The sequence below is a fragment of the Desulfuromonas sp. KJ2020 genome (assembly GCF_024197615.1).
Taxonomy (GTDB): Bacteria; Desulfobacterota; Desulfuromonadia; order Desulfuromonadales; family SZUA-540; genus SZUA-540.
Window position 1 is genome coordinate 287,117 of the sequence record NZ_JAKUKE010000001.1, and the last position, 57,671, is coordinate 344,787.

At 59.3% G+C, this 57,671-nt stretch carries 49 protein-coding genes and 1 riboswitch (2 of these 50 running past the window's edge); of the genes, 19 read left to right on the plus strand and 30 right to left on the minus strand.

What is annotated here, in order from left to right; all coding sequences use genetic code 11:
- Together MJO47_RS01325 and MJO47_RS01330 are read left to right on the plus strand one after the other, a co-directional pair.
- Positions 1 to 178 carry the 3' portion of an alanine--glyoxylate aminotransferase family protein gene (locus MJO47_RS01325; RefSeq protein WP_253959320.1) on the plus strand. The gene continues 899 nt to the left of window position 1, outside the view, so only the last 178 of its 1,077 coding nucleotides appear in the window; its start codon lies off the left edge, out of view; its stop codon occupies positions 176 to 178.
- 153 nt (positions 179 to 331) lie between these two features.
- Entirely contained in the window at positions 332 to 1,006 is a 675-nt protein-coding gene (locus MJO47_RS01330; protein WP_253959321.1) for a hypothetical protein, read from the plus strand.
- Positions 1,007 to 1,008: 2 nt separating this feature from the next.
- On the opposite strand, the gene MJO47_RS01335 is transcribed toward MJO47_RS01330, so the two are convergent.
- The 4 genes from MJO47_RS01335 to glmU form a co-directional block, all read right to left on the minus strand.
- Positions 1,009 to 3,204, minus strand: a complete 2,196-nt coding sequence (locus MJO47_RS01335) for an ATP-dependent helicase (RefSeq protein WP_253959322.1) — start codon at positions 3,202 to 3,204, stop codon at positions 1,009 to 1,011.
- Entirely contained in the window at positions 3,197 to 4,993 is a 1,797-nt protein-coding gene (locus MJO47_RS01340; protein ID WP_253959323.1) for a chloride channel protein, read from the minus strand. Before MJO47_RS01340 ends, MJO47_RS01335 begins: the two co-directional genes overlap by 8 nt.
- 5 nt (positions 4,994 to 4,998) lie before the next feature.
- Positions 4,999 to 6,828, minus strand: a complete 1,830-nt coding sequence (gene glmS / locus MJO47_RS01345) for a glutamine--fructose-6-phosphate transaminase (isomerizing) (RefSeq protein ID WP_253959324.1) — start codon at positions 6,826 to 6,828, stop codon at positions 4,999 to 5,001.
- A gap of 68 nt (positions 6,829 to 6,896) precedes the next feature.
- Entirely contained in the window at positions 6,897 to 8,285 is a 1,389-nt protein-coding gene (gene glmU, locus MJO47_RS01350) for a bifunctional UDP-N-acetylglucosamine diphosphorylase/glucosamine-1-phosphate N-acetyltransferase GlmU (RefSeq protein ID WP_253959325.1), read from the minus strand.
- Between the two features lie 162 nt (positions 8,286 to 8,447).
- Between glmU and MJO47_RS01355 the strand changes: the two genes are divergently transcribed.
- The 3 genes from MJO47_RS01355 to MJO47_RS01365 are packed head-to-tail and all read left to right on the plus strand — an operon-like array spanning position 8,448 to position 12,115.
- Positions 8,448 to 9,008 carry an MXAN_5187 C-terminal domain-containing protein gene (locus MJO47_RS01355; protein WP_253959326.1) on the plus strand — a complete coding sequence of 187 codons (561 nt, stop codon included), beginning with the start codon at positions 8,448 to 8,450 and terminating at the stop codon, positions 9,006 to 9,008.
- Positions 9,009 to 9,014: 6 nt separating this feature from the next.
- On the plus strand, positions 9,015 to 10,142 hold the full coding sequence (locus tag MJO47_RS01360; protein WP_253959327.1) for a patatin-like phospholipase family protein: 1,128 nt from the start codon (positions 9,015 to 9,017) through the stop codon (positions 10,140 to 10,142).
- A gap of 35 nt (positions 10,143 to 10,177) precedes the next feature.
- Positions 10,178 to 12,115, plus strand: coding sequence for a B12-binding domain-containing radical SAM protein (locus MJO47_RS01365; protein ID WP_253959328.1), 1,938 nt, complete (start codon positions 10,178 to 10,180; stop codon positions 12,113 to 12,115).
- Between the two features lie 14 nt (positions 12,116 to 12,129).
- Here the strand turns inward: MJO47_RS01365 and MJO47_RS01370 are convergent, their stop codons facing one another.
- From MJO47_RS01370 to MJO47_RS01395, 6 genes are all read right to left on the minus strand, one after another.
- The gene (locus tag MJO47_RS01370; protein ID WP_253959329.1) at positions 12,130 to 12,405 is read right to left on the minus strand and encodes a thioredoxin family protein; all 276 of its coding nucleotides are present in this window, start codon (positions 12,403 to 12,405) and stop codon (positions 12,130 to 12,132) included.
- A gap of 128 nt (positions 12,406 to 12,533) precedes the next feature.
- Positions 12,534 to 13,367 (minus strand): response regulator, encoded by an 834-nt coding sequence (locus MJO47_RS01375; RefSeq protein WP_253959330.1) that lies wholly within the window; start codon positions 13,365 to 13,367, stop codon positions 12,534 to 12,536.
- A 178-nt stretch (positions 13,368 to 13,545) separates the two neighbouring features.
- Positions 13,546 to 16,200: an ATP-dependent chaperone ClpB gene (gene clpB / locus MJO47_RS01380; protein WP_253959331.1), complete on the minus strand. Its 2,655-nt coding sequence runs from the start codon at positions 16,198 to 16,200 to the stop codon at positions 13,546 to 13,548.
- A gap of 91 nt (positions 16,201 to 16,291) precedes the next feature.
- Positions 16,292 to 16,687 (minus strand): Hsp20/alpha crystallin family protein, encoded by a 396-nt coding sequence (locus tag MJO47_RS01385; RefSeq protein ID WP_253959332.1) that lies wholly within the window; start codon positions 16,685 to 16,687, stop codon positions 16,292 to 16,294.
- A 56-nt stretch (positions 16,688 to 16,743) separates the two neighbouring features.
- On the minus strand, positions 16,744 to 17,196 hold the full coding sequence (locus tag MJO47_RS01390; RefSeq protein WP_253959333.1) for an Hsp20/alpha crystallin family protein: 453 nt from the start codon (positions 17,194 to 17,196) through the stop codon (positions 16,744 to 16,746).
- Between the two features lie 232 nt (positions 17,197 to 17,428).
- Complete coding sequence (locus MJO47_RS01395; RefSeq protein ID WP_253959334.1) at positions 17,429 to 18,871, minus strand: sigma-54-dependent Fis family transcriptional regulator; 1,443 nt, start codon at positions 18,869 to 18,871, stop codon at positions 17,429 to 17,431.
- Positions 18,872 to 19,058: 187 nt separating this feature from the next.
- On the opposite strand from MJO47_RS01395, the gene MJO47_RS01400 reads away from it, so the two are divergent.
- The 5 genes from MJO47_RS01400 (at position 19,059) to MJO47_RS01420 (ending at position 26,830) form a co-directional block, all read left to right on the plus strand.
- A complete protein-coding gene (locus tag MJO47_RS01400; protein WP_253959335.1) occupies positions 19,059 to 21,212 on the plus strand; it encodes a bifunctional diguanylate cyclase/phosphodiesterase in 2,154 nt (717 codons plus the stop codon).
- Between the two features lie 60 nt (positions 21,213 to 21,272).
- Positions 21,273 to 21,452, plus strand: a riboswitch (cobalamin riboswitch).
- A gap of 147 nt (positions 21,453 to 21,599) precedes the next feature.
- Positions 21,600 to 23,567: a TonB-dependent receptor gene (locus tag MJO47_RS01405; RefSeq protein WP_253959336.1), complete on the plus strand. Its 1,968-nt coding sequence runs from the start codon at positions 21,600 to 21,602 to the stop codon at positions 23,565 to 23,567.
- 130 nt (positions 23,568 to 23,697) lie between these two features.
- Positions 23,698 to 24,597 carry an ABC transporter substrate-binding protein gene (locus tag MJO47_RS01410; protein ID WP_253959337.1) on the plus strand — a complete coding sequence of 300 codons (900 nt, stop codon included), beginning with the start codon at positions 23,698 to 23,700 and terminating at the stop codon, positions 24,595 to 24,597.
- Positions 24,585 to 25,589 carry an iron ABC transporter permease gene (locus MJO47_RS01415; RefSeq protein ID WP_253959338.1) on the plus strand — a complete coding sequence of 335 codons (1,005 nt, stop codon included), beginning with the start codon at positions 24,585 to 24,587 and terminating at the stop codon, positions 25,587 to 25,589. Before MJO47_RS01410 ends, MJO47_RS01415 begins: the two co-directional genes overlap by 13 nt.
- Positions 25,586 to 26,830, plus strand: coding sequence for an ATP-binding cassette domain-containing protein (locus MJO47_RS01420; protein ID WP_253959339.1), 1,245 nt, complete (start codon positions 25,586 to 25,588; stop codon positions 26,828 to 26,830). Before MJO47_RS01415 ends, MJO47_RS01420 begins: the two co-directional genes overlap by 4 nt.
- A 60-nt stretch (positions 26,831 to 26,890) precedes the next feature.
- On the opposite strand, the gene MJO47_RS01425 is transcribed toward MJO47_RS01420, so the two are convergent.
- Together MJO47_RS01425 and MJO47_RS01430 are read right to left on the minus strand one after the other, a co-directional pair.
- On the minus strand, positions 26,891 to 27,673 hold the full coding sequence (locus MJO47_RS01425) for an enoyl-CoA hydratase-related protein (protein WP_253959340.1): 783 nt from the start codon (positions 27,671 to 27,673) through the stop codon (positions 26,891 to 26,893).
- Between the two features lie 26 nt (positions 27,674 to 27,699).
- A complete protein-coding gene (locus MJO47_RS01430; protein WP_253959341.1) occupies positions 27,700 to 28,704 on the minus strand; it encodes a YhdH/YhfP family quinone oxidoreductase in 1,005 nt (334 codons plus the stop codon).
- A gap of 255 nt (positions 28,705 to 28,959) precedes the next feature.
- Here MJO47_RS01430 and MJO47_RS01435 point away from each other — a divergent pair, with 255 nt between their 5' ends.
- The 4 genes from MJO47_RS01435 to MJO47_RS01450 are packed head-to-tail and all read left to right on the plus strand — an operon-like array spanning position 28,960 to position 32,443.
- The gene (locus MJO47_RS01435; protein ID WP_253959342.1) at positions 28,960 to 30,090 is read left to right on the plus strand and encodes an ABC transporter permease; all 1,131 of its coding nucleotides are present in this window, start codon (positions 28,960 to 28,962) and stop codon (positions 30,088 to 30,090) included.
- A gap of 2 nt (positions 30,091 to 30,092) precedes the next feature.
- Entirely contained in the window at positions 30,093 to 30,851 is a 759-nt protein-coding gene (locus MJO47_RS01440; RefSeq protein ID WP_253959343.1) for an ABC transporter ATP-binding protein, read from the plus strand.
- A gap of 54 nt (positions 30,852 to 30,905) precedes the next feature.
- Complete coding sequence (locus tag MJO47_RS01445; RefSeq protein WP_253959344.1) at positions 30,906 to 31,817, plus strand: MlaD family protein; 912 nt, start codon at positions 30,906 to 30,908, stop codon at positions 31,815 to 31,817.
- Complete coding sequence (locus MJO47_RS01450) at positions 31,814 to 32,443, plus strand: ABC-type transport auxiliary lipoprotein family protein (protein ID WP_253959345.1); 630 nt, start codon at positions 31,814 to 31,816, stop codon at positions 32,441 to 32,443. The genes MJO47_RS01445 and MJO47_RS01450 overlap by 4 nt, the downstream gene beginning before the upstream one ends.
- A gap of 99 nt (positions 32,444 to 32,542) precedes the next feature.
- Here MJO47_RS01450 and MJO47_RS01455 read toward each other — a convergent pair whose 3' ends face one another.
- Positions 32,543 to 32,911 carry a PEP-CTERM sorting domain-containing protein gene (locus tag MJO47_RS01455; RefSeq protein ID WP_253959346.1) on the minus strand — a complete coding sequence of 123 codons (369 nt, stop codon included), beginning with the start codon at positions 32,909 to 32,911 and terminating at the stop codon, positions 32,543 to 32,545.
- Between the two features lie 492 nt (positions 32,912 to 33,403).
- On the opposite strand from MJO47_RS01455, the gene MJO47_RS01460 reads away from it, so the two are divergent.
- A complete protein-coding gene (locus tag MJO47_RS01460) occupies positions 33,404 to 35,335 on the plus strand; it encodes a hypothetical protein (RefSeq protein WP_253959347.1) in 1,932 nt (643 codons plus the stop codon).
- 71 nt (positions 35,336 to 35,406) lie between these two features.
- On the opposite strand, the gene MJO47_RS01465 is transcribed toward MJO47_RS01460, so the two are convergent.
- Entirely contained in the window at positions 35,407 to 35,847 is a 441-nt protein-coding gene (locus MJO47_RS01465; protein ID WP_253959348.1) for a MerR family transcriptional regulator, read from the minus strand.
- A gap of 316 nt (positions 35,848 to 36,163) precedes the next feature.
- Here MJO47_RS01465 and queG point away from each other — a divergent pair, with 316 nt between their 5' ends.
- Entirely contained in the window at positions 36,164 to 37,075 is a 912-nt protein-coding gene (queG, locus tag MJO47_RS01470; protein WP_253959349.1) for a tRNA epoxyqueuosine(34) reductase QueG, read from the plus strand.
- Between the two features lie 29 nt (positions 37,076 to 37,104).
- On the opposite strand, the gene MJO47_RS01475 is transcribed toward queG, so the two are convergent.
- Positions 37,105 to 40,104 (minus strand): EAL domain-containing protein, encoded by a 3,000-nt coding sequence (locus MJO47_RS01475; protein ID WP_253959350.1) that lies wholly within the window; start codon positions 40,102 to 40,104, stop codon positions 37,105 to 37,107.
- A 252-nt stretch (positions 40,105 to 40,356) separates the two neighbouring features.
- Here MJO47_RS01475 and MJO47_RS01480 point away from each other — a divergent pair, with 252 nt between their 5' ends.
- Positions 40,357 to 40,878 (plus strand): Hsp20/alpha crystallin family protein, encoded by a 522-nt coding sequence (locus tag MJO47_RS01480; RefSeq protein ID WP_253959351.1) that lies wholly within the window; start codon positions 40,357 to 40,359, stop codon positions 40,876 to 40,878.
- A gap of 109 nt (positions 40,879 to 40,987) precedes the next feature.
- Here the strand turns inward: MJO47_RS01480 and MJO47_RS01485 are convergent, their stop codons facing one another.
- The 7 genes from MJO47_RS01485 to MJO47_RS01515 all read right to left on the minus strand — a co-directional run bounded on the left by MJO47_RS01485 (position 40,988) and on the right by MJO47_RS01515 (position 50,605).
- Entirely contained in the window at positions 40,988 to 42,811 is a 1,824-nt protein-coding gene (locus tag MJO47_RS01485) for a methyl-accepting chemotaxis protein (protein ID WP_253959352.1), read from the minus strand.
- Positions 42,812 to 42,891: 80 nt separating this feature from the next.
- Positions 42,892 to 43,317, minus strand: a complete 426-nt coding sequence (locus tag MJO47_RS01490; RefSeq protein WP_253959353.1) for a hypothetical protein — start codon at positions 43,315 to 43,317, stop codon at positions 42,892 to 42,894.
- 259 nt (positions 43,318 to 43,576) lie between these two features.
- Positions 43,577 to 45,007: a sigma-54 dependent transcriptional regulator gene (locus MJO47_RS01495; RefSeq protein ID WP_253959354.1), complete on the minus strand. Its 1,431-nt coding sequence runs from the start codon at positions 45,005 to 45,007 to the stop codon at positions 43,577 to 43,579.
- A complete protein-coding gene (locus tag MJO47_RS01500; RefSeq protein WP_253959355.1) occupies positions 45,004 to 46,290 on the minus strand; it encodes an ATP-binding protein in 1,287 nt (428 codons plus the stop codon). Before MJO47_RS01500 ends, MJO47_RS01495 begins: the two co-directional genes overlap by 4 nt.
- Before the next feature lie 187 nt (positions 46,291 to 46,477).
- Entirely contained in the window at positions 46,478 to 49,207 is a 2,730-nt protein-coding gene (locus MJO47_RS01505; protein ID WP_253959356.1) for an EAL domain-containing protein, read from the minus strand.
- Between the two features lie 14 nt (positions 49,208 to 49,221).
- The gene (locus MJO47_RS01510) at positions 49,222 to 49,464 is read right to left on the minus strand and encodes a sulfurtransferase TusA family protein (RefSeq protein ID WP_253959357.1); all 243 of its coding nucleotides are present in this window, start codon (positions 49,462 to 49,464) and stop codon (positions 49,222 to 49,224) included.
- 31 nt (positions 49,465 to 49,495) lie between these two features.
- A complete protein-coding gene (locus MJO47_RS01515) occupies positions 49,496 to 50,605 on the minus strand; it encodes a YeeE/YedE family protein (RefSeq protein WP_253959358.1) in 1,110 nt (369 codons plus the stop codon).
- A 296-nt stretch (positions 50,606 to 50,901) separates the two neighbouring features.
- Between MJO47_RS01515 and wrbA the strand changes: the two genes are divergently transcribed.
- Positions 50,902 to 51,522 (plus strand): NAD(P)H:quinone oxidoreductase, encoded by a 621-nt coding sequence (gene wrbA, locus MJO47_RS01520; RefSeq protein ID WP_253959359.1) that lies wholly within the window; start codon positions 50,902 to 50,904, stop codon positions 51,520 to 51,522.
- A gap of 77 nt (positions 51,523 to 51,599) precedes the next feature.
- Here the strand turns inward: wrbA and MJO47_RS01525 are convergent, their stop codons facing one another.
- The 8 genes from MJO47_RS01525 to MJO47_RS01560 form a co-directional block, all read right to left on the minus strand.
- A complete protein-coding gene (locus MJO47_RS01525) occupies positions 51,600 to 52,295 on the minus strand; it encodes a cytochrome b/b6 domain-containing protein (protein WP_253959360.1) in 696 nt (231 codons plus the stop codon).
- 2 nt (positions 52,296 to 52,297) lie between these two features.
- Positions 52,298 to 53,350, minus strand: coding sequence for a multiheme c-type cytochrome (locus MJO47_RS01530; RefSeq protein ID WP_253959361.1), 1,053 nt, complete (start codon positions 53,348 to 53,350; stop codon positions 52,298 to 52,300).
- A gap of 34 nt (positions 53,351 to 53,384) precedes the next feature.
- Entirely contained in the window at positions 53,385 to 53,618 is a 234-nt protein-coding gene (locus MJO47_RS01535; protein WP_253959362.1) for a hypothetical protein, read from the minus strand.
- Positions 53,619 to 53,711: 93 nt separating this feature from the next.
- Positions 53,712 to 53,948, minus strand: coding sequence for a hypothetical protein (locus MJO47_RS01540; protein ID WP_253959363.1), 237 nt, complete (start codon positions 53,946 to 53,948; stop codon positions 53,712 to 53,714).
- An 11-nt stretch (positions 53,949 to 53,959) separates the two neighbouring features.
- Complete coding sequence (locus MJO47_RS01545; protein ID WP_305882384.1) at positions 53,960 to 54,388, minus strand: response regulator; 429 nt, start codon at positions 54,386 to 54,388, stop codon at positions 53,960 to 53,962.
- A 576-nt stretch (positions 54,389 to 54,964) separates the two neighbouring features.
- Entirely contained in the window at positions 54,965 to 55,486 is a 522-nt protein-coding gene (locus MJO47_RS01550) for a menaquinol oxidoreductase (RefSeq protein ID WP_253959364.1), read from the minus strand.
- Position 55,487: 1 nt separating this feature from the next.
- Positions 55,488 to 56,339, minus strand: a complete 852-nt coding sequence (locus MJO47_RS01555; RefSeq protein ID WP_253959365.1) for a HAMP domain-containing protein — start codon at positions 56,337 to 56,339, stop codon at positions 55,488 to 55,490.
- Between the two features lie 78 nt (positions 56,340 to 56,417).
- Positions 56,418 to 56,855 (minus strand): sigma-54 dependent transcriptional regulator, encoded by a 438-nt coding sequence (locus tag MJO47_RS01560; RefSeq protein ID WP_253959366.1) that lies wholly within the window; start codon positions 56,853 to 56,855, stop codon positions 56,418 to 56,420.
- Between the two features lie 508 nt (positions 56,856 to 57,363).
- Between MJO47_RS01560 and MJO47_RS01565 the strand changes: the two genes are divergently transcribed.
- Positions 57,364 to 57,671, plus strand: partial view of a sigma-54 dependent transcriptional regulator gene (locus MJO47_RS01565; protein ID WP_253959367.1) — the 5' portion only. Its footprint extends 1,114 nt past the window's final position; only the first 308 of its 1,422 coding nucleotides appear in the window; it begins with the start codon at positions 57,364 to 57,366; the stop codon falls past the right edge of the window.

A 57,671-nucleotide genomic window follows, 5' to 3' on the forward strand; every position in this document is an offset into this window, starting at 1 on the left:
CACCGATCTGGAAAAGTTGAAGAAGCTGGCCAGCGAGCGGGGCTACGCCATTGACAACGGCTACGGCAAAATCAAGAACAAGACCTTCCGCATTCCACACATGGCCGACTTCACCCCGGCCGATCTGGAGGAATTATTCACCCTGCTGGAGGAGCTTCTACCTGAGGCCCGAGGCTGAGAGTAGCCCGCGACATCACAACGCCCCTCAGGAATCGTCTTTCCTGCGGGGCGTTTTTTTCAAGGTCAGTTGCCACCGGAGCCGGTGAGACGGCCAGAAGGGTGTATAATTAAAAGTAAGAGATTCGCTGCCCTTCGTGCCAGGGAGGCCACTATGCGATACGCCAGCAGACCCACCCGCCCTCTGAAGCTTACGCGCGCCCTGACTCTACTGTTGAGTGTTCTGGCCGCCCTCACACTCAGCGGCTGCCTCAAACAGATTGACGGTACGGCGCAGACTCACAACGTATCCCTCGAAGCAAAACAACTGGAAACCTACGGTCTCGCCGTCATCACCCCCACCTCCGTCACCGGCCAGGAAGAAGACCGGCAGAGCGTGGCGCTGATCTTTGCCCTGGCTCTGGAGAAACACCGCCCCGACATCCCCCTGTCCACCCTGTCGGAAACCATCGGCCACATCAACCGCAATGGCATGGCCACGGAATACCGCAGCATGTTCGAAGAGTATCACTTTACCGGTATATTCAAGCAGGATGCGCTGATGAAGGTGGGTGAGATGACCGGACACCGTTATCTGGCCCAGCTCAAACTGGCCAATTTCTCCCAGAACAGCCAGAGCCGGCTCAGCTTCTTTGGTCTGCGCCTCTTCCAGACCAAGTCGGGCAACGTCCGCCTTTTTCTCTCCGTCTGGGACAGTTGGGATGGCAGCATCGTCTGGGAAGGAATGGACGAGGTGAATTTCGCCTATGACACCTTTCAGGAGAAACCCATCACCTTCCGGCAGGTCGTACGTGAGGCCTCAACCCGCCTGGTGAGTCGACTGCCCTGACTTTAGGCCGGCTCCAGTCCGGCAAACTTAAGCAGGAGCTTTTTGGGGCCCACCGTATTGAAATAGACGATGACCTTCTGGTTGTCGCCGCTCCCTTCCAGGCGCCGTACCGTGCCGACGCCAAATTTGACATGACGGACGCGAATGCCGATACGCAAGCCCTCTTCGGCCTCGGGAACGACACGTACTTCCTCTTCGAAGAAATCCTCATCCTCGTCGGCGAAGGGAGCCGGCTCCATCTGCTCGAAGATGGAAGCCAGGTTGTGCTGCGCCGGCTTTTTCAGGGACGGCGTCTCGCTGCCGGCCAGCAGCGAAGCGGGTATCTCTTCCAGAAAGCGGCTGGGGGGATTGAACTGAAAACTGCCGTAAACCCGGCGACGCCGGGCCTGGGTCAGATAGAGCTTCTCCATGGCCCGGGTCATCCCCACATAACAGAGACGGCGCTCCTCCTCGACGTCGCCGTCATCGGCCCCCACACGGGCATGGGGGAAGAGGCCCTCTTCCATGCCCGTCATGAAGACGATGGGAAACTCCAACCCTTTGGCAGCGTGCAGGGTCATGAGGGTGACGCGGTCGAGGCTGGGATCGTAGGAGTCGAGATCGGTGATGAGAGAAACCTGCTCCAGGTAATCCTGCAGAGTCCCTTCCGAGCCGTAATGTTCCTCCATGCCGGCCAGCAGCTGCTCCAGATTTTCCAGCCGGCCCCGCGCCTCTTCCGTGCGCTCGTCGCGCAGCATCGGCCCATAGCCACTGTCATCGATAAGCGCCGCCGTCAGGGCGGGATAAGGCATGTGCTCCAGGCGGGCACGGTAATCGTCCATGAGGGCCACGAACTCGCCGACCTTCTTGGCAGCGGCGCCCCGGATCGCACCATGATCCAAAGCCGCCAGGCAAGCGGGCAGAAAGCCGCCGGCCTCTTCTTCATACTGGCCGATCCGCTCCACGGTGGCGGCGCCGATGCCCCGCGTCGGCACGTTGATAATGCGCCGGGCCGAGACCGAGTCGGCCGGATTGACGAGTACCCGCAAATAGGCCAGGACGTCTTTAATCTCCATGCGGCTGTAGAATTTCAGGCCGCCGAACATGACGTAGGGCAGCCCCTGGCCGCGCAGGGCTTCTTCCAGAACACGGGACTGCACATTGGTGCGGTAGAAGACGGCGATGTCCCGCAGGGGACGGCCGGATTTCTTCAGGCGGGCGATTTCTCCGGCGACATAGCGGGCTTCTTCCAGGTCATCGGCCAGGGCCTCCAGGGTGATCTTCTCCCCCTCCGGATTTTCCGTCCACAGGGTCTTGCCTTTGCGGCCGAGATTGCGGGCGACCACATGACCGGCCGCCTCCAGGACGGTGGTAGTGGAACGGTAATTCTGCTCCAGGCGGATGACCTGGGTGCCGGGAAAGTCCCGGTCGAAACCGAGGATATTGCTGATCTCGGCCCCCCGCCAGGCATAAATGGACTGGTCGTCGTCACCAACCACGCACAGGTTGCCGTAGCCCGAAGCCAGCAGCTTCACCAGCCGGTACTGGACCTGATTGGTGTCCTGGAACTCATCCACCAGGATGTAGCGGAACCGGCGACGGTAGCGGTCGAGCACCTCGGGATGCTTCTCAAACAGGGCGATGGTGTAGAGGATGAGATCGCCGAAGTCCAGCGCGTTGGCCTGCTGCATCTTCCGCTGATAGAGGTCATAAACCCGGATCAGGGCCTCGTCGGGCGAATCCTGCCCCTCCAGCTCGGCCGGGAAAAGCCCCCGATTCTTGCACTGATCGATGAAGGTGGCGGCGGCGCGTTCCTTGGCCACCTTTTCGGGGACGTGCAGCTCCTTAAGGATGTCCTTGAGCAGGCGCAGCTGATCCTGATCATCGTAGATGGTGAAGTTGGTGGTAAACCCCAGGGCACCGATTTCACGCCGCAGGATGCGCACACAGGTAGCATGAAAGGTGGCGACCCAGGGAAGTTCCTCCTGCCCGAGCAGGCGCTCCAGACGCTCCTTCATTTCGGCAGCAGCCTTGTTGGTGAAGGTGACGGCGAGAATTTCCCAGGGGGCGACTTTCTGATGATGCAGTAGATAGGCGATACGATGAATGAGGGTGCGCGTCTTGCCCGAGCCGGCCCCGGCCAGGATGAGCAGAGGACCCTCGGTCTGTTCCACCGCCTGCCGCTGCGGCGCATTGAGCCCGGCCAGCAGATCAATCATCGGCGTCCTCCAGGGTACGGGTCATCAGGGCCCGATTGTAAGCGGCGACCATGTCCCGCCGGGAGATAATCCCCACCAGCCGGTTGCTCCCCTCCCGGTCCACCACCGGCAACTGCTCGATGTTGCGGTAGCCGATCTTGCGCATGGCCTGATCGAGATCCTCGTCTTCGGTGACGGTGATGACGTCGAGAGTCGCCAGCTCTTTCACCACAATCAGATCCCGCAGGTCGCGCTCGAAGACGACCCCCATGAAATCCTGTACGGAGATGATGCCCGTCAACTCCCCCGTGGCACTCACCAGAGGGAAATTGGTGTGTCGGGTGGTGGCCGTGAAATTGGCGAACTGCCCCAGGGTCATGTTTTCCGGAATCGACTCGGGCGAGCCGCTCATGACTTCGCGCACCTTGATCGACTTCATGATGTTGCGTTCCTTGCCCGCCTCCAGATTGATGCCGGCCCGCGACAGCTCCACCGTGTCCAGACTGTCCTTCTTGAAGTGGCGGCTGATGGCGGTGCCGATGACGCAGGAAAGCATAATGGGGATGATGACCTCGTAGGAGGACGTCATCTCAAAGAGCAGGAAGATGGCGGTCATGGGCGCATGGGTGGCTGCCGACAGAAAGGCTCCCATGCCGACCAGTGCGTAGGCGCCCGGCGATGCGGCCACCGACGGGAAGATGATCTGAGCCAGCTTGCCGAAAGCGCCGCCGGTGACGGCGCCGATATAGAGGGACGGGGCAAAGAGTCCGCCGGGCAAACCGCTTCCCAGGGTGATGGACGTGGCCAGCGCCTTCATCAGGATAAGCGCAGCCAACAGGTACCATAGCCCTTCGCCGTGCATGACCGCTTCCATGAATTCGTAGCCGTTGCCGAACACCGCCGGAAAAAAGACGCCAATGACGCCGACGAGCAGACCGCCGAAAATCGGCTTGGCCAGGGGGGGCAGACGCAGTTTGTCAAAGACTTCCTTGACGCGAAAATGCACATCGATAAAAGCGGCCGCCAGCACGCCGATGATCATGCCCAGCAGAACATAGAGGGCTATTTCCCAGGCGCTGCCCATGACATAGGGGGGCACGGCGAAGGCCGGTACGTTGCCGAGCAGGGCGCGGGAGACGACGGTACTCATGCCGCTGGCAATGACGATGGAGGTGAAGCTGGAGAGCTCGAACGAGGAAAGCAGAACGATTTCCTGGGCGAAAAAAACGCCGGCGATGGGGGCGTTGAAGGTGGCGGCCACGCCGCCTGACACCCCGCAGGCCACCAGCACTTTGAGACGGTCACCACTGACCTTGAAGGCCTGGCCGAACTGGCTGCCGATGGCCCCGCCGATCTGGGCGATGGGCCCTTCCTGTCCGGCCGAGCCGCCGGTGCCTATGGTGATGGCGCTGGCCAGTCCGCGGGTAAAAATAGTACGGCCGGGAATCTTGGCACCGCGCAGATTGACCTGCTCCAGAAAGGCGGGAAAACCGTAACGCATGTCCCGGGCAAAAAAGAGCCCGAAAGGAATCAGCAGCAGCCCGCCGATGACCGGAAAAAAGACCAGCAGCAACCGGCTCCAGCTCCACTCCGTCATCGAGATGCCCAACAGGGCACCACCATGCTCGAAGATCAGCCAGTGAAAAAAATCGATGGTCTTGCGGAAGGCGTAGTTGCCAAGCCCCGAGAGCAGGCCGATGACCACCGCCAGGGTGGCCATGAAGGTGTTCTCGCTGATGCGGAAGTGGCTGAGAAAAGCGGTGCTGCGGCGGCGCAGCCAGGCAAAGAGCCATCTCTTTCGAATACGCAAGATTCTTACTCCACGGTAACGCTTTTGGCCAGGTTGCGGGGCTGATCGACGTCCGTACCTTTTGAGACAGCCACATGGTAGGCCAGCAGCTGCAAAGGGACGGAGGTCAGGATGGGTAGGAGTTCATCGGCTATCTCCGGCACGGAAAGCACCACATCGGCCACCCCGGCAAGATCGGGTCCACCCGCCGTGCCGATGGCGATGATGCGTCCGGAACGGGCCCGGACCTCCTCCATATTGGAGACAACTTTTTCGAAAGTCTCATTATGGGGAGCAACGACCACCACCGGCAGATTCTCGTCGATGAGAGCGATGGGACCGTGCTTCATTTCGCCGGCAGGATAGCCTTCGGCATGGATATAGGAGATTTCCTTGAGTTTGAGAGCGCCTTCCAGGGCGACGGGATACTGGTTGCCCCGGCCGAGATAGAGGAAATCGCGGGCATTCATGAAATTCTGGGCGACCGCCTGCAGCTCCTTGTCCAATTCGAGGGTATCCTCGACTTTGCGCGGCAGCGTCGTCAAAGCGGCGAGGAGTGAACGGGCCGCTTCGGCACTCAGGGTTCCCAGGGCCCGTCCGAGCCGAATAGCCAGCAGGTTCAGCGCCACCAGCTGAGTGGTGAAAGCCTTGGTGGAAGCGACGCCGATCTCGGGGCCGGCGTGGGTGTAGATCACGCCGTCGCTCTCGCGAGCGATGGACGATTCGACCACATTGCAGACGGCCACGACTTTGCCGCCCTTGCCCTTGGCCTCCCGCAGGGCCGCCAGGGTGTCGGCCGTTTCCCCGCTCTGGCTGATGAGAATGGTCAGAATACGCTCGTTAACAATAGGATCGCGATAGCGGAACTCACTGGCAATGTCGACTTCCACCGGCAGTCGTGCCAGCTTTTCGATGAGAAACTTGCCCACCAGTCCCGCATGCCAGGAGGTGCCGCAGGCGACGATGGTCAGCTTGTCGATCTGCCGCAGCTCCTCATCGCCCAGCTGGAGGTCTTCGAGATAGACATCCCCCGCCTCGTCGCGCAAGCGGCCGGCCAGCGTATCGGCGATGGCCCGGGGCTGCTCGAAAATCTCCTTGAGCATGAAGTGCTTGTACCCCCCTTTTTCCGCCATCAGAGGGCTCCAGGTAATGGTCTTGACCGTCTTCTGCAGAACGTCGCCGGCCAGAGTCGTCACCTGCATGCGCCCGTCGGCGAAGACCGCCAGCTCCCCATCTTCCAGAAAGATCATCTCCCGGGTGTGGGAGAGCATGGCCGGGATGTCGGAGGCTACAAAAAACTCGCCCTGCCCCTGCCCCAGCACCAGCGGCGAGCCGAGCTTGGCGGCAATAAGCTTGCCGGGCTCCTGTTCGCACAGGATGGCGACGGCGTAGGCCCCGCGCACTTCGGCCAGCGCCCGCCGCACGGCGGTCTCGAAGTCGGCGCACTCGGCATAGTGCTGATGCACCAGGTGGGCAATGACCTCCGTGTCCGTTTCGGAGCTGAAGTTGTGCCCCTGGGCGCGCAGCCTCTCTTTCAGGGGGAGGTAATTTTCGATGATCCCGTTATGAACGACGACGATGCCGCCGGCATAGTGTGGGTGCGCGTTGATTTCCGAGGGGCGCCCATGGGTGGCCCAGCGGGTATGGCCAATGCCGCAGGAGCCGGTCAGGGGGCGTTCCTGCAGGATCTTTTCGAGATTCACCAGCTTGCCGCGGGCGCGACGGATCTCTATGGTGCCGCCGTCCAGGGTGGCGATGCCGGCCGAATCATACCCGCGATATTCAAGGCGGCGCAGGCCGTCGAGGATAATGGGCGTGGCTTCCTGAAAACCGATGTAACCAACAATTCCACACATGCGTCGTCAACTCCGGGTAAGGGTAAAGAGGGAAGTGAGGCAAGGGGATACCCCTCACGCTTCACGCCTCACGATTTACTTTCTTTCTTGCGCTTTCGCAGCACCCAGCCCTCAATCACCTTTTGCTCGCTCCGCGACAGCGCCAAGGCATCGGCGGGGACGTCCTTGGTAATGGTCGAGCCGGCCCCGATGAGGCTGTTGCGCCCGATGCGTACCGGGGCCACGAACTGGGTGTCGCTGCCAACAAAAACGCCGTCCTCAATGATGGTCTTGTGCTTGTTGACACCGTCATAGTTGCAGGTAATGGTGCCGCAGCCAATGTTGACCTCGGCGCCGACCTCGGCGTCGCCGATATAGGTCAGATGGCTGGCCTTGGACCCCAGGCCGATGACGGCCTTCTTGGTTTCGACGAAGTTGCCGATCTTGTTCCGGCCGGCCAGCTCCGTCCCAGGCCGCAGATGGGCCATGGGACCAATATCGGTACCATCCCCCACGCGGGAGTCCTGCAGGACCGAGCCCGCCTTGACATGGACGCCATCCCCGAGAGTGCAATCGGCGATGATTACGCCCGGCTCCAGAATGCAGTCGCGCCCGATGCGGTTGGCGCCGCGCAGATGCACCCCGGGATAGACCACCGTATCCGGCCCGATCTCGGTGCGGGCATCGACGTAGGTGGCCGCCGGGTCGATGAAGCTCACGCCGGCGCGCATCAGTTTTTCATTGAGGCGCTGACGCATGAGCGCATCGGCTGCCGCCAGCTGCACCCGGTCGTTGATACCCAGGGTTTCGGTCGCACCCGCCACCGGCAGCGCGCTCACGGTCAGCCCCTGCTGACGGGCGACCGCGATGATGTCCGTCAGGTAGTATTCCCCCTGAGCGTTGTCCCGACCGACCGTGCGCAGCGCCTCGAACGCCCAGGGGATTTCCATGGCATAGATGCCCGTATTGATTTCGTGAATGGCTTTTTCTCTGGCAGTGGCATCCTTCTCCTCGACGATGCGCAGCACCTGCTCTCCCTCCCGCACGATGCGTCCGTAGCCGTGGGGTTCGTCCAGATTGGCCGTAAGCACGGTAACCGCCGCCTGCTGGGCATGGTGCCAGGAAAGAAGCTGTTCGAGAGTCTCCGCCCGCAGAAGGGGAACATCGCCGCAAAGCAAAAGCAAGGTCCCCTCGAAATCGCCCAGGGCCTCGCGGGCGCAGAGCAGGGCGTGTCCGGTCCCCAGCTGTTCCTCCTGGCGGGCGAACACAACCTCCCAGCCGGCCAGTTCCGCCTGGACCTGCTCAGCGCCATGGCCTACAACCAGCACGGTCGGTCGACAGCCAAGACCTGCCGCCAGATTGACGGGATAGCAGACCATGGGCTGCCCGGCAACAGGATGCAGCACCTTGGGTTTATTCGATTTCATGCGGGTTCCCTGACCCGCTGCCAAAATGACCGCCGCGACGTTTTTTTCCATGGGGACAGCCCCTTTCCGATGGAGTCTTTTAAAACGGTCATTATTATGCAAAGGTGCGGGGCAGTCAAGGAATTAGCCCTATAAAACAAGGGCGTTGGCAACATACACCTTTGCAAAGCGTCAAGGGATTGAGTATAGTAAGTTTTTCAAGGAAAGGCTGCCATGCAAGAAAGAAACGCCATCTCTGTGGCCCTGGTCGAAATGGAGCAGGATCTCAAGGATCTCCAGATCCGCTACGAACAGTATTTTGGCGGGGTCGAGAAGCGCGAACCCATCCGGGAGCGGGAGGAACTTTCGCGCCGGCTGCGTCTTCTCAGCAACCGGCGCATCATCCAGACCGATCTGCGCTTCCGCCACCAGTCCCTGCTGGCCCGCTTCCACAGCTACGCCAGTCATTGGGACCGCATTCTGCGCCTCATCGACGAAGGCAAGTACGAGCGACATCTGGCCAAGCTCAAGCGCCCCCAACCCGAGGGAGAACCCCGCGCACGGCAAGAGGGCGAATCACCGCCGGACGCGACCGTCGACCGACTCTACCAGGATCTGGTGACGGCTCGTCAGGCCTGCAACCTGGCCGGCACCGCCCCCGACCGGCAGCAGGTGGCCGAGTTTTTATCCCGTCAGCGGGAAAAAATCCGTGAAAAATTCGGTGACAGGGAAGTCGATTTCGTCGTCGTCACGGAAGATGGCAAACCCAAGATTAAAGTCCGAGCCAAGAAATAGGTGACTATGGCCGGTGCCTCCCACAAGACCGCTCTCGTCCTCGCCGGTGGCGGGATCATGGGAGCCGCCTACGAAATCGGTTGCCTGACCGCCGTCGATCGCCTCTTTTTGCCCGGCTTTTCCAGCCGCCGTTTTGATATGTATGTCGGCGTCAGCGCCGGTTCGGTCATCGCCACCCTCATGGCCAACCGCATCGCCCCCGAGACTCTTTTCAAAGCACTCGCGAGCAACGACTCGACGGTCTTCAACTGGCGACGCGGAGATATCTACCGCATGGACAAGGGGGCCATTTTCAAGTCCCTCTGGGATGTCTCCCGCAACCTTTTCGGCATTTTTCGCCACCATCGCCGCAAGGGTTGGGGCTTCACTTTTTCGGATATGGTGAAGATCGTGCAGGAGCAGTTCCCTGCTGGTCTCTTCTCCCTGGAGCCAATGCAGCGCTACCTGCGCGAAGCCTTCGCACAGGAGAATATCGCCGATGCGTTTGATCGGCTCAAGGCCGAACTGTATATCCCGGCCTATGACCTCGACCGCGGGACCCGAGTCGTCTTCGGCACCGAAGGATACCGGGATATGGCAATCTGTCAGGCCATTACTGCCTCCTGCGCCATCCCCTTCTTCTTCAGCCCGCTGCAGATCGGCGACCGTTTCTATCTCGACGGCTCCGTCGGCCGCGTTTCGCATATCGATATCGCTATTGAACGGGGCGCCAAACTCATCCTGGTCGTCAACCCCCGGGTGCCGATGAACAACGACCGGGAGCACATCTGCCTGCCATCTCTGTCTTTCGGTCGATGTTCCAGCATTGCCCACCTGGGGCTCAGCTCCGCCTGGGAACAGGCCCGCCGTATCGAGAACAAGGAAAAACTCGACCTGGCGCTGGAGACCTACGGGCGCTGCCACCCCGAGGTGGACATCCTGCTGATCGAACCGGGACGCGAAGAGTCCATGCTCTTTTTCCAGAACCCCATGAGCAACGCGGCCCGCCACCACATTATGAATTACGGCTATCACCTGACCCTGAGCCAGCTGCAGAAGGATTACGATCACTTTCACGCCCGTTTTGCCAAGCATGGCATCAAAACCACGGCAAAACGACTGCACAGGGCGCCACCGGCGGAAATCGTCGACTGAAGAACCGGCTGCAGCCAGCCCCATGGAGAGGGATCATGACCATCGTCCTGCCCACATTGCACGTCCGCCGGTCGGCCCAAGCGGTGCCGTTGGCCGCCGCCTGCCTGGCGGCCGCGCTGCCCGCCTCCCTGAGGTCGGCAACCCACCTTCCTGATTTTTTCCCCGACCAGAGCGACGAAGACATCCTCGCCGGCATCCTGGCCTTCGCTCCCGACCTGGTGGCCTTTCCCATCTACGTCTGGAACCGCCGCCGCCTGACCCAGTTGGCCCGGCAGCTCAAACAACGCCGTCCCGCCCTGCGGCTGGTCGCCGGCGGGCCCGAAGCCACCGCCGATGCCGCCGCCATTCTGGCCGAGGGGATTTTTGACGCCCTCGTCTGCGGGGAGGGGGAAATCCCCTTCGCTCACCTGCTGACCGCCTGGCAGGATTCCGAGGCGGCCACCCCAAGGGCTGGAATTCTTTTTAAAAACCAGCAGGCCCCCGCAGTCTGCGAAACCAATGCCGGACCCGAGAGCCTGGATGAACTGACCTCCCCCTGGCTGACCGGGACACTGGTTCCCCAGACAGGCCAGGGCGTTTTATGGGAAACTTCCCGCGGCTGCCCTTTCGGCTGCGATTTCTGCTTTGACGCACGCGGTCATCACGGTGTACGTCCCGTCTCCTTTGAACGCCTCCGCGCCGAACTCGACCTCTTTGTTCGGCAGGGCGTCTCCCAGGTCTGGGTGCTGGATTCCACCTTCAACTACCCCCCCGAGCGGGGCAAGATGCTGCTGCGCCTGCTGGCCGAACGGGCGCCCCACATCCACTTTCACCTCGAAGCCAAAGCGGACTTCCTCGATCGGGAAACGGTCCGCCTGCTGGCCCGCCTGTCCTGCTCGGTGCAGATCGGCCTGCAGTCCGCCAACCCCAAGGTGCTGCGCCAGGTTCACCGTTCCCTCGACCCTGAGCTCTTCGCGCGCAAGGTCCGCCTGCTCGCCGCCGAAGGGGTCACTTTCGGCCTCGACCTCATCTACGGCCTGCCCACGGACGACTACACCGGCTTTACCCACAGTCTGAATACGGCCCTGGGTTTCACCCCCAATCATCTGGACATCTTCCCTCTCGCCGTCCTGCCGGGAACCCCTCTGCATCGAAACCGGGACAAGTTCGCCCTCAACGCCCAGACCGCGCCGCCCTACGAAATCCTTTCCACGGCGACTTTAAGCGCCGACGACATGGAACGCTGCCGCGACCTGGCCGCCGGCACGGATCTCTTCTACAACCTGGGGCGGGCCGTGGGCTTCTTCCAGTCTCTGCTCACCGCCATGCAGGAAGAAGCGGTCCCCTTTCTGGAAAACTTCGCTGCCTGGGCAATGACCAAGGCTTCGGTCAGCCGTGAAGAGTTCCGCGACTCCTCCCGCTGGACGACGGCGCGGATTCTCGACCTGCAGGAGGGCTACATCCGCCAGCGGCTGAAGACCCTGGGCCGGACGGATCTGCTGCCGGCGGCGCTCGACATGGTGCGTTATCACTTTCATTACGCCGAGACCCTGCTGGGTGAGGAAACCCGGCCAGCTGACCCGGAACAGCGTCGCAGCCGAGACAGCTGGAACACGCCCTGGCAGCGCTCAGCCGCCGCCAGGCTGGTGCCCTTCAGTTATGAAATACTGGATCTGCTCGAAATGGGAGAGATGGATCTTGAACGCATTGCCAGCCTCTTCCGCCCGGTCGGGTCGGTCGCCCTCTTTGCCCGCCGGGGCCCCGAGGTTCTTTGCGAATCGCTGGAGGAGGATTTTCTGAAATTGCTGCAGGGAGCGGATGGCCAGAAAACTCCCCGGGAAATTTTCGCGGGGAGTATCTCACGCAACGAAGGAGAGGAAATTCTTGAATTCGCCCTCAGTGAAGGGTTTCTTGTCCCTTCCGGGGACATAAATCCAAGCCGGGTCACTGGAAAGAAGCCTTACCTGAAAAGACCTCAAAAAGGGAAGGGCTGAACGGAAAGCATGCCTCAGGCCACCTTCCGAAGGCGTTGTCGGAATCGCGGCCGTTCAATCAGAATCTTGACAATCTCGTCGACCTCGGGCACCCGTCCGGACACCCTCACGCTGTCATCCACCAGCAGAGCGGGCGATACGTGCACACGGCTGTCGATCATTTTGCGACGATCCTTGAAAAGATGAACCTCCGCCTCCAGTTCCAGGAGGGACAGGGCCTGCCGAACATTCTCAAGGGCCCGCTCACCTTTGCCGGAGCTTTCGGGTTTGCACAAAATATCGATACGCATAATGCCCTCTCTTTCTGCCGTTCTACCAAACCGACGCCAGCATTGATGACCTTTTTGGTTAATTATACACATTCCTCCTGTTTCTTCAAGGTATTCCACTTAAAATAGGTCCATTATCGGCAGGGCGGTCAGGCAGCCGAACCGTAGGTCAGTCGCAGCGCCCGGCGCACCCGGGCCACCAGGCGGACGGGGTTGACGGGCTTGGGGATAAAATCGAAAAAACCAAGGTCGAGCAGGCGCGCTTCTTCTTCCGCCGAGGCCAGACCGGACAGAGCCACTACAGGAATTTTGCGAAGAGCGGGATCTTCCTGCAAAGCGGCATACATCTCCTGACCATCCAGGCGCGGCATCAGCATATCGGTCAGGATCAGGTGGGGTTTCTTGTCCCGGGCCACCTGCAGGCCTTCGGCGCCATTGACGGCTTCGAGCACATGGAACCCCATCTTTTTCAAGGCGGACACGGTGGCAGCGCGAACCAGTTCGCCGTCTTCAACCACCAGCACCGTCCACTGATTTTCGCCGCCCTGCTGTTCTTTCAGATAATGCCGGCTGACCGCCTCTTCGATTTCGGCCGGCGTGGTGACCAGAGGCTGAATTTTCAAGCCGGTACGGAAGGTGATGTTTTCCAGCACATCTTCGGCCAGCGGATTGACCATGGCAAGGTAGAGGGTCTTTTCCACCACTTTTAACGGGAAGACCAGGGAATGGATGGCTTCATCGCTTTCGACCAGGCCAAGAAGTTCGGGCGAAAAACGATGTTTGGCAAAGCCGCTGACCGTCTTGAAGCCGAATTGCCGGGCCAGAACACCGGCAATATCCCGCTGGGTGACACTCCCCATTTCTTCGAGCACCGTGCCGAGACGTTTTCCGGTCCCTTTTTGTCTCTGCAACGCCTGCTGCAGAATCTCTTCGGTTACGACCCCGGCCTCAACAAGAACCTCGCCAAAACGCTTTTTTCTCATCCCCGCCCCCAAAACAAAAGTAATGTTTAGATATACGATTTGAAAATGTAGCACAGAGAACGGTCGAGGCGAACCTCCCTTTTTAATTTATCGGGAGAAATCATAAAAAAACCGGCAGGAACCCGTCGGGCTCCTGCCGGTGACCTGATCGGAAGCGTCATTTTAGCCGCAGACAGACCTATGCCGGCGCACAGCCTTCTGCGAGGGTGGGGCTCCCCTCGACCGCGTGGGACGGCAGGACGGTCAGATCGCCATCCTGGACATCAACGACCAGCCTGGCTCCTTCGCGCAGGTCGCCGCGAATGATGGCCCGACCGATGCGGGTCTCCACCGCATGCTGGAGATAGCGCTTGAGGGGCCGGGCACCATAGACCGGATCGTAGGCGTTCTGGGCAATGAAATCCCGGGCGGCATCGGTCATCTCCAATGTGAGGCAGCGGTCGGCCAGTCGCCGGCGCAAGCCCTGCGTCAGCAAATCGACGATGCGCTTGATTTCCTCCAGAGTGAGCGGTTTGAACAGCACGATGTCGTCGACCCGGTTGAGGAATTCGGGGCGGAACTCCCGCCGCAACTCCCCCATCACCGAACTGCGGGCGCCTTCCTGGATCTCGCCGTCTCGCGTCACCCCATCGATAAGATACTGGGAACCGATATTGGAGGTCATGATGATGACCGTGTTCTTGAAGTCGACCGTGCGCCCCTGCGAGTCGGTCACGCGGCCATCGTCAAGGATCTGCAGCAGCACGTTGAAGACGTCATGGTGCGCCTTTTCGATTTCATCGAAGAGAATGACCGCATAGGGTTTACGCCGCACGGCCTCCGTCAGCTGCCCCCCTTCCTCGTAGCCGACATAGCCGGGAGGGGCGCCGATGAGGCGGCTGACCGTGTGCTTCTCCATGTACTCGGACATGTCGATGCGCACCATGTTGTCCTCGCTGTCGAAAAGGGCCTCGGCCAAAGTGCGGGCCAGCTCGGTCTTGCCCACCCCTGTGGGACCCAGGAAGATGAAAGAGCCGATGGGACGCTGGGGATCCTTGATGCCGGCCCGGGCACGGATGACGGCGTCGGCTACCAGTTGTACGGCCTCGTCCTGCCCCACCACCCGCTGGTGCAGGATCTGGTCGAGCTTCAGCAGTTTTTCCCGCTCCCCTTCCATCAGGCGCGTCACCGGGATGCCGGTCCAGCGGGAGATGATCTCGGCGATTTCTTCTTCCGTCACCTCTTCGCGCAGGAGGCTGGGCCCTTCATAATCCTGCCCGTGGACCGTCTCGGCCTGGCGCAGCTCCTGCTCCAGCTGGGGCAGGCGGCCGTGCTTGAGCTCGGCGGCGCGGTTGAGATCGTACTCGCGTTCGGCCACTTCGATCTGCTGGCGCACCTTTTCAATCTCCTCGCGCAGGGTCTGCACCTTCTTGATCGCCCCTTTCTCCAGATCCCACTGGGCGCGCAGGGTGTCAGCCTCATGCTTGAGCTCGGCCAGCTCCTTGCGCAGGCCTTCCAGACGCTCACGGCTGGCCCGGTCCTTCTCCTTGGTGAGGGCGGCCTCTTCGATTTCCAGCTGCATGACCCGGCGGGTGACCTCGTCCAGCTCGGTGGGCATGGAGTCGATCTCGGTGCGGATCATGGCGCAGGCCTCGTCGACCAGGTCGATAGCCTTGTCCGGCAGAAAACGGTCGGTGATGTAGCGGTTGCTGAGGATGGCCGAGGCAACCAGGGCGTTGTCCTGGATGCGGACACCGTGGAAAACCTCAAAGCGCTCCTTGAGCCCCCGCAGGATGCTGATGGTATCTTCCACGTTGGGCTGATCGACCATCACCGGCTGAAAGCGGCGCTCGAGGGCGGCGTCCTTTTCGATGTACTTGCGGTACTCGTCCAGCGTGGTGGCGCCCAGGCAGTGCAGTTCGCCACGGGCCAACATGGGCTTGAGCATGTTGCCGGCGTCCATGGAACCTTCCGCCTTGCCGGCGCCGACGATGGTGTGCAGCTCATCGATGAAGAGCAGAATGCGCCCCTCGCTCTGGCGAATCTCGTTGAGTACGGCTTTGAGCCGCTCCTCGAATTCGCCGCGGTACTTGGCCCCCGCCACCAGCGCCCCTATGTCGAGGGCGAAGATGGTCTTGTTCTTCAGCCCCTCGGGAACGTCACCCCGCACGATGCGGTGGGCCAGACCTTCAGCAATGGCGGTCTTGCCGACGCCCGGCTCGCCGATCAGGACCGGATTGTTCTTGGTCTTGCGGCTGAGAATGCGGATGACCCGGCGGATCTCCGAGTCCCGCCCGATGACGGGATCGAGCCGCCCCTTCTGGACTTCCTTGACCAGATCGCGCCCATACTTCTCCAGCGCTTCGTAGGTTCCCTCCGGATCGGGGCTGGTCACCCGCTGATGACCGCGCACGGCGGTAAGGGCCTGCAACAGGCGATCGCGGGTGATCTTGAACTGGGCCAGCAGCTTGCCTGCGGCCGTGGAGGGGCCTTCTTCCACCATGGCGAGCAGCAGGTGCTCGACGCTGACATAATCATCCTTGAGATGGGTGGCTTCTTCCTGGGCTTTGATCAGCAGGCGGTTGAGGCGCTGTGTCACATAGATCTTGCCGGCTTCCACGCCCGGTCCTGACACGCTGGGCCGGCGCTCCAACTCTTGCTTGACGGCCGCCGCGAAGTTGTCTACCGGCACGTCCATGCGCTGCAGCAGGCGCCCGATGAGACCCCCTTGCTGTTCGAGGAGGGCCATCAGCAGGTGCTCAACGTCCACCTCCAGGTGTCCGTATTTCATGGCCCGGGTCTGGGCCGCCTGCATGGCTTCCTGGGTTTTTTCGGTCATTTTATTGGGATCCATGGGCCTATCCTTCCGCTCATTGTTTTTAAATCCAGTTTTCTTTTGCGACAAGGGCCGGAGGCTTCGAACCCCCGGCCCTTAATACACTATCTCAGCTGGAGCTGATTTCAATGCGGCGGGGCCTGGCCGCCTCCGCCTTGGGCAGATGCAGCCGCAACACCCCGTCTCTGACTTCGGCCTTGGCCTTGTCGGGATCGATCTCGTCGGGAAGCTGGAACTGCCGATAATAGGCGGACAGGGAAAATTCCCGATAGAGCTCTTCACCCTGGGGGGGCGGCACTTCTCCTTCAATGGTCAACACACCTTTGTCGATGCCGATGTGCAGGTTCTCGCGGGAGACCCCCGGCATATCGGCCAGCAGGGTCAGCCCCTCATCGGTCTCCAGGATGTCGACGGCCGGGGTGACGTAGTTGCGGGCGGAGCGGGTCTGTTCCCGGGCCAGAGCTTTATTCTCTTTGCTGCTGTCGTAAATTTCATGTGCTGCCATGATGCACTCTCCTTTATTTCGTTTAGATTTTTAAGTCCTTGGTGATAGAGGCTGTCTCAGCCGACCTGAACGGTTATTTTCTTCGGTTTGGCCGCTTCCTGCTTGGGCAGAGTGACCCGCAGGATCCCGTCATGATAGGCAGCCTGCACTTTGTCGGCATCCACCTCGCCCGGCAGTTCGATGGTACGCAGGAAGGCTCCGAAACCTCGCTCGCGACGGTGCCAGACCTTGGCCTGCTCTTCCCCTTCGACTTCTTTCCTTTCACCGGAGAGGGTCAGACTCCCCTTCTGCAGGGTCATTTCCAGCTGGTCGGCATTGACTCCCGGCACCAGCGCCTCGACATAATAGTTGTCCGCATCCTCCCGCAGATTGATGCGTGGAAAAGGCCGGACCCCCATGCCCGGTAGAAAAGCCGGCTCCAGCAGACGGGCGGCACCGAAGCCGCGAAAAGCGTTTTCCATCTCCCGACGAAGACTGTCCATTTCCCTGAAAAGATCCCAATTTGCCATGATGGTTTCCTCCTTTGAATATCTATGGTTGGCGGGATTCACCCGCAGTGTCTATCTGCCCGACAGACATATCAAGGGGCGTGCCAACCAGATGCAAAGATTTTTCTCATGCAAATTCGGGAGCTTACGCAATGGCTATTAAAAGAAGGATTTTCTTGCGACGTCGCAGCAGCCGGCGTTTGCGTCAGTTGCGACGTCACATGGGGGTTTGCGACAGGGGCGGGGCCAGCGACTAGGATTCAAGATCGCGGCGGGAAAGATCGAGCTTGTCGAGATAGCGGTAAAGGGTAGCGCGATGAACGCCGAGCAGACGGGCGGCAGCGGTCAGGTTGCCGTCGGCGGCCTGAAAGGCCCGGCGGATCTCGTCGGCGTCGAGTTCGGCCGGCCGGGTCGATTGGCGCCGGGGGCTGTTTGCCGATGAAGAAATATCGGCCTGGCCTTCGAGCAAGGATGGCGCGGAAAGCAGCGGATAGGGCGGGATCAGAGGTGGGGTTTCAGCCGCTGTGCTCCCCCATTCACCGGCGGCAAAGTGGCGGCGCTCCTGAATCCACTCGCGGAAGGCCTTGGCCCCGATCACCTCGCCCTGGGTCTCGATAAAGACCCGTTCGAGGACGTTGCGCAGCTCGCGGACATTGCCGGGCCACAGGTAGGATTGGAGCAGTGCCAGCGCTTCGCCGGTCAGGCGATGGATGCGACGGTCGTATTTCTGGCTGAAGATCCGCAGGAAATGGGTGACCAGGGCGGGGATATCCTCCTTGCGCTCGCGCAGAGGCGGCAGATGGATGCGCAGCACCGAGAGGCGGTGGTAAAGGTCCGCCCGAAAACGCCCCTGCCCCACCGCCTGCTCGAGGGGGACGTTGGTGGCGGCCACGATGCGTACATCAATACGGCGGGTGCTCTCGCCGCCAACCCGCTCAAAGGTCCCCTCTTCCAGCACCCGCAGCAGCTTGGCCTGGGTATGCAGAGGCATGTCACCGATTTCGTCAAGAAACAGGGTGCCGCCATCCGCTCGCTCGAAGCGGCCGACATGCGTGCGCACCGCCCCGGTGAAAGCGCCCTTTTCATGACCGAAAAGTTCCGATTCGAGCAGTTCCGCCGAAATGGCGCTGCAATTGACGGCGACGTAGGGACCAGCGTCCCGATCGCTGCAGTCGTGCAGGGCGCGAGCCACCAGCTCCTTGCCCGAGCCCGTCTCCCCCGTCACCACCACGCTGGCGGTCGTCGGCCCGTACAGGCTGATCTTGCGAAAGACCTCCCGGGTCAAGGGACTGGAACCGACCATGCCGTGGAACGTTTCCACGGTATCCCGTTCCGCCGAGGTGGGCTGACGGAAGGTGAAGGTCACGGTGCGGCCACGAAAATCCGAGGTCAAGCCACCGGGGCGCACCTCCACCATGAGCAGGATATCTTCCCGGCCGGCGAAACGAATCTGCAGATCCAGCAGAGGCAGATCACGCTCGATGGCTTCATTGGCCAGATCAGGCAGGGCCGGGCGAACACCGGCAAAGAGTTCTTCCAGAGGAGCGCCAACGGCCTCGGTCGAGGCCACACCGAGCCACTCGGCCAGGGCCGGCGACAGACTCAGTACGCGCCAGGGGCCGACCTCCCCCCTGGCCGCGACCAGATCGGGCACCCTGGCTGGCAGGCCAATCGATTTTTCACCGTCAGCAAGCATGGGTTCTCCTCGTGCCATGAAACTTTGCTGCCGTCAATTTAACCTTTCCCTCGGCATAGTTCAACCGGCAAGGCGCAAATCCCTGCCCCCTTATTCTTCGATTTTAATCTTTATTTAGTGCAGGAACATCTCCTTGGTTTTGTGCTAGAATTAAAACCTGATTTCCATCCGGAGGGGAGCTCTTTCGATGCCGTCCTATACAAGTAGCAAAACGGAAAATGCTCCCCATCCTGAGGGGAATGGGCAATTTACCGTTCTGCTTGTGGAAGACGACCGGGGCATCCGCAACCTGGCCAAAATTCACCTGGAACGTCTGGGCTGCCGCCTGCTGCTGGCCGCCTCCGGCCATGAAGCGGTTGACCTTCTGGATGAACACGCCTGCGACCTGATGCTGCTGGACTTCGGCCTGCCCGATATGACCGGGCAGCAGCTCCTTGATGAAATTTCTTCTCGACATCCGCACCTCCCCTTCCTGGTCACCACCGGCCACGGCAGTGAAAAAGTCGCTGTGGAATTCATGAAGCGCGGCGCCCTCGACTACGTCATCAAGGATGAAAGTTTCTGGAAAAATCTCCCTAAGGCCGTGGAAAGGGCCAGGGATCACCTGGCCATGGTCCATCGCCTCGAAAGAGCGAAGGAAGCCCTGCGCCAGAGCGAAGAACGCTACCGGGCCCTGACGGAGAACACCAACGACGTCACGCTGATTTTTGACGACAACTTCAACGTCCACTACGTCAGCCCCTCGGTAGAGCGGGTGCTGGGCCTCCCCCCCGATGAATTCACCTCTAATGGTCTGACCAAAGCGTTGCACAGCAGCGACCTGCCTCTTTACAAGCAGGCCGTGGAACAGGCGGCGACGGCGGCCGGCGAAACGGTCAAAATCGACAACTTCCGCCTTCGACACCAGGATTCCAGCTGGCTCAACATGGAAGGGCAGGTCACCGATCTTCGGCACCTGACCAGCGTCCAGGGACTGGTTCTTAACTGTCGGGACATCACCGACCGTGTGGAAGCGGAAAACCGCTTGAGAGAAAATCAGGACCGCCTCAAGCACCTGGCCCACCACGACCCCCTGACCAACCTGCCCAACCGCACCCTTTTCAAAGAACGGCTCAACCAGGCGCTGGCCAAAGCCAGGCGCTCGGGAGAACAGGTGGCCATTGTCTTTCTCGACCTTGACCGTTTTAAAAAAATCAATGACACCCTCGGCCATGAAGCCGGCGATCAACTTCTCAAAGATGTGGCGGCCCGCCTGCGTACCTGCATCCGCCAGTCCGATACCGTGGCCCGCCTCGGCGGCGACGAATTTGTCCTTGTCCTGGAGGAGATCAATCAGCCGGGTCCGGTCATCACCGTCGCCAAAAAGATTCTCAGCGCCCTGGCCCAACCCTTTGTCATCGATGACTATGAACTCTACATCACCACCAGCATAGGAATCAGCCTCTTCCCCTCCGATGGCGACGAGGCCACGGGCTTGATGAAATGTGCCGATGTGGCCATGTATCGGGTGAAACAGCAGGGACGAAACAACTACCAGTTTTATCAGCCGGACATGAACGCCAGGGCCCGGGAGATGCTGTTGATGGAGGGCGCCCTGCGCAAGGCGCTGGACCACAACGAACTGGACGTTTTCTATCAGCCCCAGCTTGACCTGGCCACCGGCCAGCTGCTCGGCATGGAGGCCATGCTGCGCTGGATTCACCCCAAGCAGGGCATTCTCTGTCCACGGGACTTTCTCGCCCTGGCCGAAGAGACTGGTCTCATCGAACCCTATGGCTATTGGGCCATCCAGGAAGCCTGTCGGCAAAACAAGGAGTGGCAGGACCAGGGATATACGCCGGTTCCCGTCGCCATCAACATTTCGAGGCGCCTCTTTCACAAATCCAACCTCGTTTCCAGAATCAGGGATATCCTCCTGCAGACGGGCCTTGCTCCCCAATATCTTGAACTGGAGATCACCGAAAGCATGGTCATGGACGATGTGAATCGCATGCAGACCACCATGCAGCAGCTTGATGACATGGGGGTCAAGCTTACCCTCGATGATTTCGGGTCCGGCTACTCCTGCCTCCGACAGCTGACCCATTTCCCCATCAGCAAGCTGAAGATCGACCAGAATTTCATCAAGGATGTTGCCATCAGCCCCCAGGATGCGACGATCACCGCGACCATCATTGCCCTTGGCCGCGGGATGAAGCTCGAGGTTATCGCCGAAGGGGTCGAGACCCCCGAACAGCTGCGGTTTTTGCGGGACCACCAGTGCCGACAGGCCCAGGGCTTCCTCTTTTGCCACCCGCTTCCCCCCGAACAGCTCACGAAGTTTCTGGACAAAACCGCCTGAAACATCCTTCCGCATCTGACGTCTTGACAGGAGGTCCGGCCCTGACGTATTAATGAAGACCTCACAGAAACGTCCACCGGTGCCCGCCAGGGTGAAAAGGGAAGAGGGGTGCAAATCCCCCGCGGACCCGCCACTGTAAGCGAAGACGAAGGGTTGACAGACCACTGGCCGCCTGGCCGGGAAGGTAACCCCGAGGATGATTCGCGAGCCAGGAGACCTGCCGACATGGACACACCACATTGACCTCCCCGGGAAACAGGGAGAGTGGAGATTAGCGGCGCTTCAAATACGGGAAGCCCGCGCACCTATTTAGGGTTGCGCGGGCTTTTTTGCGTTGAAGCGGTCCCCTTTTCGCCATTTTCGTTCGGGGCAAAAAGGAGAAATTCGATGAAGAAACACCTGCTCGCCTGCCTCACCTTCGCCTTGCTGCTTCTGTCAGCGGGCACCCCCTTGGCCCAGCCGACCGAAATGGAGGCGGTGGTGGTCACGGCCACACGCACTGAACAAGCGATCAAAACCGTTCCCGCCAATGTCACCGTCATCGATCAGGAAGCCATTGCCAACTCCAACGCCCAAAATGTCGTTGAGCTCCTCCGTTCGCAGGAAGGGATCGTGGTCAGGGACCTCCTCGGCAACGGTAAAACAGCCAACGTCGACCTGCGCGGTTTCGGAGAAACCTCAGCGGCCAACACCCTCGTTCTGGTGGATGGACGGCGCGTCAACGCCATCGATCTCAGCGGCACGGACTGGCTTCAGATCCCCCTGAATCAGATTGAACGAATCGAAATCATCCGAGGAACCGGCGGAGTCCTCTATGGCGACAATGCGACCGGCGGGGTGATCAATATCCTCACCAAAGTTCCGGCGGGTGGACTGCACGCTTCAGCAGGTATCGAGGTGGGCAGTTATGACTTCAATAAAGAGAAAGTCTCGTTAAGCGCCTCGCAGGAAAGCCTGGCGGTTTCACTGTACGCCAGCCGCAGCGACACCGATGGCTACAGGGACAACAATGACCTGCTGGCCAAAGATGTCGGCGGCAAATTCTCTTATTTTGCGACAGACGCTTTGACCCTGCGTCTCAGCGGCACTTACCACTACGATATCTACGGCATGCCAGGGGCCCTCAATGCCGGGGAGTTGGCGCTTAACCGTCGGGCCGCCAAAAATCCTGACGACGAGGCCGAAACGCATGACCGATATCTGCAGGCCGGCCTGGACTTTGAAAGAGCGCATGGCAGCCAGGTCTCGGCAGATGTGTCATTCCGTGACCGGGACACGGACGCCAATGTGGTGAGCTGGGCCTTTAAAGCCAGCAGTTCGGTCAAAACCTGGGGATTTACCCCGCGGTACACATTAGAAACGGACCTGTTTGGCTACCCGCATAAATTCATAGCGGGGGCAGACCTTTATCGTTCCCAACTGGAAAACGTATCCTCCTATAGCCTGGCTGACATCGACAAAGATTCTCTGGGCCTCTACCTTCAGGATGAAATTTACCTGCGGCCCGATTTTATCCTCTCCGCCGGGGTTCGTCAGGAATGGACCGCTTACGATTTCGCGCAGGAGGATCTGGGTGGTGCCCTCGCTTCCCTTGACGACACCGCATCAGAGAGGAATCATGCCTGGTCCCTCGGATTGACCTATCTCTACAGCGACCATTCCTCCGCCTTTGTACGCACCAACAAAAGCTTCCGACTGCCTTTGGTCGATGAAATGATCCAGTATGACTACATGGCTGGCTCTATCAGCCTGAACAGCGCCCTGCAGCCTCAGACCTCTCTGCAATTCGAGGCAGGAATCCGGCATCACTTCGGTGAAGCCTTCGAAGGCAGGGTCACGCTTTTTCAGGCGGATATCAAAAACGAAATTTTTTACAACCCCATCGACTACTCCAATCAGAATCACCCGGAGACAAGACGGCGCGGCCTGGAATTCGGTGCCGACCTCAAACTGGCCAGGCACATTTCCCTCACCGGCAATTACAGTTACACCGAAGCCACCTTTGAAAAAGCCCCCTTCGCCGGGAATGACGTGCCGGCCGTTCCCAGGCACAAAGCCAACATAACGGCCAAGTTGACCGATATCATACCCGGAACAATTCTCTCAACCACCTATAATTACATGGGTTCGATTTACGCCATAAGCGATCAGGCAAACCTCTATGGCAAAACAAACAGCTTCCATACCCTGGACGCAAAAGCCTCCTATCGGTGGCAAAGTCTCAAAGCATTTTTCGGTGTCAACAACATCACCAACACCAAATACCATCAGCATGTCGTGTCGAACTTTGCGGGTTTGAATTATTATCCGGCCGCGGAACGAAACTGGGTTGCCGGCCTGGAATACGATTTCTGAGGACGCGACTTTGACAGCCCGGCCCTTTTTTGCCATAGTCCAGGCTAATCAGCCCTAACCAGGTCGGGGGATGCCATCCAGCGCATTGCAGCAGTGGCATCCCCCGCCTTTTCTCTTGGAAGCGGTCCCTATGACCCAGCGTCTTCTACCTTTTTTTCTCGTCTTTTTGCTGTGGGCGAGCCCCGCGGTGAGCGCCACCTGGACGGACGCCGTCGGCCGCACGGTGCAGGTGCCTGACCATCCGCAGCGTCTGGTCTCCCTGGTGCCGAGCCTCACGGAGATTCTCTTTGCCCTGAATCTGGGCGACAGGCTGGTCGGGGCGACCCAGTTCTGCACTTACCCTCCCGCCGCCGCCCAGGTGCCGCGCGTCGGCAACTACCTGCAGCCGAGTCTGGAAGCCATCGTCGCCAGCAAACCCGATCTGGTCTTCGCCTCCGCCGACATGGCGGCCCCGGCCCTGGTGGCGCAGCTGGACAAGATGGGGATTGCCACTTTCGTCGTCGCCCCCCGCGATCTGGATTCCACCATCGCCACCATTCGCACCATCGGGTCGGTCCTCGGAGAGGCCGCCACGGCCGACCGTCTGGCCCGCGATATGGAAGAAGCTTTCTGCCGTATTCGTGGGGCCACCGAAAAGCTACCCCGGCCTCGCGTCTTGCTGGCGATTATGGTCAATCCCCTGACGGTAGCCGGTCCCAACACGCTGGGGCACCATCTGATTGAAACAGCCAGGGGGATCAATGTCGTGCCGGATGGACCCGGCCGCTATCCGACCTGGAGCATGGAAGCCGTGCTGGCCGCCGATCCCGATGTCATCATCGTCTCCCCCAACCCCGGCGAGGCCAACCCGGCTGCCCACTTCGCCACCTGGCCGCAACTGCGAGCCGTCAAGGAGAATCGCGTGGTCACCATCCCCGACCCGGACTGGGTCTACCGGCCAGGCCCCCGCCTGGTGCTGGGTCTCGAGGCGATCGCCCGCGCCCTTCACGGCAGCGGACTGCGGCTAGAGGATGCCTCATGCGCGCCCTGACGACACCCTTCCGGAGCCCGGCCTGGCTGCTCATCCTCACCGGCTGTCTGCTTCTCGCCTTCGGCTTTTCTCTATGGGCAGGTCCCCTGCGCATTCCCTTTACCGACATCCTCGCCGTCTTTTTCGGCACGGAAACCGACGCGGCCCAGTCTACCGTCGTACTGAAGATTCGACTCCCCCGGGCCGTGCTGGCCGCGCTGGTCGGCGCGTCGCTCGGCTCGGCCGGCTGTGCTTTTCAGGCGGTACTGCGCAATCCGCTGGCCGATCCGTACGTGCTGGGGGTCTCGGGGGGCGCCGCCCTTGGGGCCGTGGCCGCCATCTCCCTGGGTTTCGCTTCCGCCATGATCCTGCCCGCGGCCGCCTTTGTCGGCGCCATCGGCGCCCTGGCTCTGGTCTATTGGGTGGCCCGCGCCCATCGCAGCACCCCGCACACCCTGATCCTCTCGGGCGTCATGGTCGGCAGTTTTGCGGCGGCCCTGCTCCTTTTTCTGCTCTGGCTGGCCCCGTCAGACCCCGTCCGCTCGGCGATTTTCTGGCTGGCTGGGAATTTGAGTCTGGCCGATCCCAACCTGCTCCCCTGGGCGATGGCCTGGAGCACCCTTGGCTTTGCTGTGCTCTGGCTGCATTTTCCCGCCCTTGACCTGCTGACCCAGGGTGAAGAGGTCGCCGCCGATCTTGGCCTCGCCGTCGGTCGCGCCCGCCTGCTCGTCTTTGTCGCCGCCGGCGCCCTGACCGCCTGCGCCGTGGCCATGGCCGGACTGGTCGGCTTCGTCGGGCTGGTGGTGCCCCACGCGGCCCGCCTCCTCTGGGGCCCCGGTCACCGCCGCCTGTTGCCAGCCTCGGCTCTCTTGGGGGCCGCCTTTCTGTTGGCCGCCGATGCCGTTTCCCGCCAGATTCTCGCCCCGGCCGAAGTGCCCGTCGGTGTGGTGACCGCCCTGCTGGGGGCGCCCTTCTTTCTCTATCTGCTGCGTCGCAGCGAGGGGGGCGCGTGATCCGTACCGAACACCTCGGTTTTGCCTATGGCAAAGAACCGGTGCTGCAGAACCTCGATTTCGAGGTGCGTTCCGGCGAAATTCTGACCATTCTAGGCCCCAACGGCTGCGGCAAATCAACCCTGCTGCGCCTGTTGCGCGGCCTGCTCAAGCCGACGGCTGGCGGCGTCTTCTGGGGTGAACGCCCGGCCCACAGCCTGCGCCGGGTGGAGATGGCCCGCCTGGCCGCCGTCGTCCCCCAGTTCACCGTGGCCCACTTCCCCTACACCGTGCGGCAAATGACCGCCCTGGGGCGTTTTGCCCACGGCACCGCCCTGCGTCCCGAATCGAAGGAAGATCGCCGCGCCATTGAACAGGCCCTGGCCGTCACCGACACCCTGCACCTGGCCGATCGACTCATCACCGGCCTGAGCGGCGGCGAACTGCAGCGCGTCATCCTCGCTCGCGCTCTCGCCCAACAAACGCCGGTGCTGTTCCTGGACGAGGCCACCAGCCATCTCGACCTGGATCATCGTCTGGAGATCGCCGATCTGCTGGTGCGCCTCAACCGCGAACAGGGCACGACCATCGTGCAGATATCCCACGACCTCGACCTCGCCGCCCAGGTTTCCCATCGCCTGATGCTCCTCACCGACCACGGAAGACTGACCGCCCTCGGGCCCCCGGTCGAGGTCCTGACCCCTGCCAATCTGCGCAAGGTCTTCCGCGTCGATCTGCAGGTGGAAACCAACCCCTACACGGGCGCGCCCCGCGTCTTCCCCATCTCCCAGCGGCGGCAATGGAGCAGCGCCCCTCCGCGCCTGCACGTGATCTGCGGGGGCGGGCTCGGCGCCGATACCCTGCGACGGCTGCATGTGGCCGGCTGCGCCCTGTCTGTCGGCCCACTCAACCGTGGCGACTCCGACGCTACTCTTGCTCTCGCCCTTGACCTGGATCCCGTGCTCGAGGAGCCTTTCTGTCCTATCTCTGCCAAAGCCGCCAGCGCCGCCGGCACCCTGGCGCATCAGGCGGCCGCGCTGGTGGTGGCGCCAACCTGGTGGGGGCCGGGCAACCTGATCTGCCTGCAGCTGGCCCTCGATTGCTGCCGGGCTGGCCGACCCGTTTTCCTCATTGACCCGCAACAGGAACGAGACTTTACGGAGGGGAAAGCCTGGAGTCTCACAGAAGAGATCAGGTCGGCGGGAGGTCAGGTGGTGGACGATGTGGAGGAGGTGCTGAAGCACCTGCGGCGGGACGGATAAAAAAGGGGCCAGCGACGTACATGCCGCTGGCCCCTTCCACGTCGTGCATAGTTGGCGGGTTTACCGATCGGTGAAGCGGGGCGGCCGCTTCTCCAGAAAAGCACTCATCCCCTCTTTCTGGTCGTCGGTGGCGAAAGCCAGGGCGAAGAGTTCGGCCTCGTAGGCGCAGGCCCGGTCGAAATCCATTTCCAGTCCATTTTCCACCGCTTGCTTGTTCAATTGCAGAGCAACGCGCCCTTTGGCCGCCATCTTCTCGGCCAGACGCCGGGCTTCTATCAGCAGTTGGTCGGCCGGCACCACCCGGTTGACCAGGCCGATGCGAAAGGCTTCGACGGCGTCGATCCGGTCCCCGGTAAAGAGCATCTCCTTGGCCCTCCCCTTGCCCACCAGCCGAGGCAGCCGCTGGCTCCCACCAAACCCCGGCAGGATGCCGATGTTGATCTCGGGCTGGCCGAAGCTGGCCATCTCGCTGGCCAACCGGATATCGCAGCACAGGGCCAGTTCGCAGCCGCCGCCGAGAGCGAAGCCGTTGACGGCGGCGATAACGGGTTTGGGTCCTTTCTCGATGGCCGCGAAGGTCTTCTGCACCTGCAGGGCCAGGCGGCGGGCCGCCAGAGGGTCGAGCTTCAGCAGACCGCTGATGTCGCCGCCGGCGGCGAAGGATTTCTCTCCGGCGCCGGTAAGAACGATGGCGCGCACCGCCTCATCGGCGAAGAGCTCCGAAAAAGCCCGATCCAACTCATCGAGCGTTTCCTGATCCATAGCGTTGAGCACTCGGGGACGGTTGAGGGTCAACACCGCTACGCCTCGGGTAATCTCGAGCAGCAGGTTTTTGAATGCCATAGATGTCCCTTCTGAGAGCGGTCCGGTCAGGACTCGCGCAGGTTTACCAGGGTGCGGCCGCAAGCCTGCCCCTTGAGGATCGCCTCGATCTTTTCATCAAGCTCATTGAGGCTGCACTCGCTCGCGACCATTTTCAGCCGCTCGGGCTTCCAGTCGCCGGCCAGCTTTTTCCATACCTGCAGGCGGGTTTCCATGGGACATTGCACCGAATCGACGCCAAGCAGTGAGACCCCACGCAGAATAAAGGGAAAAACGTTCATAGTCAGATCCGAGGAACCGACCAGACCGCAGCAGGTCACCACGCCACCGTAGCGGGTGGCTTTGAGGGCGGCCGCCAGGGTCTCACCGCCGACGGCGTCAACGACACCGGCCCAGCGCTCCTTCAGCAGGGGTTTTTCGGCCCCTTCAGTGACGGCCGCGCGTGGGATGACCTCACTGGCGCCGAGCTGTTGCAGATAATCCTCTTCCTCGCTTTTACCGGTGGCGGCCACCACGCGATACCCCGCTTTGGCCAAAATGGCCACGGCCAGGCTGCCGACGCCACCGGTGGCGCCCGTCACCAGGATGTCGCCATCGGCGGGCTTGACTCCGGCATTAGCCAGCTTCCACACCGACAAGGCCGCCGTAAATCCCGCCGTGCCCAGAATCATGCTTTCCCGCAGGGACAGCCCCTCCGGCAGACTTACCGCCCACTTGGAAGGAACCCGGATGTACTCCCCGAAGCCCCCCGCCGTATTCATGCCCAGATCGTAGCCTGTCACCAGCACCTTTTCGCCGTGGGAGAAGAGCGCGGTGGAACAGTCAACTACCTCGCCAGCGGCATCGATGCCAGGCGTGTGAGGATAATTCCGCGTCACCCCTTTATTGCCGATCGCAGACAGAGCATCTTTGTAGTTGAGTGAGGAGTAATGAACCCGGATCAACAGATCGCCCGGCGGCAGTTCATCAATTTTTCGCGACACGACCTTGCGGGTGAACTCTTTGTTGTCGCCCTCTTCCACGACCATGGCCTTGAACGTCCTCTGTGGCATGCGCGCCTTCCTCCTTTTCTGCTGAGTTGAAGTTATGAACGAATGGCCTGCAACAGGTGGTTCATGTTATCTTTTCTCGGAACTTCAGGTACTAGCCTAGGGGCTATGGCGATTCGCGTCAAGGGTCCAACCGGCGGGGAGACCAAATTTTTCCGTCACGAACCGGAACTTCGTACGCCTGAAGGGTAGGCACTCTGCCCCTGCAGGCTTCCGTATCTCTGGTACAATCCTTTGAGACTCTGAATGAAGGCTGGCATGGAAAAATCGACCGCGACACTGGAAACCGGCCCCAGCGCCGGGGGGGAATTCACCCTGAGCCTGACAGGACATCTCGATGCGGCCTCGGTTGGGCCCCTGTGGAAAAAGATGGACAAGCTTTTTGCCCAGGGCACAGGGGATCTGGTGCGCGTCGATGTCGGCGGGCTGCTCTATATCGACGGCGCCGGCGCGGCCCTGCTGATTGAAATCGGTCGCCGACAGCTGCTGGCCGGGGGGCGCTACGAGCTGGTGAATCTTCAGGATGAGTTCCGACAGCTGCTCGATCTCTTCGATCCGGCCGACTATCTAGAGGCCTATCCGACCAAGCCCGCCTGCTCGAACCTGCCCAACGAAGTCGGCAGAGCGAGCGTGAGTCTCTGGCGTAACATTATTACCCTGGTGGCGTTCGTCGGCGAGCTCAGTACCGCTCTGCTCCATGCCGTGCTGCATTTCCGCAAGATCCGCTGGAAGGACACCTTCCTGATTTTCGAAACCGCCGGTATCAACGCCTTGCCGATCATCACGCTGCTCAGCTTTCTGGTCGGACTGATCATGGCTTTTCAGGCCGCCATCCCCATGCGACAGTTCGGGGTCGAGATTTACGTGGCCGACCTCATCGCCCTCTCCATGCTGCGCGAGCTGGGGCCGCTGATGACCGCCATCATCCTGGCCGGCCGCTCCGGCTCGTCCTTTGCGGCGGAGTTGGGTACTATGAAGGTCAACGAAGAAGTCGACGCCCTCACCACCATGGGACTCGACCCCGTGCGCTTTCTGGCCATCCCTCGTCTGCTCGCCGCCCTGGTGGCCACGCCGCTGCTCACCATCTTTTCGAGTTTGCTTGGACTGCTTGGCGGCGCTGTCGTCCTGCTGGCCATGGGCTACCCCCTCGTCGCCTATGCCAACCAGGTCATCGGGGCGGTTAGCCTGCAAGACCTGGTTGGCGGCCTGGCCAAGACCTTCTTTTTCGGCCTTCTTATCGCCGGCATCGGCTGTCTGCACGGCCTGCAGGCCGGGCGAGGCGCCAGCGGCGTCGGCAAAGCGGCCACCAGCGCCGTCGTGGCCGGCATCATCCTCATCATCGTCACCGACGGCATCTTTGCCGTGGTCTATTACTATCTGGGCTTCTAACTATGGACGACCACACAGATCCCATCATACAGGTCAGGGGCCTGACTGCCGCCTACGGTGATCAGGTGATCTTGCAGGATGTTTCTTTCGAGGTGAACCGTGGGGAGATCTTCATTATCCTCGGGGGCTCGGGCTGCGGTAAGAGCACCTTGCTCAAGCATATGATTGGGCTATACAGGCCACGCTCCGGTGTCGTCTTGCTTAACGGCAGCGACATTGTCAGTGCGCAAGGGGAAGCACGCCGGCGCATTCTTCGACAGATCGGGGTCAGCTACCAGAGCTCGGCGCTCTTTGGCTCACTGACGCTGCTGGAGAATGTCTGTCTGCCGCTCGATGAATTCACCGACCTGCCGACGGAGGCCAAAGACCTGGTGGCGCGCATGAAACTGCGACTCGTCGGGCTGCAGGGATTTGAGGACCACCTGCCGGCTGAATTAAGCGGGGGGATGCAAAAGAGAGCCGCCATCGCCCGGGCCATCGCCCTCGATCCGGCCATTCTCTTTCTCGACGAGCCCTCTGCCGGTCTCGATCCGGTGACCTCGGCCGAACTTGACCTGCTCATTCGCAATCTGGCCGAATCGATCGCCAGCACTTTTGTCATAGTGTCCCATGAACTCCCCAGCATCTTCGCCATCGCCGATCATGTCATCATGCTGGACAAAGAGAGCAAAGGCATCATCGCCGAAGGACATCCCGTCGATCTGCGGGATCACAGTGAAGACCCACGAGTTCGTCGGTTCTTCAATCGCGAGGTCGCCTGAAGCATTCAATTACACTAAGGGCCTGGCCCGACCATCGCAGGAGTTTTTTCAACCATGAGTGAACGCGCCAACTTCTTCAAAATCGGCCTCTTCGTCATCGGCGCGACGACCATCGTCGTCGTGGGGATTGTCGTGCTCGGGGCCAACGTCCTCTTCCGGCATCCCATTGTCATGGAAAGCTACTTCGATGAAACGGTGCAGGGCCTTGACGTCGGCTCTCCTGTCAAGTTTCGGGGTGTGCAGATCGGGCGGGTTGAAACCATCACCCTGGCCGGCAACGAATACCCCACCGCCAAACGCTACGTTCTGGTGCGCTTCGCCCTCGAACGGAACGCGTTTCAACTTCAGGCCGAACATATGAATACCCAATTGCTGCAACGGGAGATCGACAAAGGGCTGCGCGTGCGCACGGCGGCCAAGGGTGTTACGGGCACTGCCTTCCTGGAGGCCGACTATCTTGACCCGCAGCGCCATCCGACCCTTGCCATCGACTGGACGCCGGATTATCCCTACGTCCCCTCGGCCGGCAGCGTCATCACCCAGCTCAGCGATTCGGTCAACCGCATCCTGTTTGCCCTGGAGAAGATCGACCTCGAAAGACTGATTATCAACATGGAAGAATCCCTGCAGGCTATCGCCGGCCTGGCCCGCGACACCAACATGAAAGAGATCAGCCGCCAGACCGAACTACTGCTGACGGAGATCCGCCGCACCAACAGCAACCTCGACCAGATGGTACAGGGCGTTTCCGCCGAACTGCCCTCCAGCCTGGCTAACCTGCGGCAAACGCTCCATCGCCTTGACAGCCTGCTGGTCAACCAACAGCCCAACGTAGAAGAAACCCTGGACAATCTCCGTGTCCTCAGTGACAACCTGCGCACCCTCAGCGACGAGGCCCGCGCCTACCCGGCCCACACGTTGTTCGGCGCCCCACCCGCTCCCGCCTTCCCAGGAGAAACCCCATGAGAAGTCGACTCTTTTCTCTTTTTGCCATCGCCTTATGCGGGCTCAGCGCCTGCGTACAGGTCGACAATAAAATGCTGGAAAAAAGTCCGCCGACCAGACATTTCTACAGTCTGGAAGTGACCCGCCCGCTGCCTGCGACCGCCGGGCAGACTGGCAACGTTATGCGCCTGGCTCCCTTCCGGCTCGCGGCCCCATTTTACGGCAAAGGATTCATCTACCGCTTCGATGAACACCGCTATCAGAGCGATTACTATCATCAGTTCCTCGCCGAGCCGGCCGCCCTCATCACCACCGCGACCGCAAATTGGCTGTCGGCGTCAGGACGTTTCGCCCTGGTTCACAGCACCTCCAGTCGCCTCGGCGCGGACCTGCTGCTTGAGGGGACTGTCGATGCCCTTTACGGTGATTTTCGACAGAAGGAATTCCCCAAGGCGGTTCTCGAGCTGCACCTGCGTCTGCTGGATGTCAAAGCCGACCAACCCGCCTTGTTGTTCGAGCGCCGCTATACAGCCGCGGTTCCCTTCGTGTCCGACTCCCCCGAAAACCTGGTCAAGGCCTGGAACCAGGCGTTATCGAACATTCTCACACAATTCGAGCAGGACGCTGCCTTACACCTGGAGCCGTAAATCAGCGCAGCCGAATCCCGGCACGAAAAAAGGCAGTGCCCAACGAGGCACTGCCCTCAATAAAAATCTTCCATGTCCTTTTTTCTCCTGAATATCTGGCTATTTCATTTTTTTCCTGAGCACTGCCGCCCCAATCAGACCAACACCCAGCAGAATGAGGGTTGACGGTTCTGGAACAGGCGCCGGACCATCGTTAAAGTCCCCGTTGCCATCCTCAATGACGCCGTTAGTGGGTTCTTCGATATACTCTTTTTCCAGTTCGGTGGCGACATTCAGCACATAGAGCGTGGGCATAGTCGTGGAAGCGGTTACGACCTGGGGTTCATCATTAAGCAGATCTATGGTCGTTGATGTGCCCCACCATTCGTCATAGCTCAAAGTTAAGCTATAGCCCCAACCAGAACCCGCCATAAAGAGAACCATAACCATTCCGACCAACAGTGCCTTCATCAAATCATAGCTTTTCATAAGTTCACCTCCTTTCATAAAAGCTTATATGTTTGACCTAGTTGATAAGCAAAAATCGGTCCGAGCCTCTAAGTAACTGAGTTTGTTGTTTTTTTTGATTTCCTCTTCTGCCTCGTAAGAAATGTCAACACTTTCTAATCTTTACAACAAAAATGCACCATGATGCTAAGGTGATGATATCACATAAAAAGAGCCTCCATCACACCAATTGATGGTTATAATTTCGATAAAAGGAACAGTATGTGTAAGATTTTTCGACATAAATTTGAACAGTTTCTTTAACAATGTTCCATTTCAATTTTAATGAGGAAATTGATCACTAATCATAGTGACTTAACTTACCCGTGTCATTGACAAACTCATTTAGCTTATTATTGTTGTCTTATCAAACTGACTAAATTGTTCTTCTTTGTTAATTATAATCATCAGAAAACAACACGACATCATTAAGGCTCAAACCAATTCCGCCAACAGAACACAGGAGGAGGTAAAATGGCTATTAAGATGAAGAGACAAATGTGGCTTGTTCTTGGTGTGGCTATCCTGCTTGTTGGCGGATGCGGTGGCGGCGGGGGCGGCGGGGGGACAACACCACCGGCAGACCCCAGGACATTGACCGAGAGCTATTTTCCCTTTTCACAGGGCAATTTACTTAACTATGAAGGCCGCATCAGTGAAAGCGGCACGCTCACCGACCGATTTTTCAATGCTCTGACGGTGGGGGGCACACACCTCGTCGGCAGTGTGTCAACGACGGTAATCACGGAATCCAACCCCGAAAACGGCGGCGTCGGTGTCGACCTCTATTACCATTTGGCGGCTGACGGGATTACCGATTACGGCAACAATGATGCGACCGACACCATTACGGAACAACTCGTCCCCTATCCACTCGTCGAGTTCCCCATGGTGACAGGCAATTCTTTCGTCCAACTCAACAAATCAGGCCTCACCTGGGATACGGATGAAGATGGGGACGGCACCCCGGAAACCTTTGACATCTATTCTGTGGTGACCCTGGCCGGCTTTGAGACGCTGACGCTCCGTAACACCCCCTTCGCCGACACCGCCCGTCTGGTCACGGACACCACCATCACCGTTCGCCCCTCGACTGGCGCCCCTGCCGTTTCTGTCAGCGGCAGCCAAACCCTCTGGTGCGCGCCGGATTACGGCCCCATCAAACGCAGCATCACCGTTGGCAACGAGACCACGGTGGAAGAAGCCGTGGGGATGCGGGGCAGTTTTGGCGCCATCGGCCTCATGCCACAATTCACTCCTCTGACTGATTTGGCGCCGGCAAGTTCAGATACGGAACAACCCGGTCGCCCGGCCGTCGCCAGCGATGGCACCAACTTCCTGATCGTCAGCGCCCAAACGAATACGATAACCCCCTTCGCCTCCACCCTGGTCGGTGCGCTGGTGGATGGCGACGGTAACCCGATTACCACCGTACCAATTGCCACCCTGGCCAATGATGCCGAATTCAGCCATCCGGGCGTGATCTTTGACGGCACCAACTACCTAGTGGTCTTTCAGACTTCCCGCGAAATCAGGGGTCGCCATATTCAATCAAACGGCACCCCCATTGGCAGCAGCACGGGCTTTTTACTCTCTTCAGGTTCTTCCAACTTCCAACCCGTCCTGGCCTTTGATGGTGCCAGGGCCTTAGCGGCCTGGGCCAAATACGATGAAACAGACTACGACATTTATGGCGCCTTTATCGACGAGCTTGGTCCCGATGGTAGCGAATTTTCGATGGTGAATGAAGCTGGCGGACAAGATGAACCAACTATTGCCTTTGACGGGCTGAACTACCTGATTCTCTATCGTAACTATGCGACATTGCCAGAAGCGGAGAATGGTGACATCTATGGTCGGAGAGTCAATATCAATGGAGCAAATTTGGCGCCAAGCCCAATGCCTGTCTGCACAGCACCACATGGGCAAGGAGCCCCCCAACTGGCCTTTGATGGACTAAATTATTTCGCTGTGTGGGTCGATCTGCGGAATGGCAAATTTGACCTTTACGGTAGCGGAATTGATAAAGACGGAGTCATCTTGGATGGCCCAACCGACACAGGTGGAGTTGCCATCAATACCGCCACTGGTATTACCAAAGGATTTCCCTCCCTCACCTTTGACGGGACGAATTACCTGGTCACCTGGGCAAGCGGCGACCCTGTCAGTACGTTGAACAGCGGCATCTTTGGCAACCGGGTTTCCACCTCGGGCGTCCTACTTGACGCTACGGCAACGGCACTTGGTCAGGCCCTTAGTGAACCACCCGCAGCACCGAGGCAATACATTCATCCCGTGGTTCACTTCAATAGTATGACTGGCCATTCCGTACTGACTTGGGTCGACAACACCGAGGTTTCAGGGACGACCAAGAGGCTTCGCAGCGCAATGATCTGGCCGCTCTGATCCTCCCCGTAAACGACAAGAGGCGGAACCAATCGGTTCCGCCTCTTGTCGTTCTGGTCGAAAAGTGTCTTTTATTTTCCCCGCCGAAGATCCCTCATCTCAACCACTTTCTCCCGTGCTCCCCGCATTCGCTGCATGAACACCTCGCAGGCCGCGCACTGTTTGAGTTCCTTGGCGCAGGCGGTGTTGGCCCGTTCCCAGCAGGGCTTGGTGCGATCGACATAGGCGGAACAGTGGGCCCGCTTGTCAGGGTCGCAGGACTTGATTTCCCAGCAGGGGCTCAGATCGAGAAGTTTTTTGAGGCCGGGTATACTGATACCGTCGTCGTGGATGAGATCGCGCAGGCACTGGATCCACTCGATATCGTCGTTGGAGAAGTAGCGCTTGCTCCCCTGACGGGAAGGCTTGACCAGACCTTCTTCCTCATAGATCCGAATGGTTCTTGGATGCACATTGAGCAATCTGGCGGCTACGCTGATCGGATAAATGGGGTCGCTGCTGTCTACTCCCATTTTTGGCACCTCCCGAGTTGACACGGCTTAGGGAGTCCAGGCAGGAAACTTTGCAGGAATTTTGGACTTACATGAATCATACTATACCGATTCCGTAAAATCAAACACTGTTTTTATTTTATCTTATATGATAAGCCCTGTGATAAATAGATTGCCTAAACCCAGTATGAAGCATAAGTATAATCAGTGTTTTATGCAAAACCAAACCTTAAAGAGTTCTAAATACATTGTTTTAACTTCACAGCTTTCATGTCTTCAACATTGTCGCCAATAAAAAAACCGGCTTCTGTTGCTTTGGCAGGGAGTTTTATAGTATATGCCCCCTATGTCTTTGGAAGAGCACATCATAACTGAAGGCCGACGCCTCGGCTTTGCCGCCGTGGGGTTTGCCGAGGCGAAGGAGGCCGAGACGCTGGGCATTTATAACCGCTGGCTCGACAGCGGCGGTGCGGCCCAGATGAGCTACCTGGCGCGCCATGCCGAACTGCGGGCCCACGTGAACCGGCTGGCTCCCGGCACCCGCTCCATCATCGTGGTGGCGGCACGCTATCCGGTAAACCCTGAACCGGCCCAAGGGGGCATCGCCAGCTATGCGCGCGGACGGGACTACCACAAGGTGATGCGCAAGAAGCTGAAGCAGCTGGTCGCCTTTCTGCGCGCCCATACGGAGATACAGGTGGCGCGTATCTGTGTCGACTCGGCGCCGGTACTGGAGCGGGAATGGGCCATCCGCGCCGGCATCGGCTGGCGCGGCCGGCAGGGGCAGCTCGTCCATGAAGCGTTCGGCTGCTGCTTTGTGCTGGGCGAGATTCTGGTCGATCTGGAATTACACCCTTCTCGCCCTCGTTCTAACCGCTGCTGCAGCTGCCGTCGCTGCATCGACGCCTGCCCGACTGGGGCGATCGACGCCAACGGACTGGTCGAGTCCCGCCGGTGCCGCTCCTACCTGACCATTGAGCACGACGGGGATATCCCCACCCAGGACCAGTCCCTGCTAGGCCAGGCGCTGTTCGGCTGCGATCTGTGCACGGCATCCTGCCCCTGGAACCGCTTCGGCGAGGCGCTGGTCATGCCGGAGCTGACGGGAGACGCCCCGTTCACCCCTGAAGACTTTCTGACCATGACGGAGGAGGTTTTTCAGGAGCGCTTTCAGGGCACCCCCCTTTATCGCACTGGCCTGGCCCGTCTGCAAAGAAACGCCGCCATCGCCTTAAAAAATCGCGGATAAAACACTCCTCACTCCTCACTCCTCACTCCTCACTCCTCACTCCTCACACACAGACAGGGTTCGATCTCCTCCGGAGGAATCGGCCGGCTGAAGAGATAGCCCTGGCCATGGGCGCAGCCGTGTTTTTTCAGAAAAGCCAGCTGCTCCTCCGTCTCTACCCCCTCGGCCACCACATTGAGATGCATTCCGCGAGCCAGACCGATAATAGCAATGGCGAGGGAGGCGTCGTTGGCGTCAACGGTGACATCGCGGATAAAAGATTGATCGATCTTCAGGGCTGAAATGGGGAAGCGCTTCAAATAACTCAACGAAGAATATCCGGTCCCGAAGTCATCGATGGAACAGCCAACCCCCATTTCCGCCAATTCCTGCAGAATCGCGATAGAGGCGTTGATATCGGCCATAATCATGCTTTCGGTGATCTCCAGATGCAGATAGCGGGGCTCGAGGCCGGAGTCCTCCAGCGCCTGTTTGACCATCCCCACCAGATCGCGCTGACGGAACTGGCGCGCCGAAATGTTAACCGAAACCGGCACACGGGCGCAGCCGCGATCCTGCCAGTACTTGTTCTGGCGACAGGCGGTGCGCAACACCCACTCCCCAATGGGCACGATAAGACCGGTCTCTTCGGCCAGGGGAATAAAACTGAAGGGAGGCACCAGATCGCCCTGGCCCCGACGCCAGCGGATCAAGGCTTCCATCCCCACCAAGGTGCCGCTTTGCAGCTCGATCTGGGGCTGGTAGTGAAGCAGAAGTTCTTCCCTTTCGAGGGCGTTGCGCAGATCCGCCTCGAGGATCAGGCGGTCGCGGGCGTGGGCATCCATATCGGGCATGTAGAACTGATAAAGATTGCGCCCCAGTTCCTTGGCCCGATACATGGCCACCTCGGCGGCCTTGATCAGGCTTTCGCTGTCGGCGCCGTTATCGGGGAAATGGCTGATGCCGATGCTGGCCGTCGGGTAAAACTGCAGGTCATCCAGCACCAGCTCGCGGGTCAGACTGAACTGGATCTGCTGGACGATTTCCGAAACCTTTTGGAAATCGGTTATATCCTCAAGAAGCAGAATGAACTTGTCGCCACCGAAACGGGACAGGGTATCCGCCCGCCGCACATGGGATTCGAGCCGCAGTGCCACCTCGCACAAGACGCGGTCACCAAAGGCGTGACCCATGGAATCGTTGACCGTCTTGAAGCGGTCGAGATCGAAAAAGAGCAGGGCCAGTTTGCCGCCAGTGCGCTGGGCCTTGTCGATGGCATGCTGCAGGCGATCGTGCAGCAGCACCCGGTTGGGCAGATGGGTCAGGGGGTCGTAATAGGAGAGATAGTTCAGGCGCTCCTGGTTTTCGCGCAGACGGGTTTCAGCCTGAGCCCGTTCGGTGACGTCCGTGGAAACGCCGATAATGCCCACGACCTTTCCCGTGGCTATTTTCTGCGGACTCCACAGGGTCTCGAAAACCCGCCCCTTGACCTCATTGCGGGCGGTAAATTCTTCGCCGTTCAGAGCCCGCTGAACATAATGCTTCAGTTGAGGCACCTCGTCGAACAGCTCGAAAACCGATTGTCCGACCACCTCGGCCGGCTTCAACCCCATGGTGGCCAGTGAGCGCCCTTCGGAGAGAGTGAAGACGCCCTGGGCATCGAGGGCCCAGAGGATGATGGACGCATTGTTGACGGTCGTACGAAAACGCTCTTCGCTCTGGCGCAGCAGCTCTTCAGCATGCTTGCGGTCGGTGATGTCCTGCACCATGGCGATGGCGTGATCGGGCCGTCCCTCATCGTCCAGTATCCAGGCAACGGTGACATGCCCCCAAACCACGCTCCCCGATTTGCGAACAAAGCGCTTCTCGTAATCGAAGGCCTGCAGGTGCCCGGCCTTGACCTGCTCGTAGAAGAGGCGGGTCGTTTCCCTGTCGGCGGGATAGGTAATATCCTCCACCGACATCTGCAGCAGCTCCTCTTCGGAATAACCAAGAAAGCTGCACATACGGGGGTTTACCATGGAGAACCGACCGTCTTTGGTCAGCGTGTTCATGGCCGCCCCCGTCGAATCGAATATCAGCCGAAAGCGTTCTTCACTGGCCAATAGAGCCTTTTCGGTCTGACGATGCTCCTGCACCTCACGGCGCAGCTCCTGGGTGCGGGCGCGCACCTGCTTGCGCAAGGTCCAGAACCACAGAGCGGCCAGAACGGCAAGCCCCAGGCCGACGGCCAGCAGGAGGGTTCCGTATCGCACCAGGTCCCGCATGGGGACCCGGCTCGGCTCCAAACCGCCCAGCCATTTGTCGTAAAGCCGCTGATAGGTGCCGTCCTCTTTGACGATGGCCAACCCTTCGCTGAAGCGGGCCAGCAGCTCTTCTTCCCCTTTTCTGACGGCAAAACTGCCGTACTGGTCCCAGAAAGGCTCCCCGACGGTCCGCAGGTTGTTCAAGCCGAGCTTGCGAACCCAGTGCAATCCGGAAAGCCGCGAAACCAGAGTAAAATCATAATCCCCATCGGCCACCAGTTGCAGTGCATCAACCTGGCTGGGAGCCAGCGCCAGATACTCATCGAACCCCTGCTGCACAAGGTAATCATGACTGACGTCGCCCCGGTTGACCACGATACGTTTTCCGGCCAGATCGGCAAGGGTTTCGACAGGAGGCGAGTTTCGGCGGGCAAAGATGGAATAATTGACGATGGTATGATGAGGGCTGAAGTCGTAGAGGCTTTCGCGCTCGGGGGTGCGCACCATATTCTGGATGATGTCGATCTCGCCCCGATTCAGGCGTTGGCGGGTCTGGTGCCAGGGAGCCAGGCGAATTTCCACCTCCACCCCCATTGCTTCCCCCACAGCACGGGCCAGTTCGACGTGGAAACCGGTGGGTTCGCCGCTGGCCGGATCGACAAAGCTGTAGGGGGGGAAGTTGTCAGGGCCACCGACAAGAATGGGACGGGCGCCAATTGCCGGCGCGACGGAAAACAGTAACAGAAAAAATGCGGAAAAACCCAGGTGACGCAGCGATTGACCGAAGAACCCAAGAGCCTTCATTTCAGTCTCCTGAACACCGGAAGCCTGCCCAAAAATTCTCGTTCGCAAAACCCGAAAGATTTGATCATGTTAGTGAAACCCCGATAATTCTGCAACCTTTTAACTCAAGAACAGGCAAACAGGCCTCCCGCTGGCCATGGCTGCAGATTGTCCACCTCCCATTTGACATCACCGGCGCGCCTACTAGAATGATGAACAGAGGCTCATCCAGTAAAAATTTCTGCGCAAAAACAGCAGCAAAGGAGATATGCCATGGCCAAAAAAGAAGGCAAGGACATCCCGGCCGTCGAATCGAAAAAATCACTCATCCCCTTCGATGACATGGAGCGCTGGTTCGAAGACTTCTTCCGCCGCCCGCTGGACATGGAGCGCTGGTTTGATGACAGCTTCCGTCGCTCCTTTTTCCCACCCGGCTTCCGCCACCGCCTGCGGGCCGATCTCGCCGAAATTTCACCCTCGGTCGACATCTACGAGGAAGGGGACAACGTGATCGTGAAAGCCGAGGTGCCCGGCCTGGAGAAAGAACACCTCGATATTCGGCTGACGGGTGACACGCTCACCATCAGCGGCGAGAAGAAGACCGAAGAGAAAGTCGAAAAAAAGGATTTCTACCGACTTGAACGCTCCAGCGGGTCCTTTTCCCGCACCCTGCGCCTGCCGGCGGAAGTGCAGACGGACAAGGCCAAAGCCAGCTTCAAAAACGGTGTCCTCGAGATCGTCCTGCCCAAGACCGTTCAGGCCAAAGAAAAAGTCAAAAAGGTCACCATCGAATAGCTGGCACCCGGTATTTGCAGCGAAACCAGCGGCCGCCACATTCCTTTGAGAATATGGCGGCCGCTGGCGTTTCACATCATCACAATGATCTTTGTACGAACCGCCGGCTTCAATAGCGGCCGAATTCGGCGTCGTCCAGTGCGATCACTTCCCGGGGCTCGGGCTTGGCGGCCTGCGACTTGGGCAGCGCCTTCTTGGCGGCAGCAACCGGCTTGTCATGCCCCCAGGATGCCGGCGCCGGCAGCGGTTCCACCGGTGCGTACTGGGTCTGTTTGCTCGTCAGCATAAAGCGCGACAGCATCTGCCGCAGTTGTTCGGCCTGGCTGGAGAGTTCCTCGGCGGCGGCGGCGCTTTCTTCGGCGCTGGCCGTGTTCTGCTGGGTCACCTTGTCGATCTGGCTGAGTCCCTGGTTGATCTGAGAAATCCCCTGGGCCTGCTCGTTACTGGCCGCGGCGATCTCCGCCACCAGGTCCGTCACCTTGGTGATGCCGGTGACGATTTCAGACAGGGCGCCAGCGGTCTTGTCGGCGATATCCGCCCCATTTTCCGCTTTCTTGACGGAACCTTCGATCAGATCGGCCGTTTCCTTGGCCGCCTTGGCGCTGCGAGCAGCCAGGTTGCGGACTTCCTCGGCGACCACGGCGAAGCCCTTGCCGTGCTGGCCGGCCCGGGCCGCTTCGACGGCGGCGTTAAGGGCCAGCAGGTTGGTCTGGAAGGCGATCTCGTCGATCACCTTGATGATCTTGCTGATATTCTGGCCCGATTCGTTGATTTCGCCCATGGCCGTCACCATTGCCTGCATGTGGGCATTGCCTTTTTCGGCGGCGCCGCGAGCATGGGCGGCCAACTGGTTGGCCTGGGAGGCATTTTCGGCATTGAGACTGGTCTGGCTGCCCATCTCGGTCAGAGAGCTGGTAATCTCTTCAAGGCTGCTGGCCGATTCGGTGGCCCCTTGTGAGAGAGCCTGACTCGAGTCGGAGACCTGGGCGCTACCCGAGGCAATCTGTTCGCCCGCCACCTGCACCTGTCCCAGAATGCTGTTGAGATCCCGAGCCACCTGGGCCAGGGCGTTACGCACTACATCCTGGCCGTCGCGGGGCGTCACCCTGAAGGTCAGATCGCCGGCGGCCAGTTGCTGCAGAGAGGCGACCACCTCGTGTTGCAGGCTGTCGGCGAAGGCATCCATGGCCTGCGCCATGCGGCCGATTTCATCTGACTGGGTCAGGTTCAAACGGGTATCCAGGTGACCTTTTTCCATCTCTTCCATCATGTATACGGCCCGGCCCAGAGGTCGCGAGATCCCGCGCGCCACAAAAATAACCAGGGCCAGCGCCAGCAGAATGATGGCAGCGACCACCACCGCTATGCGCCAGAGGATGGCGAAGAGCTCGGCCTCGATATCGTCGAGATAAAGGCCGGCGCCGATTACCCAGTTCCACTCGGGGATGAGCTTGACGGCGGAAATCTTGGGCACGGGACGGTCAGAGCCGGGTTTGTTCCATTCGTATTCGACAAAACCGCCGCCCTTTTCTTTGGCTATACGGGCCATCTCCACAAAAAGAGCCTTGCCGTTGGGATCCTTGTTTTCCGTCAGATCCTTGCCGTTGAGCTCTGGGGCGAGAGGATGCATGACCATGCGAGGCGACAGGTCATTGATCCAGAAGTAGTTGGTTTCATCGAAACGGGTGTGGCGGATCGCCTCCAAAGCCGCCTCTTGCGCACCTTCCATGGAAATATTGTAGGCCGCGGCCTCCTTGGCGTAGTGATCCACCACCCCCCAGGCCGTCTCCACGGCGTGGAGAACTTCCACCCGTTTGGCTTCATACAGGTTGTCCCGAGCCCGTAGATAGACCCAGCCGATAACCAGGGTAAAGATAACGATGATGGCCAGACTCAGGCCGAAAATTTTCTGTCCGACTTTAACGTTTTTCATCTTTTCCTTCTCCTCCCATCCCTGGGCATGGGGTTTGATGTGTTGCCTGTTTTGATTCGAGACATAGCGCGTTGCAGCTGCTAAGCCGAATGGGCGGATAGCCGGCCGCTACCTTGGTAGCCTTGCTGAAGCAGGCGCTCAACGGTGCCCACCACCTCTTCCGGCTCGCAGAAGTATATTCCTTCACGGCTGGCCTGCAGGCGGCCAAGAAGTGCGTTCCGGTCGTCGTTGCCACGGTCAATAATCAGCAGCGGCGTTTGTCGACGGATTTCCTGCAGCATGAGGAGCTCGCGGCCATCACCGGCCGCCATGGCGGCGCTGTCGGTTAGAATGAGATGAAGGGGAAAACCGTTGGTTCGACAATTATGGAGATAGTTGACCCCCTCCATCACATCACCGGCCAGGCGATAGCCATAGCCGCCCAGCTTCATCAGAAAGGTCAGATTGCGGCCATCCTGGGCCGTCTGACAGATCAGCAGAATCTCTTTTTGTTTTCCGTCAGCCATCCATTCCCCCATTGGCGCTCCCTTGCACGCAATCCGGATAGAGCAAGACGGGTGCCAATCTTCTGAATTGAGCACAAGGGCCTGTTTTTACAGCAATTTCAATTTATGGGGAAACCTGAACTGGGAGTCGTCACCCATAACCCTGGTTATGGGTGACGACCGCTACAGACAGACAAGGCACGGGAATAACAGGGTTTGGGGAACCCCTATAACCGCAGGGGGAGTTATAACTCAGGCTATAGGCCTCGGTACGGGCTTTCTAATGGTCAGCCCTCTTTTTGAGACGCTTGCTCAGTGCCGGCTGGGAGATGCCAAGCAGACGGGCCGCGATGGTCTGGTTACCCCCGGCCCTGGCCAGGGCTTCGTCAACCAGAATTTCACCGACCTGGTCCAGGGTAGGAAGAGGATCAAAGAACTGCACCCGGACGCCATCCGGCCCTGCCTTCTCTTCTCGAGCTCCCGTCGTCGCCGGATTTTCGTCAGACTGAGACATGGCCTTTTTGAAGGCTGCCATGGAAAGGATCCCGCCTCCATGCAGGCTCAGGGCATCATAGACCATAGCCCGCAGTTCACGGACATTGCCGGGGAAAGCGTAGGTGGACAGCAGGACAGCCAGTTCCGCTGGCGGGGTGGGACGGCTCTTGCCGAGCGCAGCGGCGGCCTCGGCCAGAAAGTGTTCCAGCAGGCAGGGAATATCCTCCTGGCGCTGACGCAGGGGAGGAATCTCCAACTGGTGAGCGCAGAGGCGATAATAGAGATCCCGGCGAAAGGTCCCCTCGGCCTGGCGCCGCGCCAGATCCTGGTTGGTGGCGCAGACGAGCCGGGTCTGCACCCGGCGAGGGCGATCCGAGCCCAGGGGGTAATACTCCCCCTCCTGCAAAAGTCGCAGGAGCTTGACCTGCGAGGGCAGACTGAGATCGCCGATTTCGTCGAGGAAGAGCACGCCCCCCGCCGCCTGCTCGACCATGCCGCTGCGGGCCTGCTCCGCCCCGGTGAAAGCCCCCCGCACATGGCCGAAGAGGGTGTCGGCAAAGACGTGATCGTCGAGGCCGGCCACATTCACGGCTACCCAAGGTCCGTCGGGGCAGGCCAGGCGATGGGCGGCCCGGGCGAAGAGCTCTTTGCCGACGCCGCTTTCGCCGCGGATGAGAATCGGTTCGCGGCTGGCCGTGACCGCTTCAAGATAGGAAAAGAGCGTGCGCATTTTCGGGCTGCGGGTCTGAATACCGGCAAAGGCTTCGGGCGTGTCGAGCCCGCCGTGCAGCATCCTTTCCCGCAGGCGTTCGAGCTCATCCTGCATTTCCCGCTGGGCTAGCGCCCGTTTGACTCCGGCGACCAGGCGTTCGGCCTCCGTCGTCTTGACGAAATAATCGAAGGCCCCGGCCTTGATGCAGCGCACCGCCGTCTCAAGCTGATTGAGCCCGCTGAGAATCAAGACCGGCAACTGGGGGAAATCAGCGGCGATCTGAGCCAGCAGTTCCTCTCCGTCATGATGGGGCATAGTCAGGTCGAGTACGACGGCGCTGATCGGCTGGCGGCCGAGAATGTCCATCACCTCCCGGCTGTCCTGACAGAGGAGGACGTTGTTGATCTTGCCCGAATACTCCAGGGTAAAGGCAAAATTTTCCAGCCAGGACCGCTCGTCATCAACGAGAAGTATGGGATGCTGCGGATAGAGGACATCGGTCATCGCGGCGGCTCCTTGGAGACCGGGAAGGCGATGGTGACCACCGTGCCCTGCCCGGGCGTCGAATCGAAGGTCAACTCCCCCTGATGTTCCCTGACGATGCGGGCGGCGATGGAAAGTCCCAGGCCCGTCCCCCCCTGTTGACGCTTGGTGGTGAAAAAGGGCTCCAGGATATGGGACAGGTTCTCCTCTTCGATGCCGCTCCCCTCATCGGTCACTCGCACCATACTGCGATGCTGGCTGCTGTCGTAGGAGGTTTCCACCCGTACGGCCCGACTGCGATCGGGCAGAGACTGACAGGCATTCATGATGAGGTTGACCACCACCTGCTCGATGCGTTGGGGTGCCCCCATAAAAGGGGGCAGAGCTTCGGTGTAGTTGACAGCAAAGTGATCGGTCGACACCTTGATGGTATTGGCGGCCAGGCGCACGGCGAACTGCACGACGGCGTTGAGATCAACGGGTTCGAGCACGCTGAGATCGCCCTGACGGACAAAATCCTTGAGATCCTCGACGATGCCGCGAATACGGCGGCTGCCCTCCAGAATCTGCTCGTACATTCGCGGGATCTGATCGCGCAGGCGCGAGTAGGGGAGCCGTCCCAGGGTAAAGTCACCCTTTTCGGCCTGGACTTCATCGAGGATGCGGCGCATGTCCTCCCAGGCTTCCTGCAGCATGGGCACATTGTGCAACGTCAGGGCATTGGGGTTGTTGATCTCGTGGGCCACTCCAGCCGCCAGCTGGCCGAGGGAGGCCAGCCGCCCGCCACGTTCGGCCTCCTGGCGCATGCGGACCTTTTCGGTCACATCGCTGGTGACGTGAATGACATGAGTAATCTCACCGGACTCGTCCCGCATGGGAAAAGCCTTGATCCCCCAATAGCCGCCGTCAGGCGCCCTGATCAGTTGATCTTCGGTATGGCCCGACACCAGACAGCGCTGGACCGGGCATTCCTCGCAAGGCTCGGAGCGGCCATACCACCTTCCGTAGCAGGTCGGACTCGATGGGTTGCCGTGGCGAAGACTGTATGCCGGGTCAGCCTCTTTGTTGCTCCAGCCGAGACGCAAATCAGCCGTCAACAGGGTAATGCGGTCAGGGATAGCATGTATAAGCGTCCGGAATTCGAGAGCCCGCTGCCGGGCCAGTTCTTCGTAAGCCCGCAGCTCCTCTTCAGTCCTTCTTCGTCGGGCGATCTCACGGCTGAGGACGGCATCCAGGCCGATTCGGCGCTGACTTCCCACGGCGGGTTTCAACGTCTTGCGATTGAAGGGATTTCGATGACGCATGATCTCGGAGCCTTTTTTAGCCAACCAATGACAGAAAGGAGCTCTGGGGGCAGGCGAAGGCCTGTCAAAAACCCGTCACAAACGGAAGCTTTTTTCCGCTGGCGGATATAATGCAAAAAACCTGCCCAGGATTAAAACGGAACCCCTTTCCCGGCGGAAGAGAGAAAAGGCTTAAGACGGCGGGACCTTATTGACCGGAGTAGAAGCAGAAGGCGCCGGGATGGGCAGACCCCATGAGCATGGCCTCAAGCGCCGAGGCCGACAGGGGATGGCTGAAGTAAAACCCCTGTATTTCATCGCACTGGCGCTGCCTGAGAAATTCGAGCTGCGATCGCTGCTCCACCCCTTCGGCCACGACATGGACACGCAGGCTGTGGGCCAGGGCGATGATCGCTTCGGCAATGGCGGCATCATCGGGCTGAACATCGATCTCCTGCACAAAAGATTTGTCGATTTTCAGCCGATCGATGGGAAAGTGTTTGAGATAGTTAAGAGACGAGTAGCCGGTGCCGAAATCGTCGATGGCCAGCTGTACCCCCATCTCTTTCAGGGCATTGAGGGTGTGGCGAGTGGCCCCAGCATTCTCCATGAGGATGCTCTCCGTCAACTCCAGTTCGAGACAGGAGGCTGGCAGACCGGTTTCCCGCAGCACGCTTTTGATGCATTCGAGCAGCCCGCCTTCCCTGAACTGCTTACCGGAAAGATTCACCGCCATGCGCAAGGGTGAAAAGCCCGCGTCCAGCCAGGCCTTGTTTTGCCGACAGGCCGTTTCGAGCACCCAGCGGCCAATGGGGAGAATCTGACCCGTCTCCTCGGCCATGGGGATGAACTGACTCGGGGAAATCACCCCCAAATCCGGATGCTGCCAGCGCAGAAGGGCTTCGGTGCCCGTCATTTTGCCGGTTTTCAGGCACAGCTGCGGCTGGTACTCGAGAAAGAATTCGTTGCGCTCCAGGGCTCGGCGCAGGTCATTGGCCAGCAGCATTTTTTCCAGAGCCTGGGCATGCATCTCAGAAGCGTAAAACTGGAAGTTGTTACGCCCCCGCTCTTTGGCCTGATACATAGCCGTATCGGCATTTTTCAGCAGGGTCTCCGCGTCAAGCCCGTCGGCCGGGTAAAGAGCGATGCCCAGACTGCCCGTGGTGAAAACCTCACGCCCCCCCAGCGATATAGGCTGGGAAAGAACATCGAGGACCTTCTTCGCGACCTCGCCGACGGTGGCTTCGTTACTGACATCGTCCAGCAGCAGAATGAATTCGTCGCCCCCCAGTCGGGCCACGGTGTCGCTCTTGCGCATGCAGTCGCTGAGTCGGCCGGCAATCACCCGCAGCAGGTGGTCGCCCGAATCGTGCCCGAGGGTGTCATTGACCGCCTTGAACTGATCGAGATCGAGAAAGATCACCCCCAGCTTCAACCTGTTTCGCCCCGCCTTGGCGATCATCTGGCCGAGGCGGTCCCGCAACAGCACACGGTTGGGCAGGCCGGTGAGCATATCGTAATAGGCCAGCCGCTCGATCTGGCTCTGGGCCTTTTTCCGCTCGGTGATGTCGTCGAAGATAATGGCAACCTGCCCGGGCGAGGGACAGATCGCGGAAAGAGCCAGAATTTTGTCGGAAGGTTCGTAGATCTTTTCCAGATGCACAGGCTGGCCTGTCTCCACCACTCTGGCAAACGCTCCCAGCAGCGGCGGCTTCCCCTTGGCGTTGGGCGGGTAGATCTGTGAGCCGAGCCGGCCAAGCACCCGGTCACGGCGCAGACCAAGAATCCGCTCATATGACGGATTGACATCCACTATACGATAGTCAATGGCCCTGCCTGCCTCATCATAGATTAACTCTTTCAGGGCCATGCCTTCATGCATGGTGCTGTAGAGGGAGCGATAGCGCTCCTCGCTCTTCTGCAGGCGTTCTTCGGCCTCTTTTCGCGCCGAAATATCGATGAAGCTCTCCAGAAACTTCTCCCGCCCCCCGATATCCACCCGGATCACGGTTTTGAGGACCGGCGAATGCTGGCCACAGGCAGTCACCAGCACCTGCTCCGAATTATCGATGGTTCTACCGCCATCCACAGGACAGCGCCCCTGCAGGGCGGGACAGATGAAGTCATGGCAGACCTTGCCGATCATGTCCTCGGACCGCGCCCCGACGAGACTGGCCGCCGCCTCGTTGACGAGTTCAATCTGTTTCGTTTGGGGATCGATGACCATGATCCCCGCCTGAACGCTGTTGAGAATCGTCTTCAGGCGGGCTTCAGCTTCACGAAGGGCCTGTTCATTGCGCCGGCGCTCGGTGATATCCGTGCAGACGAGTATGACCTGGGCGATTTCACCCTGATTATCTTTGAGGGGGGTGGCAATGACATGATAGTTCCGGCCGCCGGCAACAAAATCCTGCTGCTCGACCACCGCCTTTTCCGCCATGACCTGATCGAAGATGCACTCCTGCGGGTGTGTCTCGGGATCGCACATGAGTTCGCGAAGATTATAACCAATCACCTCCGGGCGGCCTGGGAAAAAGAGCTCCTGACTCTTGCGATTGTAGGCCTGTAACTGCCGGTTTTTATCAACCACCAGGATCGCGGCGCCCGCCGAATCGAAAATGGCCTGGATTTCACCGTGGGCCAGGGCGAGGGTCTCGTTGGTCTCCCGCAGATGCTCCAGAACCTGCGAAAAAGAGTCGGCCACAATGCCGATAGGATCGACCTGAACCAGGGTCTCGTCGTCCAGTTCCTCCGCCCGCAAAGGCAGGGTGCCAATAACTTCCAGCAGCTGATTGGTCTTCTGGCGCACATAGGTGCTCAGGGCTTTTTCCCGCTCCTGCAGGGAGAAAAAGTCATTCAGCAACTGCTCCGCCCCTTTGAGGGGCCCTTCCCGCAGGTCGATGATTTTGGCTTTTGGTTCTGCCGAATCTTTTGCCATGGATGATCCCTCGCTTATTCGCTTCTGCCGGCGATGGTCAGGCGATAGTGCGCCCCTTCTTTGTCCACCGTGACAGCATATCCCATATTCTCTGCGGCTTCGGCGATGCGCGTGGTTGAATCCCGGTTATCGGACAACACCACCAGGGCCAGTGTTCCGTGGCGCAAAGCCGCCTGATGGATGTTAATCTCTTTCAGGGCGACCAGCAGCGTGGACGGACAGATCTGGTTGCGAACATCGAGTTTCAGGGTTTCCATAACCACCCTCCACCGGAATAATCCTGCTCCATCAGCGTAGAACCACGTTCACGAAAAGTCGGGCACCCAGCCAGGCGCCGGGAAAGAGCCCCAGGATGAAGAGCAGGCTCTGGGTGACCAGCAGAGGCCCTCCTCCCAGCAGGTGCCAGACATTGCACCCCGGCGCCAGGCGGGACGCCAGTCCCATGGCTACCCCCCCCAGGACGGCGGAAAGGGCCTGCCGCCAGGGCAGGCGAAAAGAGAGTCGAAATTCGCCGAGCAGGATAGCCGAAGCGGCGGCGCCCAAAACGATGCCGGCGATGAGGGGGAACTGCAGCACCACCACGCCATCGAGCCTTGGTCCGCCCCCACCGGAGAGTGGCCCGCCGCCGAAACGCTCCACCGCCATCATCGTCTCGTTCTGAAAATAGGCAAGGCCGGCCACGTGTTCCGGAAAAAACAGCTGTTCAATCCAGCTTCCCATCTTGGCATAGGACGTGGTTATGCCCATGGGGGATCCCAGCAGCCCGCAGGCTGCCACGCCGATCAGAGCCAGCAGCAAAGCGGCTTTCCAGGGTTGCAGATAACCGGAGACTACCGATGGCCTCACCATGGCCCCCGTTCGGAGCCAGCGCCAAAGGGGAACAGCCAGGATGACCGCAAGCCCGAAGATCATGGGTGTCGTCGCCAGCCCCAGGTGCACCGGCAGCGTCTTGCCTATCACAGGCAGCTTGAGATAATCGGTCCATGCCATCCAGACCGGGTGAATTTCGGCGTAGAGAACACTGCCGGCCAGCAGCCCGAAAAACGCCAGCAGACTCGGAAAGCGGCCAGCGCCCATCTTGTAAAGTGTCCCGACGACGCAGCCACCGGCCAGCACCATGCCGATGCCGAAGAGGATGCCGCCCAACAGGTTGGTCAGAGCGGGGGTTTTATAGAGGACCTGCATCGCCGGAAAGAGCCCGGCCAGACGGCCAGCTTCGAGGAGCACCATGCTGGCCGCGATCATCAGCAGCAGACTGCGCTGCATGCCGTCCACACCGGTGAGGAACAAGTCGCGGAACATGCCGGCGATGCAAAAATCGGCGCGATGCATCACCACGCCAGCCGCCAGCCCGAGCAGCAACGAGAAACCGGCAATCAGAAACGCATGGTATGTCAAAAAAACAACCTCCTCCGAGATAAAACAGGATGCAGGATTATCTTTAGCAAAAAATCAGCCAACGGGTGAACATGTCGGTCTACCCATTGTTTTACAAGGATTAACATGATTTTAATCCTATAGTGGAGACGATGATCAACGTCCGTCCCTGGCGATAGCCCGGCAGAATCCGTCAAAAAACGGCATAGGTCTCTGAATTCCACGTAAAAAACGAAACAAGGTACCACAGCTTGAACTTTGGCAGCCTTCGATTAAAATCTGACGATATCCCCAATTATCCTGAAAAAGGAGGAATCATGAAAAACATCCAGATCCAGGTCGTCTTTTACAGCATGTACGGTCACGTCTACCAGATGGCCGAAGCCATAGCGGCCGGCGTGAATGAAATCGAAGGGGCCGAAGCCCTGCTGCTGCAGGTTCCCGAGCTCATGAGCGAAGAAGCTCTGAAGGCTGCCGGCGCGACCAAGGCCCGCCAGGCCTTTGCCCATATTCCCGTGGCGAACCCGCAGCAGCTGGCCGAGGCCGATGCTATCATCTTCGGCACCCCCACTCGCTTCGGCAACATGTGCGGCCAGATGCGCAACTTTCTCGACCAGACCGGCAAGCTGTGGCTGGAAGGAAAACTTATCGGCAAGGTGGGTAGCGTCTTCACCTCGACGGCGACCCAGCACGGGGGGCAGGAGACGACCATCACCAGCTTTCACACCACCCTGCTGCACCACGGCATGGTCATTGTCGGGGTACCCTATTCGGAACAGGGGCTGCTCAAAATGGATGAAGTCACCGGCGGTACGCCTTACGGCGCCAGCACCCTGGCGGCCGGGGACGGCTCCCGCCAGCCCAGTGAAAACGAGTTGACCCTGGCCCGTGCCCAAGGCCGCCGAGTGGCGGAAATCGCTCTGAAACTGTGCCGCTGATCGTCCCGATCCCTGCATAAAAAAGAGGCCGCTTTCCTTTCGGGAGCGGCCTCTTTTTGTTCGTCATGAAGCAATATTCAGGCGGCTTTCACCTGCGTGCTCTCCTTGACCCCTTCCTGAGTTTCCTCATGCCCGCCTTCCTCAGGCTCTTCCACTTTCTCCCATCCCGTCCACATGGGGACGATATGCGCCATCACAGTATGACCCAGAGTAGCCAGATAGACGTGGGTAAAGAGAAAAGCGCACAGGCCGCAGGCGAGCAGGAAGTGCAGACCCACCAGAAACTTCAGGCCGCCGAACAGCAGAACCAGTTCGCGCAAGGGAGCGATATTCATCAGCAGCAGACCCGAGACGATGACCAGGGGAACCAGGATCATCATGATGACCAGGTAGGCCGACTTCTGCAGAGGATTGAACTTGTTGTCCGGGGTGGTGTGATGAGGGTTGGGACCCCCGCGGAAGTAGTTGAAGAAGTAGAATATCCCTTGACGCAGAAGGCCATGCTGCAGATCGTCCTTGCCCGGCAGATACAGTTTCTTCAGAGTGCCGGCGACCACCAGGTAGTAAAAGAGCCAGAGGCCGAAAGAGATGGCTACGACCACCCCGGCCGTATTGTGCAGCCGGATAGCGGCCTTGTAGGTCCCGAACAGGTTCACGTATTCGGGAAAGCGGATCTGAATGCCGGTGGCAATCAGCGTAATGATGCCCAGGGCGTTGAGCCAGTGCCAGATGCGGACCGGTGTCGGCTGCAGATAGATCATTTTTGCTTTCATGATTAATGCCCCTTTCCTTGACGTTTGTTTCGGGTCAGGAATCGCAGCGTCCCGTGCCCGATGGGCATAACCAGACCGCCGGCGATAATCGCCAGGCCGATAAGATTCAATGACGCGTTGCGGGTGGCCCCCATCATGTAGAAGTCCGGGGTACCGTTGAGAGCATCGAGTACGGCCCCTTTCTCGACGGGCAGACGGTTGTAGGAGTTGTCGACCAGGGGGAAAGCGACATAACTGTTCTGCATCGCGTCAGGTCCGGAGGCATGGCAGAAGGAACAGTCCCAACGATTTTCCAGAATCTGGAAACTGTGGGTCACCTGTTCCGGCATCATCATGCCTTTAAGACGGATTCCTTGGTTTTTCAGGTCGATCCGTGTATTGAAGTCTTTCAGCTCGTCCAGAGAGACCTGGCCATCCTCATTGCTATCGAGCAGACGGTTGATGTTGTCGCCGCCGGCCAGCTTCTGCAGCTCGCGGTGGGAAGCCAACTCGAAATCCCCATAGCGCGGGTCACTCTCCCGTTTGATGATGTACCAGGTGATCACATACTTTTCCGAACCGGTATGACAGGCCACGCAGGGAAGCGCCCCGATGTGCAGCTCGGCCTGGGGCAGCCACTGGGCGTGGGTGCGGATGGAATCGGCCTCCAGGTGGCAGGTGTCGCACTGCTGGTTCATGTCGTGGCCTGAAACGGCGGTCGGATCATGGACATCATGAGGGTTGTGGCAGTCGGTGCAGGCGGCCTTGTCGCCATGCAGGCTGGCGGCGTATTCCTCATGAACCTCTCCGTGGCAGTCGTTACAGCTGGCCTTTGTGGGTACCAGGCCGTCATCGGGGTGCGCTTCTGTCACACTGGCATGACAGCTGGTGCAGCCGATCTCTGCATGGGCTGTATGGTCAAATTGCTCGGCCTCTATAACCAGGTCGGATCCGACCATGTCCGCCTCGGCATGGCAGCCAAGACAATCCTCATTTTCCATGGCCCAGCCCGATGCCGCCACCAGACCGGAAATCAACACGGTCACCAAACTTATTCTTCTTATCCATTTGAACACAACACGGCCCTCCTTTAGTTGACCACGCGAAGAATTAACGCAAAGCGACCCGTTTGGCTTTTTTCTTTCTTTCGGTCCATTCCTCCATCAGGGAACGGAGCCCTTTCAAGGCCGCCATGAGCTGAGCCACCACCACCAGGGCGCAATAGGCCAGAAAAACCCAGATGACCAGTCCGCTGGCCCCGTCGGGGGCGAAGGATATGGCCCAGGCCGATTTGGCCGTCCCCAGCATCCCTATTGCCACTAGAGTAAAAATCGCTGCTTTCATACCCTTACCTCCTTTGGCGTCGCCCGAGCGGCGGCTCGAAATTTTCGTCTGCTTGCGGCCGCCGCAAACTGCCTTTGGCGATCAGTTGTGCGCTTATTCATTAATTTGGGATTTCGCGACCTTGGGAGCCGGGCTGAAAGCCCCTTTGATCAGCCCAAACAGCATCATGGCTGCGGGGAGAAGCTGAGCGACCACGATCAAGGCGCAGAAGCCGAGGAAAACCCAGACCACCAGACCGCTTGAATCTTCCCGACCCGCCGCGGCCAGGGCCGGAACAACAGAAACGATCCACATACTTGCGGCTGCCGACAGAATACGCGTTGCTTTCATGACATCCTCCTCTATTGTGGGTTGACAGATAACTTTCTGGCATGACCGCCAGCGAGGCGATTTTCCAGTTCTTCGAAAGCACATTTCAAAGCCAGCCTGATTTCCTCGCGATCCCGGGAATCCAGGGGTTTCAGCGCATGATAAAAGATGCCTTCCCGCCGGATCCGACGTTCCATGGCCAGGGAGACCTCATTGGACATGAGAATGATGGGAAGATCACGGTTGAGCATTTTGAACAGCGGGATCAGATCAGCAGCGGCCAGCTCGTCGAACTCACTGCCCAGCAGCACCACCTGGACGTTTCGCTTCAGAATGTCCCTGAGGACGCGGGCCGCTGAGTTAGTCGCCACCACCTGGTAACCGGACTCGATGCAAAGGGCGGCCATCTGTTTTCTGACGGCTGGATCTTTATCCGCTATGAGAATCGCTCTTTCCATCATGGCATCCTCATTTCATTTGGGGTTTGCGGCAATTAACTATCCGCTGCATTATCCTGAACCCTGTGTATCCAACCTTCATTTTCTGCTTCGCCTTCTCTTGTCTTGCTGAAATTGCATCGCTTGTGCCAAAGTCTTAGAATCCATTAAAAAACAAACTATCTACTTAAAATAACAAGCTTTTATTCACAGGACATCCAAGGCTTATCGCAAATTTCCCCCCGATGACGTATGAACAAACTATACGCCGACCGCTTGGCAGGGAGACTGCTGCCGAAATCGGGACAGACCAGGCCGAGTCAGTGCACCCTAAACCAGAAAGAAACCTAGCCAACCCATTGAAGATAAAAGATTTTTACGGAGACAGCGATAAGCGGAACTCACACACAGACAAAAAGAAGAGGTGCATAACCCGATTATCCAGCTCCCCTCTGCCGACCGGACCACCGAAGGCAAGCGACGATAAGAGCCCGATATCATAAGAGTTTAACCCGAGTGCGGCCGTATAAAGCAGATGTACAGTCGATAAAGGACTTACTGGCAGGATGAGATAACGGGAAGAGACAGCGACGGGGTCGTTCAGGATGGATTCGAGGCCGAACGCACAAACTGATAGAGCAGCTCTTTTTCTTTGGCAAGGGCATGCTGGGTTTCAGACCAGGTTCGATAGTGTTCGAGCCCGAGGATGGTCAGGCCGGCGATAAAAACCGCCCAAAAATTGCCTTTCAGAGAATTGCCGGCCCAATAGAAGAGGTAGAAAGCCGCCAGATAGCCCAGATGGGGCCAGCCCTTGTAGACTCCCGCCCCTTTCGCCATGCGCGCCAGCAGTATCGTCAGGGCGGAAAAGCTGTACACGGCCAGGGCGAGGCTGACGAGGTTCGCCGGTGGCGGCGCCCCCAGCAGTTTTCTCGTCTCCAGCGAGAAAAGGTCGTACAGAATGATCGACTGCGCACCGGCAAAAAGAACACTCACCAAGACGAATGAGAGGATGCCCCAGAGACCAGTCCGGGCCCGGCGCTGAAGGACACCGATCCTCTTTTCGATCTGCGCGCGCCGCTGCTCCGGCGTCAGAAATCCGTTTTCCGGCGAAAGGGTCTTCACATCAGGCCTCTGGATTTACTGGGCTTTTCTCCGGCGAAGGGCTTTGCACCGCCACGGAATGACCTTTGTCGTGCAGGCGAGCCGCCAGACGATGAATAGAGCGCCCCAGGAACTCGACTTCGGCATTCTCATCGGGCAGGGGATGATGTAGTTCGCCTCGCAGAGTTTTTTCACTGAAATCGACCAGATTCTTGATCGGCTGCAGCACATTGCGGTGGAGAAGAGCGGCCACCCCACCGACGGAAAGCAGCAGGATCATCAGACAGAACCCCACCAGTCCCTGGCCGAGAGTGGCGAGGGTGGCATTCAGCGGTTCTTCCGAGATGCCGATATCCAGAGTGCCCAGCACCTTCTCCTCTGACGAGTGCACGTGACAGTCTCCGGCGAAGCAGCCGGGTTCATTGTAGATAGGGACGGTGATGGCCATGACATCCTGACCATGCTCGTTGGTGTAGCGCCTCGTCCGTTCGTTGGTGCCCAGAGTGGCCAGAGGAACCGGGTCACTGTGGCACTGAACGCACCCTTCCGCCTCTTTCTTGACCATCTGATTGATTTCGGACGGGTCGGAAGAAAAGGTGATGATCCCCTTTTTGTTGAAGATGCGCAGGTGCACCAGATCTTTATCTTCTCCCACGTACTGGATGGTATGGGCGAGAGATTCCCGGTCTGATTTCAGCATGCTGTAACGGGTGGCCTTGACCACCGTGTTCGCCAGACTGTTCTGCTGCTTGATCTCATCCGCCACCAGATTCTGCCGGTTGTAACTGTACAGCAGGATACTGCACACGGTGACAAAACCGGTGACGGTGAGAGCAACGGGCACGATGGCCTTGAACGACAAACTCTGTCTCATGGTGAACTCCCTGCAGGATGAATAGAGTGGCGCCTTCTCGGGCGCCTTGTGCCACCCAGACAACTATACCAACAAGACTCACGATGAAAACCGGGATCCGGGTAAAGGGCCGTCCGCGGACGAAGAAGAGCAATCGGCATTTTGCATTCGCCGCCAATCGACGGCTCTTTTGGTCTGATAAAGAATCTGCCCCGGCGTGAATGGCTTGCATAAGAAGTCGAAAGCCCCGGACACCATCGCCTCAGTGGCCATTTCTGCTGTCGCGTACCCGGTGACGATCAGCACGGGCACCTCCGGTTGCAGACGACGGATCGCCTTGAGCACTTCSAGTCCGCTCATCCCCGGCATTTTCAGGTCGGTAATGACCAAGTCGAAGGCGTGTTCCTGCAGACACGCCAAGGCCTCCAGGCCGCTGACCGCCACCATTACCCGCTGACCGTCCCGTTCGAGAACCTTCTGCAGACCGTTTCGAATAACCTGCTCGTCATCCACAATCAGAATATGCGCCTGGCTCATAACCCCAACCGCTTCCTCCCGCCCTCCGGCAGGCCCGTATGCCCTTCTTCAACGTGAATCTTCCCCATACATTACTTAGCATCGAATATGCCAAAGCGTTCACACGAGAGGGGCAACCCATAACCAACCGTTTTAAATAGACTTTTACCCTAACGCGCTAGTTCCGGAAGAATAACGGCATGGTCAATGAATAATTTTTTCATACAGAGGATATTGCTTTGTCGCCCCTTCTCATGTCGCTGCCGAACTCTAACCGGCTGAAACAAAAAGGCCGATGGGACGATCTCCTCCTGTATGCAGAAAATATACGCCTCTGTTTTTTGCCGTTCCTTCAACTTACGGCCGCATGACACGATCACTCAATCAACCTGAAACAGGGCTGTTGGGGCAAAAACCCCATTGCTTTTGGGGTTAATTTTGGTATTGTTTAACGAGTTTTTTCGCATATTCCGCCAATCCCCGTCTCTCCCTGACCGGCGGAAATTTTGTCCAAGTGAGGGAGCTATTCATGAAAAAAGGCGAGGCCAATATCCTGGTTGTGGATGATGAGAGTGTTATCCGTGAAGGGGTACGGCGAATTCTCCTCCAGGGCGGCTACCAGGCCGAGACCTCATCCAGCGGGAATCTGGCTCTCGAACGCCTGCAGTCCGCTGACTTCGATCTGGTCATTACCGACCTGAAAATGCCGGGGATGAGCGGMMTSGAAGTGCTCAAGGCCATCCGTATCCTGCAACCGGACGTGCCCGTTGTCATCATCACGGGGTACTCCACGGTGGAAACCGCCGTCGAGGCCATGAAGTTCGGCGCCTTCGATTA

Excerpts from the sequence above, each read along its gene's own strand:
- MJO47_RS01330 (WP_253959321.1), top strand. The coding sequence starts at position 332 with ATGCGATACGCCAGCAGACCCACCCGCCCTCTGAAGCTTACGCGCGCC.
- MJO47_RS01335 (WP_253959322.1), bottom strand. The coding sequence starts at position 3,204 with ATGATTGATCTGCTGGCCGGGCTCAATGCGCCGCAGCGGCAGGCGGTG.
- glmS (WP_253959324.1), bottom strand. The coding sequence starts at position 6,828 with ATGTGTGGAATTGTTGGTTACATCGGTTTTCAGGAAGCCACGCCCATT.
- glmU (WP_253959325.1), bottom strand. The coding sequence starts at position 8,285 with ATGGAAAAAAACGTCGCGGCGGTCATTTTGGCAGCGGGTCAGGGAACC.
- MJO47_RS01355 (WP_253959326.1), top strand. The coding sequence starts at position 8,448 with ATGCAAGAAAGAAACGCCATCTCTGTGGCCCTGGTCGAAATGGAGCAG.
- MJO47_RS01360 (WP_253959327.1), top strand. The coding sequence starts at position 9,015 with ATGGCCGGTGCCTCCCACAAGACCGCTCTCGTCCTCGCCGGTGGCGGG.
- MJO47_RS01365 (WP_253959328.1), top strand. The coding sequence starts at position 10,178 with ATGACCATCGTCCTGCCCACATTGCACGTCCGCCGGTCGGCCCAAGCG.
- MJO47_RS01370 (WP_253959329.1), bottom strand. The coding sequence starts at position 12,405 with ATGCGTATCGATATTTTGTGCAAACCCGAAAGCTCCGGCAAAGGTGAG.
- MJO47_RS01375 (WP_253959330.1), bottom strand. The coding sequence starts at position 13,367 with ATGAGAAAAAAGCGTTTTGGCGAGGTTCTTGTTGAGGCCGGGGTCGTA.
- clpB (WP_253959331.1), bottom strand. The coding sequence starts at position 16,200 with ATGGATCCCAATAAAATGACCGAAAAAACCCAGGAAGCCATGCAGGCG.
- MJO47_RS01385 (WP_253959332.1), bottom strand. The coding sequence starts at position 16,687 with ATGGCAGCACATGAAATTTACGACAGCAGCAAAGAGAATAAAGCTCTG.
- MJO47_RS01390 (WP_253959333.1), bottom strand. The coding sequence starts at position 17,196 with ATGGCAAATTGGGATCTTTTCAGGGAAATGGACAGTCTTCGTCGGGAG.
- MJO47_RS01395 (WP_253959334.1), bottom strand. The coding sequence starts at position 18,871 with ATGCTTGCTGACGGTGAAAAATCGATTGGCCTGCCAGCCAGGGTGCCC.
- MJO47_RS01400 (WP_253959335.1), top strand. The coding sequence starts at position 19,059 with ATGCCGTCCTATACAAGTAGCAAAACGGAAAATGCTCCCCATCCTGAG.
- MJO47_RS01405 (WP_253959336.1), top strand. The coding sequence starts at position 21,600 with ATGAAGAAACACCTGCTCGCCTGCCTCACCTTCGCCTTGCTGCTTCTG.
- MJO47_RS01410 (WP_253959337.1), top strand. The coding sequence starts at position 23,698 with ATGACCCAGCGTCTTCTACCTTTTTTTCTCGTCTTTTTGCTGTGGGCG.
- MJO47_RS01415 (WP_253959338.1), top strand. The coding sequence starts at position 24,585 with ATGCGCGCCCTGACGACACCCTTCCGGAGCCCGGCCTGGCTGCTCATC.
- MJO47_RS01425 (WP_253959340.1), bottom strand. The coding sequence starts at position 27,673 with ATGGCATTCAAAAACCTGCTGCTCGAGATTACCCGAGGCGTAGCGGTG.
- MJO47_RS01430 (WP_253959341.1), bottom strand. The coding sequence starts at position 28,704 with ATGCCACAGAGGACGTTCAAGGCCATGGTCGTGGAAGAGGGCGACAAC.
- MJO47_RS01435 (WP_253959342.1), top strand. The coding sequence starts at position 28,960 with ATGGAAAAATCGACCGCGACACTGGAAACCGGCCCCAGCGCCGGGGGG.
- MJO47_RS01440 (WP_253959343.1), top strand. The coding sequence starts at position 30,093 with ATGGACGACCACACAGATCCCATCATACAGGTCAGGGGCCTGACTGCC.
- MJO47_RS01445 (WP_253959344.1), top strand. The coding sequence starts at position 30,906 with ATGAGTGAACGCGCCAACTTCTTCAAAATCGGCCTCTTCGTCATCGGC.
- MJO47_RS01450 (WP_253959345.1), top strand. The coding sequence starts at position 31,814 with ATGAGAAGTCGACTCTTTTCTCTTTTTGCCATCGCCTTATGCGGGCTC.
- MJO47_RS01455 (WP_253959346.1), bottom strand. The coding sequence starts at position 32,911 with ATGAAAAGCTATGATTTGATGAAGGCACTGTTGGTCGGAATGGTTATG.
- MJO47_RS01460 (WP_253959347.1), top strand. The coding sequence starts at position 33,404 with ATGGCTATTAAGATGAAGAGACAAATGTGGCTTGTTCTTGGTGTGGCT.
- MJO47_RS01465 (WP_253959348.1), bottom strand. The coding sequence starts at position 35,847 with ATGGGAGTAGACAGCAGCGACCCCATTTATCCGATCAGCGTAGCCGCC.
- queG (WP_253959349.1), top strand. The coding sequence starts at position 36,164 with ATGCCCCCTATGTCTTTGGAAGAGCACATCATAACTGAAGGCCGACGC.
- MJO47_RS01475 (WP_253959350.1), bottom strand. The coding sequence starts at position 40,104 with ATGAAGGCTCTTGGGTTCTTCGGTCAATCGCTGCGTCACCTGGGTTTT.
- MJO47_RS01480 (WP_253959351.1), top strand. The coding sequence starts at position 40,357 with ATGGCCAAAAAAGAAGGCAAGGACATCCCGGCCGTCGAATCGAAAAAA.
- MJO47_RS01485 (WP_253959352.1), bottom strand. The coding sequence starts at position 42,811 with ATGAAAAACGTTAAAGTCGGACAGAAAATTTTCGGCCTGAGTCTGGCC.
- MJO47_RS01490 (WP_253959353.1), bottom strand. The coding sequence starts at position 43,317 with ATGGCTGACGGAAAACAAAAAGAGATTCTGCTGATCTGTCAGACGGCC.
- MJO47_RS01495 (WP_253959354.1), bottom strand. The coding sequence starts at position 45,007 with ATGACCGATGTCCTCTATCCGCAGCATCCCATACTTCTCGTTGATGAC.
- MJO47_RS01500 (WP_253959355.1), bottom strand. The coding sequence starts at position 46,290 with ATGCGTCATCGAAATCCCTTCAATCGCAAGACGTTGAAACCCGCCGTG.
- MJO47_RS01505 (WP_253959356.1), bottom strand. The coding sequence starts at position 49,207 with ATGGCAAAAGATTCGGCAGAACCAAAAGCCAAAATCATCGACCTGCGG.
- MJO47_RS01510 (WP_253959357.1), bottom strand. The coding sequence starts at position 49,464 with ATGGAAACCCTGAAACTCGATGTTCGCAACCAGATCTGTCCGTCCACG.
- wrbA (WP_253959359.1), top strand. The coding sequence starts at position 50,902 with ATGAAAAACATCCAGATCCAGGTCGTCTTTTACAGCATGTACGGTCAC.
- MJO47_RS01525 (WP_253959360.1), bottom strand. The coding sequence starts at position 52,295 with ATGAAAGCAAAAATGATCTATCTGCAGCCGACACCGGTCCGCATCTGG.
- MJO47_RS01535 (WP_253959362.1), bottom strand. The coding sequence starts at position 53,618 with ATGAAAGCAGCGATTTTTACTCTAGTGGCAATAGGGATGCTGGGGACG.
- MJO47_RS01540 (WP_253959363.1), bottom strand. The coding sequence starts at position 53,948 with ATGAAAGCAACGCGTATTCTGTCGGCAGCCGCAAGTATGTGGATCGTT.
- MJO47_RS01545 (WP_305882384.1), bottom strand. The coding sequence starts at position 54,388 with ATGATGGAAAGAGCGATTCTCATAGCGGATAAAGATCCAGCCGTCAGA.
- MJO47_RS01555 (WP_253959365.1), bottom strand. The coding sequence starts at position 56,339 with ATGAGACAGAGTTTGTCGTTCAAGGCCATCGTGCCCGTTGCTCTCACC.